44 protein-coding genes and 1 pseudogene (2 of these 45 only partly in view) are annotated in these 57,671 nt (G+C 64.0%); 26 read left to right on the top strand and 19 right to left on the bottom strand.

The window, feature by feature from the left end:
• Positions 1-195 carry the end of a 2-oxoacid:ferredoxin oxidoreductase subunit beta gene (locus QQL28_RS08860; RefSeq protein WP_284263766.1) on the top strand. Its footprint begins 861 nt before the window's first position, so the window shows 195 of its 1,056 coding nt (coding positions 862-1,056); its start codon lies off the left edge, out of view; the stop codon is at positions 193-195.
• A gap of 153 nt (positions 196-348) precedes the next feature.
• Here QQL28_RS08860 and QQL28_RS08865 read toward each other — a convergent pair whose 3' ends face one another.
• The 3 genes from QQL28_RS08865 to QQL28_RS08875 all read right to left on the bottom strand — a co-directional run bounded on the left by QQL28_RS08865 (position 349) and on the right by QQL28_RS08875 (position 3,615).
• Positions 349-774: a DUF4399 domain-containing protein gene (locus QQL28_RS08865; protein ID WP_284263769.1), complete on the bottom strand. Its 426-nt coding sequence runs from the start codon at positions 772-774 to the stop codon at positions 349-351.
• A gap of 17 nt (positions 775-791) precedes the next feature.
• Positions 792-2,339, bottom strand: coding sequence for an SUMF1/EgtB/PvdO family nonheme iron enzyme (locus QQL28_RS08870; RefSeq protein WP_284263771.1), 1,548 nt, complete (start codon positions 2,337-2,339; stop codon positions 792-794).
• Positions 2,340-2,580: 241 nt separating this feature from the next.
• Positions 2,581-3,615, bottom strand: a complete 1,035-nt coding sequence (locus tag QQL28_RS08875) for an ABC transporter substrate-binding protein (protein ID WP_284263773.1) — start codon at positions 3,613-3,615, stop codon at positions 2,581-2,583.
• A gap of 144 nt (positions 3,616-3,759) precedes the next feature.
• On the opposite strand from QQL28_RS08875, the gene QQL28_RS08880 reads away from it, so the two are divergent.
• On the top strand, positions 3,760-4,362 hold the full coding sequence (locus QQL28_RS08880) for a hypothetical protein (RefSeq protein WP_284263775.1): 603 nt from the start codon (positions 3,760-3,762) through the stop codon (positions 4,360-4,362).
• A gap of 130 nt (positions 4,363-4,492) precedes the next feature.
• The gene (locus QQL28_RS08885; RefSeq protein WP_284263777.1) at positions 4,493-4,942 is read left to right on the top strand and encodes a DsrE family protein; all 450 of its coding nucleotides are present in this window, start codon (positions 4,493-4,495) and stop codon (positions 4,940-4,942) included.
• A gap of 66 nt (positions 4,943-5,008) precedes the next feature.
• Here QQL28_RS08885 and QQL28_RS08890 read toward each other — a convergent pair whose 3' ends face one another.
• From QQL28_RS08890 to QQL28_RS08905, 4 genes are all read right to left on the bottom strand, one after another.
• Positions 5,009-6,553: a SpoVR family protein gene (locus QQL28_RS08890; RefSeq protein WP_284263779.1), complete on the bottom strand. Its 1,545-nt coding sequence runs from the start codon at positions 6,551-6,553 to the stop codon at positions 5,009-5,011.
• Entirely contained in the window at positions 6,550-7,827 is a 1,278-nt protein-coding gene (locus QQL28_RS08895; protein ID WP_284263781.1) for a YeaH/YhbH family protein, read from the bottom strand. The genes QQL28_RS08890 and QQL28_RS08895 overlap by 4 nt, the downstream gene beginning before the upstream one ends.
• Positions 7,828-7,840: 13 nt before the next feature.
• On the bottom strand, positions 7,841-9,784 hold the full coding sequence (locus QQL28_RS08900; protein ID WP_284263783.1) for a PrkA family serine protein kinase: 1,944 nt from the start codon (positions 9,782-9,784) through the stop codon (positions 7,841-7,843).
• 301 nt (positions 9,785-10,085) lie between these two features.
• Entirely contained in the window at positions 10,086-10,718 is a 633-nt protein-coding gene (locus QQL28_RS08905; protein ID WP_284263785.1) for an STM3941 family protein, read from the bottom strand.
• A gap of 340 nt (positions 10,719-11,058) precedes the next feature.
• Between QQL28_RS08905 and QQL28_RS08910 the strand changes: the two genes are divergently transcribed.
• The 6 genes from QQL28_RS08910 to QQL28_RS08935 are packed head-to-tail and all read left to right on the top strand — an operon-like array spanning position 11,059 to position 18,539.
• Entirely contained in the window at positions 11,059-13,908 is a 2,850-nt protein-coding gene (locus QQL28_RS08910; protein ID WP_284263787.1) for a bifunctional transaldolase/phosoglucose isomerase, read from the top strand.
• 14 nt (positions 13,909-13,922) lie between these two features.
• Positions 13,923-14,924: a phosphogluconate dehydrogenase (NAD(+)-dependent, decarboxylating) gene (gene gnd / locus QQL28_RS08915; RefSeq protein WP_284263789.1), complete on the top strand. Its 1,002-nt coding sequence runs from the start codon at positions 13,923-13,925 to the stop codon at positions 14,922-14,924.
• A gap of 13 nt (positions 14,925-14,937) precedes the next feature.
• Positions 14,938-16,452 (top strand): glucose-6-phosphate dehydrogenase, encoded by a 1,515-nt coding sequence (zwf, locus tag QQL28_RS08920; RefSeq protein WP_284263792.1) that lies wholly within the window; start codon positions 14,938-14,940, stop codon positions 16,450-16,452.
• Complete coding sequence (gene pgl / locus QQL28_RS08925; protein ID WP_284263794.1) at positions 16,452-17,201, top strand: 6-phosphogluconolactonase; 750 nt, start codon at positions 16,452-16,454, stop codon at positions 17,199-17,201. Before zwf ends, pgl begins: the two co-directional genes overlap by 1 nt.
• Positions 17,188-17,730, top strand: coding sequence for a gluconokinase (locus QQL28_RS08930; protein ID WP_284263795.1), 543 nt, complete (start codon positions 17,188-17,190; stop codon positions 17,728-17,730). Before pgl ends, QQL28_RS08930 begins: the two co-directional genes overlap by 14 nt.
• Positions 17,727-18,539, top strand: a complete 813-nt coding sequence (locus tag QQL28_RS08935) for an HAD family hydrolase (protein WP_284263797.1) — start codon at positions 17,727-17,729, stop codon at positions 18,537-18,539. Before QQL28_RS08930 ends, QQL28_RS08935 begins: the two co-directional genes overlap by 4 nt.
• A gap of 5 nt (positions 18,540-18,544) precedes the next feature.
• Here the strand turns inward: QQL28_RS08935 and QQL28_RS08940 are convergent.
• Together QQL28_RS08940 and malQ are read right to left on the bottom strand one after the other, a co-directional pair.
• Positions 18,545-20,368 (bottom strand): annotated as a pseudogene (locus QQL28_RS08940) (glycoside hydrolase family 15 protein); the annotation flags it as partial.
• 18 nt (positions 20,369-20,386) lie between these two features.
• On the bottom strand, positions 20,387-22,342 hold the full coding sequence (gene malQ / locus QQL28_RS08945) for a 4-alpha-glucanotransferase (protein WP_284263799.1): 1,956 nt from the start codon (positions 22,340-22,342) through the stop codon (positions 20,387-20,389).
• Between the two features lie 204 nt (positions 22,343-22,546).
• Between malQ and QQL28_RS08950 the strand changes: the two genes are divergently transcribed.
• Genes QQL28_RS08950 through treY form a run of 6 tightly spaced genes read left to right on the top strand, consistent with a single transcriptional unit; the run spans position 22,547 to position 36,548 of the window.
• Entirely contained in the window at positions 22,547-24,487 is a 1,941-nt protein-coding gene (locus QQL28_RS08950; RefSeq protein ID WP_284263801.1) for a maltotransferase domain-containing protein, read from the top strand.
• 11 nt (positions 24,488-24,498) lie between these two features.
• Positions 24,499-27,792 (top strand): maltose alpha-D-glucosyltransferase, encoded by a 3,294-nt coding sequence (gene treS, locus QQL28_RS08955; RefSeq protein WP_284263803.1) that lies wholly within the window; start codon positions 24,499-24,501, stop codon positions 27,790-27,792.
• Positions 27,785-29,932 (top strand): 1,4-alpha-glucan branching protein GlgB, encoded by a 2,148-nt coding sequence (gene glgB / locus QQL28_RS08960; RefSeq protein ID WP_284263805.1) that lies wholly within the window; start codon positions 27,785-27,787, stop codon positions 29,930-29,932. Before treS ends, glgB begins: the two co-directional genes overlap by 8 nt.
• 3 nt (positions 29,933-29,935) lie before the next feature.
• Positions 29,936-32,011 carry a glycogen debranching protein GlgX gene (gene glgX, locus QQL28_RS08965; protein WP_284263807.1) on the top strand — a complete coding sequence of 692 codons (2,076 nt, stop codon included), beginning with the start codon at positions 29,936-29,938 and terminating at the stop codon, positions 32,009-32,011.
• Positions 32,008-33,762 (top strand): malto-oligosyltrehalose trehalohydrolase, encoded by a 1,755-nt coding sequence (gene treZ, locus QQL28_RS08970; protein ID WP_284263809.1) that lies wholly within the window; start codon positions 32,008-32,010, stop codon positions 33,760-33,762. Before glgX ends, treZ begins: the two co-directional genes overlap by 4 nt.
• Positions 33,763-33,764: 2 nt before the next feature.
• Positions 33,765-36,548 (top strand): malto-oligosyltrehalose synthase, encoded by a 2,784-nt coding sequence (treY, locus tag QQL28_RS08975; protein ID WP_284263812.1) that lies wholly within the window; start codon positions 33,765-33,767, stop codon positions 36,546-36,548.
• Between the two features lie 9 nt (positions 36,549-36,557).
• Here treY and QQL28_RS08980 read toward each other — a convergent pair whose 3' ends face one another.
• Complete coding sequence (locus QQL28_RS08980; RefSeq protein ID WP_284263814.1) at positions 36,558-36,875, bottom strand: polyhydroxyalkanoic acid system family protein; 318 nt, start codon at positions 36,873-36,875, stop codon at positions 36,558-36,560.
• Between the two features lie 181 nt (positions 36,876-37,056).
• Here QQL28_RS08980 and QQL28_RS08985 point away from each other — a divergent pair, with 181 nt between their 5' ends.
• Entirely contained in the window at positions 37,057-37,221 is a 165-nt protein-coding gene (locus QQL28_RS08985) for a DUF3309 family protein (RefSeq protein WP_284263816.1), read from the top strand.
• Between the two features lie 127 nt (positions 37,222-37,348).
• On the opposite strand, the gene ligD is transcribed toward QQL28_RS08985, so the two are convergent.
• The 7 genes from ligD to QQL28_RS09020 all read right to left on the bottom strand — a co-directional run bounded on the left by ligD (position 37,349) and on the right by QQL28_RS09020 (position 48,366).
• Positions 37,349-40,000, bottom strand: coding sequence for a DNA ligase D (gene ligD, locus QQL28_RS08990; RefSeq protein WP_284263817.1), 2,652 nt, complete (start codon positions 39,998-40,000; stop codon positions 37,349-37,351).
• Between the two features lie 148 nt (positions 40,001-40,148).
• On the bottom strand, positions 40,149-40,838 hold the full coding sequence (locus QQL28_RS08995; protein ID WP_284263819.1) for a response regulator: 690 nt from the start codon (positions 40,836-40,838) through the stop codon (positions 40,149-40,151).
• Positions 40,835-43,558 carry a sensor histidine kinase gene (locus tag QQL28_RS09000; protein ID WP_284263821.1) on the bottom strand — a complete coding sequence of 908 codons (2,724 nt, stop codon included), beginning with the start codon at positions 43,556-43,558 and terminating at the stop codon, positions 40,835-40,837. The genes QQL28_RS08995 and QQL28_RS09000 overlap by 4 nt, the downstream gene beginning before the upstream one ends.
• Positions 43,559-43,598: 40 nt before the next feature.
• Entirely contained in the window at positions 43,599-44,201 is a 603-nt protein-coding gene (locus QQL28_RS09005) for a K(+)-transporting ATPase subunit C (protein ID WP_284263823.1), read from the bottom strand.
• A gap of 110 nt (positions 44,202-44,311) precedes the next feature.
• Positions 44,312-46,426, bottom strand: a complete 2,115-nt coding sequence (gene kdpB, locus QQL28_RS09010; protein ID WP_284263825.1) for a potassium-transporting ATPase subunit KdpB — start codon at positions 46,424-46,426, stop codon at positions 44,312-44,314.
• Positions 46,427-46,466: 40 nt separating this feature from the next.
• Positions 46,467-48,170 carry a potassium-transporting ATPase subunit KdpA gene (gene kdpA / locus QQL28_RS09015; RefSeq protein ID WP_284263827.1) on the bottom strand — a complete coding sequence of 568 codons (1,704 nt, stop codon included), beginning with the start codon at positions 48,168-48,170 and terminating at the stop codon, positions 46,467-46,469.
• A gap of 106 nt (positions 48,171-48,276) precedes the next feature.
• A complete protein-coding gene (locus tag QQL28_RS09020; protein ID WP_042340291.1) occupies positions 48,277-48,366 on the bottom strand; it encodes a K(+)-transporting ATPase subunit F in 90 nt (29 codons plus the stop codon).
• Between the two features lie 569 nt (positions 48,367-48,935).
• Between QQL28_RS09020 and QQL28_RS09025 the strand changes: the two genes are divergently transcribed.
• From QQL28_RS09025 to QQL28_RS09070, 10 genes are all read left to right on the top strand, one after another.
• The gene (locus QQL28_RS09025; RefSeq protein WP_284263838.1) at positions 48,936-49,403 is read left to right on the top strand and encodes a hypothetical protein; all 468 of its coding nucleotides are present in this window, start codon (positions 48,936-48,938) and stop codon (positions 49,401-49,403) included.
• Between the two features lie 43 nt (positions 49,404-49,446).
• Positions 49,447-49,713 (top strand): hypothetical protein, encoded by a 267-nt coding sequence (locus QQL28_RS09030; protein WP_284263839.1) that lies wholly within the window; start codon positions 49,447-49,449, stop codon positions 49,711-49,713.
• Positions 49,714-49,909: 196 nt separating this feature from the next.
• On the top strand, positions 49,910-50,164 hold the full coding sequence (locus QQL28_RS09035; RefSeq protein ID WP_284263842.1) for a hypothetical protein: 255 nt from the start codon (positions 49,910-49,912) through the stop codon (positions 50,162-50,164).
• Positions 50,165-50,188: 24 nt separating this feature from the next.
• The gene (locus QQL28_RS09040) at positions 50,189-50,635 is read left to right on the top strand and encodes a hypothetical protein (RefSeq protein ID WP_284263844.1); all 447 of its coding nucleotides are present in this window, start codon (positions 50,189-50,191) and stop codon (positions 50,633-50,635) included.
• Positions 50,636-50,645: 10 nt separating this feature from the next.
• A complete protein-coding gene (dapA, locus tag QQL28_RS09045; RefSeq protein ID WP_284263846.1) occupies positions 50,646-51,563 on the top strand; it encodes a 4-hydroxy-tetrahydrodipicolinate synthase in 918 nt (305 codons plus the stop codon).
• A 169-nt stretch (positions 51,564-51,732) separates the two neighbouring features.
• Positions 51,733-51,936, top strand: a complete 204-nt coding sequence (locus tag QQL28_RS09050; RefSeq protein ID WP_284263849.1) for a hypothetical protein — start codon at positions 51,733-51,735, stop codon at positions 51,934-51,936.
• 60 nt (positions 51,937-51,996) lie between these two features.
• Positions 51,997-52,458: a hypothetical protein gene (locus QQL28_RS09055; protein ID WP_284263851.1), complete on the top strand. Its 462-nt coding sequence runs from the start codon at positions 51,997-51,999 to the stop codon at positions 52,456-52,458.
• Between the two features lie 108 nt (positions 52,459-52,566).
• Complete coding sequence (locus QQL28_RS09060) at positions 52,567-52,695, top strand: hypothetical protein (RefSeq protein ID WP_284263853.1); 129 nt, start codon at positions 52,567-52,569, stop codon at positions 52,693-52,695.
• A gap of 126 nt (positions 52,696-52,821) precedes the next feature.
• A complete protein-coding gene (gene upp / locus QQL28_RS09065; protein ID WP_284263855.1) occupies positions 52,822-53,457 on the top strand; it encodes a uracil phosphoribosyltransferase in 636 nt (211 codons plus the stop codon).
• Positions 53,458-53,490: 33 nt separating this feature from the next.
• On the top strand, positions 53,491-55,062 hold the full coding sequence (locus tag QQL28_RS09070) for an AMP-binding protein (RefSeq protein ID WP_284263856.1): 1,572 nt from the start codon (positions 53,491-53,493) through the stop codon (positions 55,060-55,062).
• Between the two features lie 6 nt (positions 55,063-55,068).
• Here QQL28_RS09070 and QQL28_RS09075 read toward each other — a convergent pair whose 3' ends face one another.
• Positions 55,069-55,980, bottom strand: coding sequence for a flagellin (locus QQL28_RS09075; RefSeq protein ID WP_284263858.1), 912 nt, complete (start codon positions 55,978-55,980; stop codon positions 55,069-55,071).
• 15 nt (positions 55,981-55,995) lie between these two features.
• A protein-coding gene (gene flgK, locus QQL28_RS09080) for a flagellar hook-associated protein FlgK (RefSeq protein WP_284263860.1) crosses the window boundary here: on the bottom strand, positions 55,996-57,671 show its 3' portion. Its footprint extends 100 nt past the window's final position; only the last 1,676 of its 1,776 coding nucleotides appear in the window; its start codon lies beyond the right edge, outside the window; its stop codon occupies positions 55,996-55,998.

The following is a 57,671-nucleotide window of genomic DNA, read 5'->3' on the forward strand; positions in this document are numbered from 1 at the left end:
CTCGGCGCGATGACCTTCCTCCAGAAGCACGCCGCCAAGGGGCAGATCGTCACGGGGTTGCTCTATGTCGATCCGGACGCGGAGGATTTGCACGAGCATCTCGACACGGTCGAGACGCCGCTGAACAGGCTGGAGGCCGACGATCTCTGCCCGGGCTCGGCCGTACTGGACAAGATCAACGCCAGCCTGCGCTAGAGCACGATCCGGAAAAGTGTGCAGCGGTTTTCCGAAAAGATCGTGCTCAAACAAGGAGCTAAAGCGCGATGACGATTCAACCAAAATTCATCGCGCTTTAAGGACCATCCGGCAAAGTGTGCCGCGGTTTTAGCCGACAGATCGGACGAAATCCTATCTGATCCGAACGCTGACCTTGCTCGAGACAATGGGCGGATCGAACGGATAGTGCTTCGCATCGCCCAGCACCAGCTGAAGCGTGTGGGTGCCTGGTGGCAGCTCGAGAAAGGTCTCGGTCTGCCCCGCTCCAAAATGAAGATGCGACTTGTCCTGCGGAATCGGCTCCTTGGGGTCGATTGGGTCGTTGACGTCGATCAGCAGATGATGATGGCCGCTATTCTGATAGTCGTCGCCGGCATGCGTCACGCCCATGTTGCGCAAGCCGAACCGGACCCAGAATCCGCCCCTGATCTTTTGACCATCATGCGGCGTGATGAAATAAAGCCTTGCGTCCTTCGGTGCCGGCTTGCCTTGCGAATAGGCTGCGCTGGAGGACAATACAAGCAGCGCCGAAAGCGCGAGGCAGCAGACGATTTTCATCGCATCTCCTTCCGCGCTCACGGACCAAGCGCTATGCGCAAGCCGTGGGTCGGATAGCGAACATTGGTATCGTAGCTGTCGCGGTTCGCCGGTCGTACATATCGCGCGTCGTTCTTCCAGGACCCCGAGCGCAGAACATGCGATGTGCAGTCTGCGCCGATCCAGGCCGAGCCGTCGGCCGGGGCGCCCTGGTAGTTCTTGTGCCAGCAATCCGCGACCCACTGATCGACGCCGCCTCCCATGTCGTAGAGCCCAAAGGGATTGGGCTTGAAGCTACCGACCTTGACCGGCTGATCGGCCGAGACGTCTCCGCAATCCTTGCAAGCCGCCATGCCCGGTTGCAGCTTGTCGCCCCACCAGTATTTTGTCTGGGTCCCACCGCGGGCGGCATACTCCCATTCGGCTTCGCTCGGAAGCCGGTACGGCTTCTTTGTCGCCTGCGCGAGCCAGACCGCATATTGCTGCGCGTCCGTCCAGCTCACATTCGTGACGGGGGCGTCGTCCTTTCCGATCGCGGTAAATCCGCAAGCCTTCGCCGCCGCACATTCGTTCCACTCACGAACGGTCACGGGATATTTCCCGATTGCAAACGGTTTGATCGCCACCTGGTGAACCGGCCTTTCCGTCGGGTCATCGATGCTGCCCATCGCGAGACTGCCGGCGCGGATCGCGACCATTTCCGGCTCCCGGATCGACGCCGTGGACGGCAGCGGGACCAGTGAAGGCAAAGCCGCGGGCGACGGCACTGCTGTGGGCGACGGAGAGGCCGCAGGGGCGACCTGCGGCGCCGGCGCTGTCGAACCGGGTTCGGCCGGCGTCGGAGATGCCGTCGGCGCCACGGCCGGGGGAGCGGCGGCGTGTTGCCCCACCTGGCTGCCTGGCTGTGCAAGCATGTACCAAAGCACGTAGCCAGCGATCACCAACAAAGCGAGGCTCAGAAAAAATATCAGGATGTTCTCGCGCCGGCCTCTGGTCCTGCTGACGGCGTCAGCGTCCGGCAGTACGCGATAGACGCGCACGGGATCGGTGATGTTCTTGACCTTGCGGTCCCCGAGCGACTCGTAGCCGCACACCACCTTGTGCTTGATCTGCTCGTAGATCGCGCCTGAGATGAAGACCTGACCAGGCTCGGCAATCCCTTCGATGCGCGTCGCAATATTGACGCCGTCACCGTAGATGTCGTCCGACTCGACGATGACGTCGCCGAGATTGACGCCAATGCGGTATTCGATCCGCGAATCCTTCGGAAGGGAGGCGTTACGGCCGACGAGGTTCTGCTGGATGACGATGCTGCATCGAACGGCCTCAACGGGACTATCGAAAATGGCAATGAAGCCATCGCCCGTCGTCTTCACCAGACTTCCATGATGCTCGACGATGCTGGGCTGGATGAGATCGCGCTCGATCCGCTTGACGCGGACATGCGTGCCTTCCTCGTCGGCCTGCATCAAGCGGCTATAGGACGCGATGTCACCGACGATGATAGCGGCGAGGCGACGAGGCACCGCCCCATGCGGCGGCCGCTCACCCTGATTCCCCGATTTGAAGTTGCGAATTTCTCCCATTGCTGGGCTCCACAAACTTGCAAATGGTGGCTTGCACGTTCGACGCGAAAAAGCGCTGCGTGCATGTATAGGCTATCACATCGCGTGCGAGGGACAAGCAAAGCGCGACCGGGTCGGATCTTCTCGCGAAGTATCGGTGATCGGGTTCCAGCCGAAATGCCGCCAGGCATCTTGAACTTTCCCGGCGTCGCGAGCGACTAAAGCTCGCAACGGAACTGCGTCGCGCCAAGCGAGAGCTCGCCTACTCGATGGCCTCGTCGGCGCTCGCAAGCAGTGCCGGCGGCACCTCGATCCCCAACAGCTTCGCCGTCTTCAAATTGATGACAAGCTCGAATTTTGTCGGCGCCTGCACCGGAAGATCGGCCGGCTTCGTTCCGCGGAGAATCCTGTCCGCATAGGAAGCGACCTCGCGGAACAACTCCGGGAAATCCAGCCCGTACGACATCAGCGCGCCGCTTGTCGGAAAGCTGCGGAACGGATGGATGCTGGGAATGCGCAGCTCATTGGTCAAGCTGACGATCAGGTCCTGATGCAGGATCGGCAGGGAGTCGGGGAGCGTCATCAGCCCGGCCCTGGGCAAACCACCGGCGCCGCGAATGGCGCGCTCGATCTCGCCGGCATCGCCGACATAGATCGTCTGCACGTTAACGCCGGTTTCGCGTCCGTCGCTCTCGATCTGGCGCGCGAACGGCGCGCTGGTGTTGTTGTCAGGATTGGCAATCAGGACGATGCGCTCGATCGTCGTGTCGACGGCCTTCAACAGATCGACCCATTTTCCCCCGACCGCGAGTTCGAAATTCGTGAAGCCGGTGAGGCTTCCTCCGGGATGTGACAAGGATGCCACCACGCCGAGCTCGACAGGATCGGCCACCAACAGGAATACGACGGGTATGGCGCCCGAGTACTTGCGCATGGCCTCGAGCGTGGGACTTCCCTGTGCGATCAGCAGGTCCGGCTGCCGTTGCACCAACGAAGCCGAAGCCTCCGACAGGGAGGATGACATTGGTTTGGCCAGCCGCAGGTCGAACTCCAGATTGTCGCCCTCGCGCCAGCCGAGCTCGCGCAGCCGGTCCAGGAGCGCGGCGCGGAGCGGCAGCAATTGCTGCTCGCTAAACGAGGAGACCATGCCGACGAGCCTCCTGCGCGGCACCGGCTGGGCGTTCGCCGCAAGCCATGGCGCGGCCGCAAGGAGCGCGATTGCGCGGATGAAGGCACGCCGGATCATGCGCGGCCCGGATTGGCAAAAGCCGAATGCATCACGCGCGTGTACCAGCATTCTGCCATCCATGGGATAGGCAAATGCAGGCGGGCCAGCCCCGGGCAGGTGAACGCAGCCCGCCCGAGGTGCGACTAACCGCCAAATACCCCCTCCGGCCGCCCAGCCGGACACCTCATCGCTTCGAAGCGTTCGGGACCAGACATGAGACTTCCCCTCCTCGTCGCCCTCACCCTCGCCGCTCTCGGCGGCACCGGCCATGCCCAAGAGGCCACCAAGGCCCAGTCCGATGCTTTCGACGCGCGAATGTTTGCCGGCGCGCCTGGCCACAAGGCCTATGCCTGCTTCGTCCGCCGCTACGATGCCGACCATCTGGCTCGCCATCCGAAGCAGAAGGTTGCCTCCATGAAGTTGCTGGTCTCGGCCGAGTACGAGAAGGAGGACAAGGAGCTGCACTACGCCTTCCGCCTCGGCTTCCGATACCGGCACCGCTCGGGCGAATTCGACACCTCCGGCTCCTGCGGCCACGCGCTGTTTCAGGACAATGGCGACGAGGTCCGCTTCGGCTGCGGCGTCGATTGCGACGGCGGCGGCATCGGGATCGCGCTGTCCAAGGACGACAAATCGGCGATCGTCCGGCTCGAGCGCGTCAAGGTCTGGCAGAACAACAAGCTTGACGACGACGCCGAGGAATCGCTGGTCGCCGGCGCCGACGACAAGATTTTCCGACTCGATCGCGCCGACACGAGCGAGTGCGCCTCGCTCGTGACCGACCGCAAGGAACTCGCTGCGCTTCGCCACAAGTGATGGGTTCGGACGAACTAAAGCGCGATGAGATTGGGATGAATCGTCATTGCGCTTTAGATTGTTGTTTGAGCATGATCTTTGAGGAAAACCGCTTCGCACTTTTCCGGATCATGCTCTAGGGAGAGCCGTCATGAACCGACGTAATATTTTGTGGAGCGCAGCATCGGCTTTGGGCGCTGCCTTCGCCGCGGCGCGCGCCAAGGCCACGACCGAACCGACACCAGCGGACAGACTGAAGGTCGTCTACCATTTGAGCGATGCCGAGAAGGTCAATTTCGTGCTCGGCAACATCCAGAACCACATCGACGGCGTCGGTGGTCCCGAGCACGTGACGATCGCGCTCGTCATCCATGGGCCGGCGCTCAAGGCGTTTCACCGGACGCGGGCCAATCCCGACGTCAGCAAGCGCGTCGGCGATTTCTCCAAGGACGGCGTGGAGCTCGCCGCCTGCGGCAACACCATGAAGGCGCAGAACATCACGCTGAAGGATCTCTTGCCCGGCTTCGTCAGCGCAGAAAAAGGCGGCGTAGTCCGCCTCGCGGAGCTGCAATCGCAGGGATATCTGTATCTGAGGCCTTAAGGCCGATGCGGGCGGCCTCCCCTTCTCCCCTTGTGAGAGAAGGGTATGCGCATCCGCAAAAGTGGCTTAGGCCGCCGCGGGGATCGGCCGCGGGCTGACCACGTATTCCCGCAAGACCTTGTCGTTGGCATCGACCTCGATCAACGACACGTCGTAGGTCCAGAGATCGGCCAGATGCTGAAGCACGCGCTTGGCGTCGGTCTCGTTGAGCTGCGAGCCCTTGATGACGTGATGGTGCAGGATCAGCCGGCGGTCGCCGGCGAGGTCGACGTCGACCACTTCGATATTGGCATCGATGAAGCCGACATCGTGCTGCCGTGCGAGCTCGCGGCGGACGCGGCGAAAACCGCGCTCGTCGTGGATGGCGTCGACCCGGATGCCGGCGCGCTCCTCCGGATCGTCGTGGAGATGGAACATGCGCAGGTGCCGCATCAGCTTGGGGCTGAGGAACTGCCCGATGAAGCTCTCATCGCGGTAGTTCGCCCAGACATCGCGCAACACACCCATCGGATCGCCCTTGCCGGCGATGTCCGGGAACCACTCACGGTCCTCGGCCTCGGGATTCGTGGCGATCCGCTCGATATCCTGCATCATCGCAAAACCGAGCGCATAAGGATTGAAGCCGGAGAAGCGCGGATCGTCGAACTCGGGCTGGAACACCACGTTGGTGTGCGACTGGAGGAATTCGAGGAAGTTGCCGTCGGTAATGCGGCCCTGCTTATGCAGGGTCGACATGATGCGGTAGTGGACGTAGGTCGCCGTCCCCTCGTTCATCACCTTGGTCTGACTCTGCGGGTAGAAATACTGCGCGATGTGGCGGACGATGCGCAGCAATTCACGCTGCCAGGGAGCCAGCCGCGGCGCGCTCTTTTCCAGGAAGTAGAGCAGGTTTTCCTGCGGCAGGCCGAGCAGCTTGCGACGCCGCTCGATGCTCAGCACCGATCGGCTCTTGGTCGCACCCTTGGGCACAGTGCGCCAGAGATCGTTGAAGACTTCTTCCTCGTGCTGGCGGCGGCGCCCTGCCCGCTTCTCCTCGACGCGCAAATCGAGCTTCTTCTTGCCGGGATAGCGGTCAATGCCGTGCGACATCAGCGCATGCGCGGCATCCAGCGTGCGTTCTACCTCGACCCGGCCGTAGCGCTCCTCGCATTGCGAGACGTAGTTCTTGGCGAAATCGAGATAGTCCAGAATGCCGTCGGCGTCGGTCCACTGCTTGAACAAATAGTTGTTCTTGAAGAAGTGATTGTGGCCGAAGGCAGCATGCGCGATCACCAGCGTCTGCATCGTCGCCGTGTTCTCCTCCATCAAATAGGAGATGCAGGGCGAGGAGTTGATGACGATCTCGTAGGCGAGGCCCATCAGGCCTTTACGGTAGGAGGCCTCGTGGAAGGCGAAGTGCTTACCGAACGACCAGTGCTTGTAGAACAGCGGCATGCCGACGGAGGAATACGCGTCCAGCATCTGCTCGGCGGTGATTACCTCGATCTGGTTCGGATAGACGTCGAGGCCGAGCTCTTTCTTCGCGACACCCTCGCAGGCATCGTGGATACGCTGCAAGGTGTGGAAGTCCCAGTCCGCGCCTTCGAACAATCGCCCGGTCTTGTCCGTCATGGAGCGGCTTTCTCCTGTTTTTCGCGGCGCTGGAACAGGTCGTGGAACACCGGGAAGATTTCGCTGCGCTCGCTGACCTTGCGCATCGACAGCGGCGCGCCGCTGTTGCGCAGGCGATCATAAAGCGTCCACAGCGAGGAATCGGAGAGATCGAAGGCGCTGCCGCCGGACTCACCGACCTCGAGATAGGCGAAGAACTGGCAGACCGGCAGGATCTTCTCGGTCAGAAGCATGCCGGCGAGCTCGCCGTCGGAATAGGAGTTGTCGCCGTCGGAGGCTTGCGCCGCGTAGATGTTCCAGTCCGCCGGATTGAAGCGCTCGCGCACGATCTCGTGCATCGCCTGGAGCGCGCTCGACACCAGCGTGCCGCCGGAGGCCGGACTATAGAAGAAGGTCTGCTCGTCCACCTCCTCCGCGCGGTCGGTGTGGCGGATGAAGACGATCTCGACGTGCTTGTAGCGGCGCTTCAGGAAGACGTAGAGCAGCATGTAGAAGCGCTTGGCGAGGTCCTTCATGTGCTCGGACATCGAGCCGGAGACGTCCATCAGGCAGAACATCACGGCCTGCGCCACCGGCTTGGGCACCGTCTCGAAGCGGCGATAGCGAATGTCGATCGGATCGATGAAGGGAATGCGCTTGGATTTCGCCTTCAGCTTCTCGAGCTCGGCGACGAGCGCAGCGCGCTCGTCTTCGTCGGTGCATTCGGCGATCCTGGCTTCCAGCTCGTCCATCTCGTCCTTGCGCGGACGGCGCAGCGCGATGCGGCGGGCGAGCGCGAGCCTGACGGTTCGGCTGACGGAGATGTTCGCGGGCGAGCCGGACGTGGTGTAGCCGGCGCGCTGGATGCCCTCGCTCTCGGTCTGCGCGATCTTGCGCTTGGCGAGATCGGGAAGCTCGAGATCGTCGAGGAAGAGATCGACGAACTCGTCGCGGGAGAGGACAAAGCGGAAGGCGTCCTCGCTGTCGCCTTCGCCGGGACCGGAGTCCTTGGCGCTGCCCTGCCCCGAGCGCTGTAGATAGTCGCCCTCGATGAACTTCTTGTTCCCGGGCAACACCATGTCGCGCGTGCCGCCTTCGCGGCGGAAGCGCGGCTCGTGCATCCCGTCGAGGGGGATCGTAACCTCACCACCCTCCAGGACGTCCTTGATATCGCGTTCCTGCGAGGTCTTCTTGACGGCGCCCTGCACCAGGGATTTGGCCCGACGCAAGAACCGCTGGCGGTTCTCAAGACTCTTACCGCCCGGATTCAGGCGCCTGTCAACAATATGGGCCACTTTCTCATCCGCCTCAACCGGCCTGCTTCACGCGCATGTACCACTCGACAAGCCGGCGAACCTGACGCTCGGTGTAGCCGCGCTCCACCATGCGTGCGACAAACTCGCCGTGCTTCTTTTCGGTCTCGCCGTCCTTCTTCGACCCGAACGAGATTACCGGAAGCAGGTCCTCGACCTGAGAGAATATCCGCTTTTCGATCACGTCGCGAATCTTCTCGTAAGAGGTCCAGTTCGGATTCTTGCCACTGTTCTGAGCCCTGGCCCGTAACGAGAATTTGACCACCTCGTTCCGGAAGTCCTTCGGGTTGGCAATGCCGGCCGGCTTCTCGATCTTGGTCAGCTCCTGGTTCAACAACTCGCGATCAAGCAACTGGCCCGTATCCGGGTCCTTGAAGTCCTGATCCTCGATCCACGCATCTGCATAGTCTACGTAGCGATCGAAAAGGTTCTGGCCATAGTCCGTGTAGGATTCGAGATAAGCCTTCTGGATCTCGTTACCGATGAATTCGGCGTAGCGCGGGGCGAGTTCCGCCTTGATGAATTCGAGGTAGCGCTTCTCGGTTTCCTCGGGCAGCTGCTCGCGGCGGATCGACTGTTCCAGCGCGTACATCAGGTGCACGGCGTCGGCGGCGACTTCCTGCGGATCGTGGTTGAAGGTCGCAGCCAGGATCTTGAAGGCGAAGCGGGTGGAGACGCCATCCATGCCCTCGTCGACGCCGGCGGCATCGCGGTATTCCTGGACGCTGCGCGCCTTCGGATCGGACTCCTTCAGGCTCTCGCCGTCATACACCCGCATCTTGCCGAACAGGGTAGAGTTCTCGTGCCTGCGCAGGCGCGACATCACCGAGAAACGTGCCATCGTCTCCAGCGTCGACGGCGCGCACGGCGCAGATGCGAGCTCGGAGCCCTGGATCAGCTTCTCGTAGATCTTCTGCTCTTCTGTGACCCGCAGCACGTACGGCACCTTGATCACGCAGATGCGGTCGATGAAGGCTTCGTTGTTCTTGTTGGACTTGAAGCTCGCCCACTCGGCCTCGTTCGAGTGCGCGAGGATGATGCCGGTGAACGGGATCGCGCCGATATTCTCGGTGCCGATGTAGTTGCCCTCCTGCGTCGCGGTGAGCAGCGGGTGCAGCATCTTGATGGGCGCCTTGAACATCTCGACGAATTCGAGGATGCCCTGGTTGGCGCGGTTGAGACCACCGGAATAGCTGTACGCATCGGGGTCGTTCTGCGCGTAGGTCTCGAGCTTGCGGATGTCGACCTTGCCGACCAGCGAGGAGATGTCCTGGTTGTTCTCGTCACCGGGCTCGGTCTTGGCGATCGCGATCTGGCGCAGCCGCGAAGGCTGGATTTTCGCGACTCTGAACTGAGAAATGTCGCCGCCAAAGGCCTCGAGCCGCTTGTAGCACCACGGGCTCATCAGGCCGGTGAGACGCCGGCGCGGAATGCCGTACTTCTCTTCCAGCATCGGACCGAGCTGATCGGGATCGAACAGGCTGAGCGGGCTCTCGAACACGGGCGAGAGTTCGTCGCCGGCCTTGAGTACGTAGATCGGCTGCACCTCCATCAGCGACTTCAGCCGCTCGGCGAGCGAGGATTTGCCGCCACCGACCGGGCCGAGCAGATAAAGGATCTGCTTGCGTTCTTCGAGGCCTTGCGCGGCGTGACGGAAGAAACCAACGATGCGTTCGATCGTTTCCTCCATGCCGTAGAAGCCGGCGAAGGCTGGATAGGTGCGGATCGTACGGTTCAAAAAAATACGGCCAAGGCGTGGGTCCTTGGCCGTGTCAATCGTCTGGGGTTCACCGATCGCAGCTAGTAGTCGCTCGGCTGAATTCGCGTATTTCATGGGATCGCTTCGACACGATTCCAGATATTCCGCCATCGACATGTCGTGCTGGCTTCTCGCCTCGAACGACCGAGCGAAAGCGTTGAACAAAGAATCGTTGTACATGATCCCTCTCCGCGTGATTTCCGCTTACTCAAGCTGAAACGAAAGCAGTTACCGGACCGTTCCGTTGCGCCCGTTTCGAATCAGCATGAGCACATGACGATCATTGGACACCCGGGCGCCATCTCGGCGCAACGCACAACGTAGGCACCGGGTGAGTTACGAACAGGCACCTGCCTGTTATTTATGCGAATCTATACCCGTATTCGCTAATTTCCAGCAAATGTCGCCCTGCCGCAACATCCGGGCGTTACCGGGGATGAGTCCATCCGCAGCGCAGCATAGCGGCCCGCCGGCGGCGAACTTATGACGCTTTGACGGCGAAGCTTTGAGCGTCGTGATGGCTATTCTGTTGCAATGCGGTGCGCCGTTCGCTCGCATCGTGACAAGCCTGGCAGGCTTGCAGCAACGTCGCGAAGTCCGTCGCCAGCCCGGCCGGATCGATAACGATGACATCCGCATCACTCTGCGGCGAGACCGCGCGCCTGCTCCTGACGCAGCGAAGTTGCCGGCGCAGCGCCGGCGTCGGCGTCAGCACAACGGTTTTGCATCCACGGCTTTCGCGCACCGAAACATCTTCGATCGAGTCCCAGAGCAGGAATTCATTGCCGTTACGCAGATCACGGATGCCGTAGCGACTGACGATGACGACCGGTCCCCGCTCGGCCGGCAACATCCAGATCAACCGGCAGGTGACGAGCCCGAACAGCAGGACACCCGCGCAGCCCGCCGCCCGCTCGTAGGCGCCGAGTCCACCCCACAGCTCGAAGGCAAGCGCGGCGCTGAGAAGGGTCATGCCAAACCCCAGGGCAATCAGTCGTCCGAGGCGGGGAAAGCTATGGCCGATCTCGAGATCGTCGGACGCATCGAGGTCGGCAGGAAAGGCCGATCGACACGGCGTGACCGCAATCGCAAGGCCGTCAGAATCTGCGTGCATGCTTATCCCCCAGCATGGCAGTTCATGAATGAACTAACGCAACCCGCCGTACGGGCAAATGCTTGAGCCCGCGAGAGAACACTCCGTTCAGCGATGGCTGACGCTACGCCACAGACTCTGGCCGAGAAGCTTGCTCCGGCCGAGAAGCTTGCGGCGAACGACTTTCACGCAACGGGACAACCGATCGGCTGGATCGCTATGATCTCACCAGAGTTATGCCGGGAGTATGACGCACATACCCTTGATTGGTTCCCTCCCAAGGCCGTGTTAACACACCATAGCGCGTCAGGACCGGCGCTGGAACCCCTCGCCCGCCACCGGCTCGGAGAAAAGAGAGACCATGAATCCCGTCAAAGAACTGGAAAAGCACGGACAGGCCGTCTGGCTCGACTTCCTGGCCCGCGGCTTCATCGCTAAGGGCGACCTGAAGCAGCTGATCGAGACCGATGGCGTCAAGGGCGTCACCTCCAACCCGTCGATCTTCGAAAAGGCGATCGGCAGCTCGGACGAATATGACGCCCCGATCGGCAAGGCGCTGAAGCGCGGCGACCGTCCGGTCGCCGACCTCTTCGAGCAACTCGCGGTCGAAGACATCCAGAATGCCGCCGACGTGCTGCGTCCGGTCTATAACCGCCTGGAGGGCCAGGACGGCTTCGTCAGCCTGGAGGTGTCGCCCTATCTGGCGATGGATACCAAGGGGACGGTCGCGGAAGCCCGGCGGCTCTGGAAGGATGTCAATCGCAAAAACTTGATGGTCAAGGTGCCGGCAACGCCGGAGGGCCTGCCGGCCATCGAGCAGCTCATCGGCGACGGCATCAGCGTCAACATCACCCTGTTGTTCTCCAAGGAGGTCTATCTGGAGGTCGCCGAGGCCTATCTTGCGGGCCTTGAGAAATACGTGGCGGGCGGCGGCGATCCGTCGCATGTCGCAAGTGTCGCAAGCTTCTTCGTCAGCCGTATCGACACCGTGGTCGACAAGCAGCTCGACGACAAGATCGCCCGGGCCAACGACCCCAGCGAAAAGGAGCGCCTGGCGGCGCTCAAGGGCAAGGTCGCGATCGCGAATGCAAAGCTCGCCTACCAGGACTACAAGCGCCTGTTTTCCGGGCCACGCTGGGACAAGCTCGCCGCCAAGGGCGCCAAGCCGCAGCGGATGCTGTGGGCCTCCACCGGCACCAAGAACAAGGACTATCGCGACGTCCTCTATGTCGAGGAGTTGATCGGCCCGAACACCATCAACACCGTGCCGCCGGCGACGCTGGATGCGTTCCGCGACCATGGCAAGCTGCGCGACAGCCTGGAGGAAAATGTCGAGGAGGCCGCGCGCGTGCTGGAGGAGCTCGAGCGCTCCGGCATCTCCCTTGACGAGATCACAGCGGAGCTCGTCAAGGACGGCGTGAAGCTGTTTGCCGACGCCGCCGACAAGCTCTATGGCGCAGTCGCCTCCAAGCGCGCCACCGTGCTCGGGGCCGCGATCGACCGCCAGCAGCTTGCGCTCGGTGACGGGCTCGGCAAGGCCGTGACCAAGAGCACCGAAGAGTGGCGGGCCTCGGCAAAAATCCGCAGGCTCTGGCGGCACGACAAATCGGTCTGGACCGGTGCGGATGAGAACAAGTGGCTCGGCTGGCTCGACTGCGCGGCGAAGGCCGACATCGCCGACTATGCGGACTACGCAGGCCGCGTGAAGGGCCAAAAATTCTCCGACGCCGTCGTGCTCGGCATGGGCGGATCGAGCCTGGGACCTGAAGTGCTCGCCGAGACCTTCGCACGCAAGGCGGGCTTCCCGAAGCTGCACGTGCTCGACTCCACCGACCCAACGCAGGTGCGGGCGATGGAGGCCAAGATCGACATCGCCAATACCGTGTTCATCGTGTCCAGCAAGTCCGGCGGCACGACCGAACCGAACGCGATGAAGGATTATTTCTACGACCGTGTCGCGCAAGCGGTCGGCTCCTCCGTCAAGACCGGCCATCGCTTCATCGCGGTCACCGACCCCGGCTCGTCGCTGGAGAAGGCCGCCAAGACGCTGAACTATGCCCGCATCTTCCACGGCGAGCCCTCGATCGGCGGGCGCTATTCGGTCCTGTCCCCCTTTGGCCTCGTGCCGGCCGCGACCGCCGGCATCGATGTCGGAAGCTTCATCAAGCATACGCTCGCCATGGTGCGCTCCTGTGGGCCGGACGTGCCGCCGCATGAAAATCCCGGCGTGCAGCTCGGCCTTGCCATGGGGCTCGCCGGCCTCGAGGGTCGCGACAAGGTGACGATCTTCTCGTCGAAGAAGATCGCCGATTTCGGCGCCTGGGCCGAGCAGCTGATCGCGGAATCGACCGGCAAGGAGGGCAAGGGCCTGATCCCGATCGACGGCGAACCGCTCGGAGATCCCCACATTTACGGCAACGACCGCTTCTTCGTCGACATCCGCACCGAGAGCGAGCTCGACGCTGCTCACGAGGAAAAACTCGCCGCACTCGAGCGCGCGGGTCACCCCGTGGTGCGTATCGTCATGAAGTCGGTCGACCATCTCGGCCAGGAGTTCTTCCGCTTCGAGATGGCGACCGCGGTCGCGGGCTCCATCCTCGGCATCAACCCATTCGACCAGCCGGACGTGGAAGCAGCCAAGATCAAGACCCGCGAACTGACGGCCGCGTTCGAGAAGACCGGCGCACTGCCGCCAGAAGCGCCGGTCGTCAGCACCGCGGACGCCGACCTCTACACTGACGACGCCAACGCCGCGGCGCTCCGTGCCGCCGGCGCGAACGGCGACCTCACCTCGTGGCTAAGAGCGCATCTCGGCCGCTCCCGGCAAGGCGACTATGTCGCCCTGCTCGGCTACATCGCGCGCGACAAGACCACGATCGAGGCTTTGCAGGCGATGCGGACGGAGGTGCTCGAAAAGCGCCATGTCGCCACCGCAGCGGAATTCGGCCCGCGCTTCCTGCATTCGACCGGGCAGGCCTACAAGGGCGGGCCCGACTCCGGCGTGTTCCTGCAAATCACGACCGACGACGCCAAGGACCTTCCGGTGCCGGGCCAGAAGGCCAGCTTTGGCGTCATCAAGGCGGCGCAGGCGCGTGGCGACTTCGACGTGCTCACCGAGCGCGGACGACGCGCGCTCCGCGTGCATCTGAAAGGCGGGCTGAAGAAAGGCCTCGCCGCGCTGAACGCCGCGCTCTCGCAAGCGCTGAACTGAAAGAGGATACGTCAATGCAGCTCGGCATGATCGGCCTCGGCCGGATGGGCGGCAACATTGTCCGCCGGCTGGTGCGGAACGGCCATTCGGCCGTGGTCTACGACAAGGACGCCAAGGCCGTCGCCGGCCTCGCCGCCGACGGCGCGCAAGGCGCGAGTACGCTGGAGGAGTTCGTCGCAAAGCTCGACAAGCCGCGCGCCGCCTGGGTGATGCTGCCCGCCGGTCGCATCACCGAGACCACGATCGAGGCGCTTGCGAAGCTGATGGACGCCGGCGACGTCATCATCGACGGCGGCAACACGTTCTGGCAGGACGACGTCCGCCGCGGCAAGGCGCTGAAGGAGCGCGGCATCCACTATGTCGACGTCGGCACATCCGGCGGCGTCTGGGGGCTGGATCGCGGCTATTGCATGATGATCGGCGGCGACAAGGCCGTCGTCGACCGGCTCGATCCGATCTTCGGCACGCTTGCGCCCGGCGCAGGTGACATTCCGCGTACGCCGGGGCGTGAGGACCGCGATCCCCGCATCGAGCAGGGCTACATCCATGCCGGCCCGATCGGCGCGGGCCATTTCGTCAAGATGATCCACAACGGCATCGAGTACGGCCTGATGCAGGCTTATGCCGAGGGTTTTGACATCCTCAAGAACGCCAGCACCGAGGCGCTGCCGGCGGATCATCGTTTCGATTTCGATCTCGCCGACATTGCCGAGGTGTGGCGGCGCGGCAGCGTGATCCCGTCCTGGCTGCTCGACCTGACCTCGACCGCGCTCGCCGACAGCCCAGCGCTGTCGGAATATTCGGGGTTCGTGGAGGATTCCGGCGAAGGCCGATGGACCGTGAATGCGGCGATCGACGAGGCGGTGCCGGCCGAAGTGCTGACTGCGGCGCTGTTTGCCCGCTTCCGCTCGCGCAAGGAGCACACCTTCGCGGAGAAAATTCTCTCCGCCATGCGCGCCGGCTTCGGCGGGCACAAGGAGCCGAAGCAACCGGACGCGTCCAAGCCCAAAGCCTGAAGGCCAGTCATTCGTGACAAAAGATCCGCAGCCCCAACGCAAACCTGAGAATTGCGCCTTCGTCATCTTCGGCGTCACCGGCGATCTCACCCATCGCCTGGTGATCCCATCGCTCTACAATCTCGCCGCCGAGAACCTGTTGCCGGAGAAGTTCTGCGTCGTCGGCGTCGCCCGCAAGGGCATGTCGAATGACGATCTGCGCGATAGCCTATTGAAGGGGCTGCGAGAGCATGCCACCCGTCCAGTGGACGACGTCGTCGCCCAGCAGCTCCTGCAATGCGTGACCTTCGTCGAGGCCGACCCGAAGGATCCGCCGTCCTTCGACGCGCTGCACAAGCATCTCGACGCGCTCGAATGCTCGCGCGGCACCGGGGGCAACCGGCTGTTTTATCTCGCGACACCGCCGGCCGCGTTTGCGCCAACCGCGGGCGCGCTCGGCCGCACTGGGCTTTTGAAGGAAGACAACGGCGCCTGGCGGCGGCTTGTCGTGGAGAAGCCGTTCGGCACCGACCTCGCCTCGGCCAAGGCATTGAACGCGGAATTGTTGAAGATCGCCGAAGAACACCAGATCTACCGGATCGATCACTACCTCGGCAAGGAAACGGTGCAGAACATCTTGGTGCTGCGCTTTGCCAACGGTATGTTCGAGCCGATCTGGAATCGCAACCATATCGACCACATCCAGATCACCGTCGAGGAGCGCCTCGGTGTCGGTCATCGCGGCGGCTTCTACGATTCGACCGGCGCATTGCGCGACATGGTGCCGAACCATCTGTTCCAGCTCCTGTCGCTGGTCGCGATGGAGCCACCGACGCGTTTCGAGGCGCGCGCAGTGCGCAACGAGAAGGCCGAGGTGCTGGCAGCAATCCAACCGCAGAGCGAAGCCGACGCACTGAAGAACTCGGTCCGCGCGCAATATGTGGGAGGCCGCGTCGGCAGCGAGGAGCTTTCCGATTATCGCGGCACTGCGGAGGTCAATCCGGACAGCACCACCGAGACCTTTGTCGCGCTGAAGCTCGCCATCGACAATTGGCGCTGGGCCGGCGTCCCCTTCTATCTGCGCACTGGCAAGGCACTCGCCAGCAAGCGCACGGAAGTGGCGATCAAGTTCAAGCAGGCGCCGCTCGCGATGTTCAGCGGCACGCCGATCGACCGGCTGTCGCAGAATTTCCTGACCATCGGCATCGCCCCGACCGAAAGTATCGAGCTGCAGTTCAACGCCAAGATGCCTGGCCCCAGCGTCTCCATCGACGGTGTCGAGATGAAATTTCGCTACGGAGACTATTTCAAAGCGGAGCCCAGCACCGGCTATGAGACGCTGATCTACGACTGCATGATCGGCGACAACATCCTGTTTCAGCGCGCCGACGCCATCGAGGCGGGTTGGCAGGCGGTGCAGCCGCTCCTCGATGCCTGGAAGAAGGCGGGCAGCGGCGGCCTCGAGCTTTACCGCGCCGGAAGCGAAGGCCCACTCGGCGCCGACGAACTGCTCAGACGCGACGGGCGAAGCTGGCGGAAGTTCACCTGATGGCTGCGACCGACAAGCCCCGGCTGATCGTCGTCGCCGACGCCGCCGCGCTCGCGCGCACCGCTGCCGAGCGGGTCATGGCGCGAATCTCGACCAATCCCGGCCGCATCGCGATCTGCCTCACCGGCGGGTCGAGCCCGAAGCGGCTCTATCAGCTGCTCGGCACCGAGACTTACCGCAGCAAGATTCCCTGGCAGCGCGTGCACTGGTTCATCGGCGACGAGCGCTTCGTGCCGGAGGGTGATCCCCTCAACAACATGAACGTCGCCCGCGCGACCTTTCTCGACCGCGACGCACCGCCCACCAACATCCATCCGATTCCGACCACGGCCGGTGGGCCGGACGAGAGCGCGGCCGCTTATGCGCGGGAGCTGCAAACGTTCTATGGGGCCGACCGGCTTGACCCGTCAAAGCCGCTGTTCGACCTCGTGCTGATGGGCGCGGGTCCCGACGGCCACACCGCCTCGCTCTTTCCCGGCTACCCCGCGATCGAGGAGGCCGACCGCTGGGTGGTCGGCGTGCCCAAGGCCAATGTCGCGCCCTTCGTGCCGCGGGTGACCCTGACATTGCCGACGCTCGCCTCTTGCCGCGAAATGCTGTTTGAAATCGAGGGCGCCGGCAAGCGGCCGATCTTGACGCGCCTGCTCAATAGCGAGAATCTGCCCGCAACACGCGCGCGCTCGAACCGCGAGACCGTCTGGCTGGTCGACGAAGCCGCGCTTCCGGAGGGCTTTCGTGGCGGGCGCTGAACCACCCTGCGCATTGATCGTGATGGGCGTCTCGGGCTCGGGCAAGAGCACGGTCGCGGAGGCGCTCGGCAAGCGCCTCGGCTGGCGCTTCGAGGACGGCGACAGCTTTCATCCCGCGAGCAATGTCGCGAAAATGGCCGCCGGCCATCCGCTCACTGATGAGGACCGCTGGCCATGGCTCAATGCCATCGCCGACGAGGTCGAGCGGACCTGCAAGGCGGACGGTCACGTCATTATCGCCTGCTCGGCGCTGAAGCACGCCTATCGCGACGTGCTGCTGCGCGGCCGCGACGACGTTCGTTTCGTCTTCCTGAAAGGCACCCAGGAGCTGATCGCCGACCGGCTCGCCCATCGCAAGGGGCATTTCATGCCGCCGGAACTGCTCACAAGCCAGTTCAGGACGCTGGAGCCGCCCGACGCCGGCGAGCATGTCATCACCGTCTCGATCGATGAAACCATCGAGGCGATCGTGGATGGCGTCCTGCGACAGTTGAAATTCGGCGGCGAGAAGCACAAGGCCATGTCATGACGCCCATCTCACTCGTAGTTTCCGACGTCGATGGCACTTTGCTGACCAAGGACAAGACGCTGACCGACCGCGCCAAGGCCGCGGTGCAGCGACTGCACAAGGCTGGCATCGGCTTCACCATCACCTCGAGCCGCCCCGCCATCGGCATGCGCTTTCTGATCGAGCCGCTTTCGATCACACTGCCGGTCGGCCCGTTCAACGGCTCTTCGACGATCGATCCACAGATGAAGCCGGTCGAGCAGCACCTGATCCCACAGGCGGCGGCCGAGCGCTGCCTGCAGATCCTCCAGGAATTCGGCGCTGACATCTGGCTCTTTACCGCCGACAAATGGCTGATCGACAACCCCAAGGGCAGCTATGTCGCGCACGAGCAGCACACGATCCGCGCCGATCCGACGGTCGTGGCGGACTTCACGCCATATCTCGCGAGTGGTTGCAAGATCGTCGGCGCGAGCGCCGATGCGGCGGGGCTGGAGCGTTGCGAGAAGGCGATGCAGGAAGCCCTCGGCGGCGAGGCGACTGCGGTACGTTCGCAGACGTATTATCTCGACATCACGCCACCCGGCTTCAATAAGGGCACGTTCGTCCAGGACATGGCGCGGCGCCTCGGCATCTCGACGGACGCGATCGCCACGATCGGCGACATGCAGAACGACCTGGCAATGTTCCGCGTCAGCGGCCTCTCGTTCGCCATGGGCAATGCCTCCGACAGTGTCAAGCAGCAGGCGACCCATGTCACTGCGACCAATGAACAGGACGGCTTTGCCGAGGCGATGGAAATCATCCTGAAGCGGAACGGGATCGGTTGAACTCGCTACTGCGACCGTTGCACTGCCGGCTTCTCGCTTCGGGTCCTTGCGGCCGACAGATTGTGCGCGGTGTTGATCAGGGCGATGTGGGTCAGCGCCTGCGGGAAATTGCCGGTCTGGCGTTGCGCCACCGAGTCGTATTCCTCGGCCAGAAGCCCGACATCGTTGGCGATGCCGACCACGCGATCGAACAGCGCCTGCGCCTTGTCGAGGTCGCCGGCAAGCACATGAGCATCCGCAAGCCATAGGCTGCAGGCGAGGAACGCCCCCTCGATCGGCTGTGTCTCCTCGGACACTTCACGGGGGTCATGCCGCAGCACAAATCCGTCTCGCATCAGGTGCTGTTCGACCGCCGCGATGGTGCCGCGCACCCGCGCATCCTCTGCCGGAAGGAAGCCGACCGCCGGCAGCAGCAGCACGCTGGCGTCGAGAACCTTCGAGCCATAGGATTCGACGAAAGCGTTCGCCTCGGGATCGAAGCCTCGCCGACAGACGTCCCGGTGGATGGCGTCGCGCAAGGTGCGCCAGTGCAGCAGCGGCGCCTTGAAGCCGAAGGTCTCGGCGCTCTTGATGCCGCGGTCGAAGGCGACCCAGGTCATCACCTTCGAGAAGACATAGTGCCTGGCCTGGCCACGACGCTCCCAGATGCCATTGTCGGGATGATCCCAGACCTCGGCCAGGTGCTGGAGCACGGCGCATTCCAGCGCCCAGCTCTCGTCGTCGAGCTTCAGCTTCGCCATGCGCGACTGGTGGAACGCGTCGATCAGCTCGCCATAGACGTCGAGCTGCAATTGCGCGTGGGCGGCATTGCCGACGCGGACCGGCTTTGCCCCCTCATAGCCGTCGAGCCATTCGGCCTCCCATTCCAGCAGCCGCCGCTGGCCCCAGATGCCGTACATGATCTGCATGTTCGCCGGTGAACCGGCGGCCGCGCGCAACAGCCAATTGTGCCAGCTGGATGCCTCCTCGGTATAGCCGGAGTTCATCAGCGCCAGCAGCGTGAAGGTGGCATCGCGCAGCCAGCAGAAGCGGTAATCCCAGTTGCGCATCCCGCCGAGCTTTTCCGGCAGCGACGTGGTCGGTGCCGCGACGATGCCGCCGGTCGGGTCGAAGGTCAGTGCCTTCAGGGTGATCAGCGAGCGCATGATGAGATCGTGATACGCGCCGTCGCGTTTGGCGTGGCTGCACCAGTCCTTCCAGAAGGCTTCCGTCTCCGCGAATGCGCGCTCGGGGTCAATTGCCTCGGGCGGCGCGAGATGCGACGGGCCATAGGTGAGCACGAAGGGGATGGTCTCGCCCGCGGCGACCTCGAATTCCGCGATTGTGGTCAAGTCCTCGCCGCGAGTCTCGACGGGCGTGCGGAGCACCGTCATGTCCTGCCCGCAGATCGCGAGCACGGCGGAGCGATCCTCGCTCCGCCTGACCCAGGGGATATTGACGCCGAAGCCGAAGCGGATGATGAGCTCCATTTTCAGCTTGATGCAGCCTTTCAGGCCGCGCACCAGCCGCACGATGTCGGACGCCTTGCCGCGCGGCGGCATGAAGTCGATCACGGCGACACTGCCGCCTTCCGTCTCCAAGCGCGTCTCGAGGATCAGGGTGTCGTCGAGATAACGGCGGGAGCACGCCGTGAGGGCTTCGCTCGGCGCAATCTGCCAGCGCCCGTTCCTTCTGCTCCCGAGGATCGCGGCAAAGCAGGCGTCGGAATCGAAGGCCGGCCAGCACAGCCAGTCGATCGAGCCGTCGCGGCCGACGAGGGCCGCGGTCTCGCAATCGCCGATCAGCGCGTAGTCTTCGATCTTCTGTGACAATTCCGTGTGACCCACCTGAAATTGTCGTCGTGAACTCTAACGGTGCGACCGCTCCCGCGTTGCCGCCTTCAGCGCGCCGCGATCGATGCTCGACGCAATCTTGTCCAACGCGACCGGCAGCCGCTGGCGCCAGTTGGGGTGCTCGTCGATCGTGCCGGGAATATTGGGCTGGTCGACCACGCCCAGGAGATCCTCGAGCGAAACCGCGAGAAGGCGCGACGGCGTCCGGGACAGGAAGTCCAGCACCGAATAGAGATCGTTGGCCTGGATGGAGTTGAAGCGCAGGATCTCGTCGAGCATGCCGAGCGCGTGCCAGCGCGCCTCCTCGTTCTCGCCGGGATCGAGCCCGAGCGAGAGCTTCATCTTGAGATCGCTGAAGGAGCGCCAGCCAGCATAGGTACACAGATCATGCGTGTTCAACGTGACCAGCGCATTGGACCGGTAGTGATCGAGATTGCGGAAGCGCCCGGCGTCATCGCGCTCGAACATCATCACGAGATAGGACCAGATGCCCCAGTCCTGCATGGTCTCGCGAAAGCCTTCCGGCACGGTGCCGAGGTCCTCGCCGATCACGATGCACTTGTGAGCCGCGCTTTCGCGCGCGACCGCCGCCAGCAGTGCCTCGAACGGCATCTGCACATAGGCGCCGTTGTCCGGCTTGAACCCGCGCGGCACGAGGTAGAGCCGTTTCAGGCCCAGGACGTGATCGAGCCGGATCGCGCCGGCATGGCGCATCGAGGCAGCCAGCATGTCAGCGAACGGTACGAACGACTGCGCCTCCAGGCCGCCGGCATTGAAACCGGCGAGGCCCCAATCCTGGCCCACCGTGTTCAGCACATCGGGCGGCGCGCCGACCGCGAGATGGCGGGAGATCGCGCCCTGCTCGTTCCAGGCATCGAACCCGTCGGACTGCACGCCGACGGCGACGTCGAGATAGAGCCCGACCTTCATGCCGAGCCGGCCTGCGAGCTCCCGGGCCGCAGCCAACTGCCAATCGGCCGTCCATTGCACGAACTCGACGAACTCGACCTCGTCGTGATCGGGGCCAGCGCGCAGCTCCGCGCATTTCGTCTCGTCCGGCCGCTGCCACTCTGACGGCCATTCCCACCACGGTCGTCCAGTGAAACGATGGCGCAGCACCTCGAAACAGGCGAAGCGCGACAACAGCGACCCCCGTTCGAGACGGAAAGCATCGAATGCCTGTCGGCGCCCAAGGCCAGCCTTGGCCTTGAACGCATCGAATGCGGCGCGCAGGCCGCGCCATTTCAGCGGCCCCGCCTCGCGATATCGGACGCGATCGCCTTCGCGTAAGGATGCCGCGGTCGCGCGCGCATCCGGCAGCAGATCGGACGAAAATTCCGGAATCTTCTCGACGTCGATGTAGAGCGGATTGAGGAACAGCCGGCTGTTCGGCGAATAGGGGCTGCAGTCGGACGGGCGGTCGTCGAACAGCACGTGCAGCGGATTGAGGCCGACGCCATCGGCGCCGAGCTCTTGGGCAAGCGCAACGAGATCGGCGAGGTCCGTGAAATCCCCGATCCCCCAATTGCGCGCGGAGCGGACACTGTAGAGCTGGACCGCGAGCAGCCAACTGCGGTCGAAATCGCCGGTGAAGGCGCGCTCGGGCGCCACGATCAACGGCGCCTCTTCCGCTGCCCCGGACGCATCGACGAGCTTCAGCCGATGGTAGCCCGACGGCAGATTGTCGGGCCAAACGATGGCGCGCTCACGCGCCTCGCCCTGGGCGACCAGCACGGTGTCGTTGGTGACGGACCAACGCAGCGGGAGCTTGGCCGCCTCGGTGAGGTCGGTGTGCGGCTGCCGGCCGATACGGACCACGACAGCACCGCTGACGAAGCGGTAGGGGCGCTGCTCCGGCAGGGCATTGAGGATCGACGTCAGAGCATCGGGAGCTGTGACCCGCAGCTTGCCCAAGGCATCGACGAATTCGGACTGGACGCCCTTGGTTCTGGCTTTAGCTAAAAGATCCATTCGGCACGCAGTTTGCAGGCCGCCATCAGCCGGCGGCAACCATTTTCATGAGGCGGAGGAATAAGATAGTCAGGATTAACGCGCTGACTAAGGCGATCGTTCCTGGCTGGAACTAATGACACACAAGAGGCTTTCTATATAGGTACCAAGCGTCGGTTCCCGACAAGGGACACGAGACGCTGCTTTCTTGTCAATGGCATCACCGTGAACAAGACAATTCAAACTGTCGAGAGTGTCGCAGCCGGCGGCGCTTTCCTTATTGAAGACGTCTATCCGCTGGTCGATGGCGGCCGCTTTCCCGTCAAGCGCGTCGTGGGCGAGCGCGTCGATGTCTGGGCGGACATCTACCGGGGCGGCCATGACGCGGTCGGCGCCGCGCTGCTCTGGCGCCGCGAGCAGGATCGGGAATGGCAGCGCACGCCGATGCTCCATCATGGCAACGACCGCTGGGTCGGCGCGTTCACCCCGCCAGAACCGGGCCAATATGTCTACGCGATCGAGGCCTGGACCGACGAATTCACGACCTGGCGCCAAGGGCTCACGCTCAGGCAGCGATCCGGAGCCGATGTCACGCTCGATGCGATCGAGGGCGCGGCCCTCCTGACGAAGGCCCATGGTGCAGACGATGACGCCGCCGCGATCATCCTGCGGCAATGCGAGGACTTTCTGCAAACCGGCGCGGTCACCCCGCTGATGGCGGATGAGTTGAAGGATGCCATGGCCGACAGCCAGGCGCGGCCCGACCTCACCCGCTCGCCCCTCTTCCCCCTCGTCGCCGATCGCGAGGAGGCACGCTTCAGCACCTGGTACCAGATGATGCCGCGCAGCCAGGCCAAGGTTGCGGGCCAGCACGGCACACTCAGGGATTGCATCGCGCGTGTCGGCGATATCGCCGCGATGGGTTTCGACGTGCTCTACCTCACGCCGATCCATCCGATCGGCCGCACCCGCCGCAAGGGCCGCAACAATTCGCCGGTCGCCGCCACGGGCGATCCCGGCTGCCCCTATGCCATCGGCGCGTCCGAGGGCGGTCACGACGCATTGCATCCGGAGCTCGGCACCATCGAGGATTTCCGCGCGCTGGTTGCGACCTGCCTGGAATACGGCGTCGAGCTCGCGCTCGATTTCGCGGTTCAGTGCTCGCCGGATCATCCCTGGCTGACGCAGCATCCGGAATGGTTCAAATGGCGGCCGGACGGCTCGATACGGAAATCGGACTATCCTGACATCGTCGTTCCCGATTTCTCCTGCCTGACCAGAAACGAATTGTGGAATGCCTTCCGCGACGTCATGCTGTTCTGGATCGACCATGGTGTGACCATCTTCGCGATCGACAATCACGACACCGCGTCCCTCAGCTTCTGGGAGTGGTTGATCCGCGACATCCGCCGCCTGCACCCCGAGGTGATCCTGTTCTCCAAGACCTACACTCGCCCGAAGCTGATGAAGGGCCTCGCCAAGCTCGGCTTCGCCCAGTCCTTCAGCTATTTTCCGTGGCGAACGCAAAAATGGGGGTTGGAGCAGTATTTGGGTGAAATGACCGGCTATCCCGAACGCGACTTCTATCGCCCCAACCTGTTCGTCAACACGCCTGACCTCTTGCCGTATCATCTCCAGAGCGGCGAGCCCTGGATGTTCAAGTCGCGCGTCGCGCTGGCGGCGACGCTCTCGGGCAATTGCGGCATCTATAGCGGCTTCGAGCTGCTCGAGCACCAGGCCGTTCGCGGACGCGAGGAACATCTGGACTCCGAAAAATACGAGATCAGGGTTCGCGACTGGGACCGGCCCGGCAACATCAAGCCCTACATCACCGGACTCAATCGCGTCCGCCGGGACAACAAGGCGTTGCAACAGACGTCGAATTTGCGCTTTCTCGGCATCGACGATGGCGCCGTGATCGCCTTCGTCAAGGAGTCGATCGACCGGACCAACAGCGTCCTCGTCGCCATCGCACTGTCGCCCGACGTGCGGGAGGTCTGGCTCTCGCTTGGCGACGTCACGGTCGACGTGAAGGGGGAACGTCGTCACATCGCGCGCGTTGAGAACCTTCTCACCGGCGAGCAGTCCGCAATCGAATGGGGCGGAATCCGGCTGCGCATCGATCCCTGTCGCGATCCGGCGCTCTTGTTCCGTTGCCTGGCGTGAGGATCCACGGCATGAACGTTCTTTCCTCCGTTGACGAGAAGAAGGTCGAAGCTGCCGAGGCCGTGGACGAGCTCTGGTACAAGGACGCGATCGTCTACCAGCTCCACGTCAAGGCGTTCGCCGACAGCAATCATGACGGCATCGGCGACTTCGCCGGGCTGACCGAAAGACTGCCGTACCTGCAGGATCTCGGCGTCACCACGTTGTGGCTGTTGCCGTTCTATCCCTCGCCCGGCCGCGACGACGGCTACGACATCGCCGATTACGGCTCGGTCAATCCCGATTTCGGGACGATGAAGGATTTCAAGCGCTTCATCCAGGAAGCGCAACGGCGCGGCCTGCGGGTGATCACCGAGCTCGTCGTCAACCACACTTCCGACCAGCACAGATGGTTCAAGCGCGCGCGACGAAGCCCCGCGGGCTCGAGCGCCCGCAATTGGTACGTCTGGAGCGACACTGACCAGAAATATCAGGGTACGCGGATCATCTTCACCGATACCGAGAAATCCAACTGGACCTGGGATCCGGAGGCAGGCGCGTTCTACTGGCACCGCTTCTTCTCGCACCAGCCCGATCTCAATTTCGATAACCCACGCGTGGTCAGTGCCATCATCCAGGTGATGAAGCGCTGGCTGGACGCGGGCGTCGATGGATTCCGGCTGGATGCGATCCCTTATCTCTGCGAGCGCGAGGGCACCTCGAACGAGAACCTTCCCGAGACGCATGCCATCATCAAGCGGCTGCGCCAGGAGCTCGACGCCTACTCCAAGGGCAAGCTGCTGCTGGCCGAGGCCAATCAATGGCCGGAGGACGTGCAGGAATATTTTGGCCGCGGCGACGAATGCCATATGGCCTATCATTTCCCCCTGATGCCGCGCATCTACATGGCGATCGCGCAGGAGGACCGCTTTCCGATCACAGACATCCTGCGTCAGACGCCGGACATTCCGCAGAGCTGCCAATGGGCGCTGTTCCTGCGCAACCATGACGAACTGACGCTGGAGATGGTCACCGACGTCGAGCGCGACTATCTCTGGTCGACCTATGCCAACGATCCGCGGGCCCGCATCAATCTCGGAATTCGCCGGCGGCTTGCGCCGCTGATGGATAACGACCGGCGCAAGATCGAGCTGATGAACTCGCTCCTGCTGTCTTTCCCGGGCACGCCGATCATCTATTACGGCGACGAGATCGGCATGGGCGACAACATCTATCTCGGCGACCGCAACGGCGTGCGCACGCCGATGCAGTGGAGCCCCGACCGCAATGGCGGCTTCTCGCGCTGCGACCCGGCCCGCCTCTACGCGCCGCTGATCATGGACCCCGTCTATGGCTACGAGGCGGTCAACGTGGAGGCGCAGTCGCGCAGCCTATCCTCGCTGCTCAGCGCCACCAAGCGCCTGATCGCCGTGCGCAAGTCGACGCTCGCCTTCGGCCGCGGCACCATGACCTTCATCCGCCCGGCCAACCGTTCCGTGCTGGCCTATGTCCGGCAATATCGCGACGAGGTCATCCTTTGCATCGCCAATCTCTCGCGCGCAGCACAGGCGACCGAGCTCGATCTGTCGCCATGGAAGGACCGGATCCCGCAGGAGATGCTCGGGCGCACGCGCTTCCCCGCGATCGGCGAGCTGCCTTACATGATCACGCTGGGGCCCTATGGCTACTACTGGTTCCAGCTCCGCGAGCGCGACAAGTCCGAGCCCGTTACGCCGCGCGCGGTGCCCGAATTCGAGACGCTGGTGGTGCCGGTCAACTCGACCTGGGTCTCGCTTGCGCGCGAGCGCGGCGTCTTCGAGCACGACGTGCTGCCGGGATTTTTGTCGCGGACTCGCTGGTATCCGGAGCGCAGTCCCAAGCAGATCCGGCCAACCCTGACTTCGGCGGTCCCGTTCTGCGACATCGGCGACAACCGGCCCTGGCTGGCGTTCTTCGAGGCGACGCAGCGCGGCGTCACGTCGCGCTATGTGCTGCCGATGCAGATCGAATGGGTTCGCTTCGACCGCGAGCGCTTCAACCCGAGGGCGCTGGCCGCGGTGCGCCAGGGGGCGCGCGAGGGAACGCTGCTCGACGTCGCGACCGACCAGATATTCATCGGTCTGTTCCTGCGCAATCTCAGCCAGTCCCTGATCGTCGAGGAAAACAATCTGCGGCTGGACTTCAAGCCGACCAGCCGCTTCGACGCGTACACCGTCAAGCAGCCGGAGCAGATCCGCGCCGTCGAGCAGGCCAACAGCACCGCGCTGGTCGACAATCAGTTTGTCACGAAGATCTATCGCCGGCTCGAAGCCGGCACCAACCCCGAGATCGAGCTCGGCTACTACCTCACCGAGGTCGCCCAATTCGCCAACGCGCCCGCGCTGCTCGGCAGCGCCGAGCTGGTCGAGGGCAACAGGCGGAGCGCCGTCGGCGTCGTGCATGCCTATGTCGAGAATCAGGGCGACGGCTGGGCGGTGACATCGGGCTATCTCGACCGCTACATCGACGAGCAGCGCCTGCTCGCCGCGAGCGAAGCCCCGCGCGAGAACAAGGACCAGGTGCCCTATCTGCATTACCTCGCCCAGACGGGCCGACGCCTGGCTGAGCTGCATATCGCGCTCGCCAGGGCCGAGAGCGCCGATCTCGCGCCCGAGCCGGTCAGCTCCGTGCACGTCGCGCAGTGGACCACGGATCTCCTCGAGCGCGCCGAACGGACCTTTGAAACGCTAGCCCAAAGCCGCAACGGCCTGCGGGAGGCCGATCGCCCGCTGGTCGACGAACTCCTGGACCGGCGTCCAGCCCTTTCGGGCCTGCTCACAAGGCTATTGCCATCCGACATTGGCGGGTTGAACATCCGTCATCATGGCGACTTCCGCCTCGGGCAGATTCTGATCGTGAAGGACGACATCTTCATCATCGATTTCGATGGCAACTCTCATCTCCCGCTGGCCGAGCGGCGGCGCAAGGCACCCGCGGCGCGTGACGTCGCTGGCCTCGTCTGCTCGATCGACCTTGCCGTGACCGCGGCGGTCGACCGAGCGCTCAAGGGCGCGCGGGACGAACGGGGACGGCTCGCGACCGCGCTCGGCGAATGGCGCGAGCGCGCCACGGCGACGTTCCTCACCGCCTATCGGGAAGCCATGACCGACCGGCGCCTGCGGACAAATGATCCGCATTCGGCGGACGGCCTGTTAAGATTTTTCCTGCTTGATAAAGCGTTCGATGAGGTGGAGTACGAACTGTCCCACCGGCCGGAGGCGCTCAATGCGCCGCTGACCGGGCTGCTTCGCATTCTGTCCAATGCGGAGAGCGAAGCACATGCCTAAATTGTCTGCCGAGGCCTATGCGATCATCGAGGGCCGCCACTCCGATCCTTTCCATTATCTCGGGCTCCATCCCGAAGGCGGCAAAAGCGTGGTGCGCGCCTTCCTGCCCGAGGCCTCCAATGTCGAGGCGATCGGCGAGCATGGCGAGATCGCAAAACTCGACCGCATCCATGAATCCGGCCTGTTCGCAGGCGCGCTGCCCAATGGCGCCAAGCGCTACCAGTTGCGCGCGACATTCGGCGGCAATGTCGTCGAGCTCGAAGACCCCTATCGCTTTCCGCCGATCCTGACCGATTTCGATCTCTATCTGCTCGGCGAAGGCACGCACCAGCGGCTCTATGACAAGCTCGGCGCGCATCCCATGGCGCTCGACGGCGTCGACGGTGTCGGTTTCGTCGTGCTGGCGCCTAATGCGCGGCGGGTCAGCGTGGTCGGCGACTTCAATTTCTGGGACGCCCGGCGCCACCCGATGCGCGTGCGCGGCGTCGGCTATTGGGAGCTGTTCATTCCGCATGCAAAGGCGGGCGATCACTACAAGTTCGACATGGTCGGACCCCACGGCCACAATCTGCCGCTGAAATCCGATCCGCTGGCGTTTGCCGCCGAGCTGCGGCCGAAGACGGCGTCGATCGTGTTCGATGAAGCGCACCTGCCCCGCCCGCGGCCGGCGCCCGACGGCATCAACGCGCTTTCGGCGCCGATGTCGATCTACGAGGTGCATCTCGGCTCCTGGCGGCGCAAGGGCGACAACGAATGGCTGACCTATCGCGAGCTCGCCGAGCAGCTTCCGGCCTATGCGCGCGACATGGGCTTCACCCATCTCGAATTCCTGCCCGTCAGCGAGCATCCCTTTGACGGCTCCTGGGGCTACCAGCCGACCGGCCTCTATGCGCCGACCAGCCGGTTCGGCCCGCCGGAGGATTTCGCCGCGCTGGTCGATGCCTGCCATCGCGAAGGCATTGGCGTGCTGCTCGACTGGGTGCCCGGACATTTCCCCGACGATCCGCACGGACTCGGCCATTTCGACGGCACCGCGCTCTACGAGCACGCCAATCCGCTACAGGGCCGCCATCTCGACTGGGGTACGTTGATCTACAATTACGGCCGTACCGAAGTGACGAACCTCCTGGTGTCGAACGCGCTGTTCTGGCTGGAGCGCTACGCCATCGACGGCCTGCGCGTCGACGCGGTCGCGTCCATGCTCTATCTCGATTACAGCCGCCCTGCGGGCGCGTGGATTCCGAACCAGTATGGCGGGCGGGAGAACATCGAGGCGATCGCGTTCCTGCGGCGCTTCAATACGGAAGTGTACGCGCGCTTTCCGCAAGCCACGACCGCGGCGGAGGAATCCACCGCCTGGCCGCAGGTCTCCCGGCCCGTCGAATTTGGCGGCCTCGGCTTCGGCTACAAGTGGAACATGGGCTGGATGCACGATACGCTGAACTACGTCAGCAAGGATCCGATCTACCGCAAGCACCATCACGGCGAGATCCTGTTTGGCCTGCACTATGCCTTCTCGGAAAACTTCATCCTGCCGCTGTCACACGACGAGGTCGTGCACGGCAAGCGATCGATCCTCGGCCGCATGCCCGGCGACGAGTGGCAGCGCTTCGCGAACCTACGTGCCTATTACAGCTTCATGTTCGGCCATCCCGGCAAGAAGCTGTTGTTCATGGGCGGCGAGTTCGCGCAAGGAAAGGAATGGAATCACGACCAGTCGCTCGACTGGCATCTGCTCGAATACAAGAACCATGCCGGCATCCAGTCGCTGGTCCGCGATCTCAACCGGCTCTATCGCGCCGTGCCCGCGCTGCATCAGATGGATTGCGATCAGGCCGGCTTCGAATGGCTGATCACTGATGATGCCAACCGCAATGTATTCGCCTGGCTGCGCAAGGGATTCGACGCTCGCGCGCGCTGTCTCGTGATCGTGAATTTCTCGCCGAATGTCTATCGCAACTATCGCGTCCGGGTGCCGTTCGCCGGCAAGTGGCACGAGGTCTTCAATTCCGACTCCGCGCATTATGGCGGCAGCAATGTCGGGAACGTCGGAGAGGTGCGGGCGGTTGACGGTAAGACGCCGGAGCTGCGCCTGACCATTCCGCCGCTGGCTGCGATCTTCCTCGTTCCGGAAAGCTGACCCATGCGATTGACCGCCGGAACGCCCGCACGCCTCGGTGCAAGCTGGGACGGACGCGGCACCAACTTCGCGCTTTTCTCCGCCCACGCGCAGAAGGTCGAGCTGTGCCTGTTCGACAGCCAGGGACGGCGCGAGCTCGAGCGCATCGAATTGCCCGAGCGCACCGAGGATGTCTGGCACGGCTATCTCAACGACGTCTCGCCGGGCCAGCTCTACGGCTACCGCGTGCACGGCCCCTACGAGCCCGAGCGCGGCCATCGCTTCAACCCCAACAAGCTCCTGCTCGACCCCTACGCCAAGCGGCTTGCCGGGCGGCTGGTTTGGAGCGACGCGCACTTCGCCTATCGCACCGGCAGCCCCCGTGAGGATTTGTCCTTCGACCGGCGCGACAATGCGCGCGGCATGATCAAGGCCGTCGTCGTCGACGAGACCTTCAACTGGGGCCGGCGCGAAATCCGCCCGAACATCCCCTGGGATGAGACGATCATCTACGAGGCCCACGTCAAGGGGCTGACGCAGAAGCGCGATGATGTGCCGCCGAACCTGCGCGGCACGTTTGGCGGACTGTCCTCGCCCGCCATGATCGAGCATCTGAAGCGGTTGGGCGTGACCACCGTCGAGCTGCTGCCGATCCACGGCTTCATCGACGACCGCGTGCTGGTGGAGAAGAAGCTCGTCAACTACTGGGGCTACAACACCCTCGCTTTCTTCGCGCCGGAGCCGCGCTACGCCCAGGACAATCCGCTGGATTCCTTCCGAACCACCGTAGCGCGCCTGCATGACGCCGGCATCGAGGTGATGCTCGACGTCGTCTACAACCACACCGCCGAAGGCAACCATCTCGGCCCGACGCTGTCCTTCCGCGGCATCGACAACGCGTCCTATTACTGGCTGAACCGCGAGAACCCGCGCTACTACGACGACTTCACCGGCTGCGGCTCGTCGGTGAACCTCACCCATCCGCGCGTGCTCCAGATGGTCACGGATTCGCTGCGCTACTGGGTCGAGGTCTGCCATGTCGACGGCTTCCGTTTCGACCTCGCCACGACCCTGGCGCGCGGACCGAACGGATTTGACCGCGGCAGCTCATTCCTGACCGCGGTCCGCCAGGATCCCGTGCTCCAGGGCGTCAAACTCGTCGCCGAACCCTGGGACCTCGGCCTCGGCGGCTATCAGGTCGGCGCCTTTCCCTCGCAATGGTCGGAATGGAACGACCGCTACCGCAGCGCCATGCGCCGCTACTGGAGCGGCGAAGGCAGCCTGATCGGCGACATCTCCAGCCGCATGACGGCGTCATCCGACCTGTTTCACCATGACGGCCGCAAGCTGCGCGCCAGCATCAATCACATCACCGTGCATGACGGTTTTACGCTGGCCGATCTCTTCAGCTACAACCAGAAGCACAATGAGGCCAATGGCGAGGACAATCGCGACGGCTCCAACGACAACCACAGCAACAATTGCGGCGTCGAGGGCCCGACCGACGATCCGCAAGTCCTGTCGCTGCGACGACAGCTCCGCAAGAACGTGCTCGCCTGCCTCATGCTTGCCCAGGGCACGCCGCTGCTGCTCGCCGGCGACGAAGTCGGCAACACCCAGTCCGGCAACAACAATGCCTATTGCCAGGACAACGAGGTCGGCTGGGTGCTCTGGGACGATCTCGGCAAGGACGGCGAGGACATGGTCGATTTCGTCAGTGAGCTGGCCGAGATCCGCCGCCGCTTCTCGCAGCTCCGTAGCCAGAGCTGGCTCGACGGCCGCCGCGCCAACGGCTCCTACGGCGTCCTGTGGCTGACACCGGCGGCCGAGGAGATGACGGAGAGCGACTGGAATTTCCCGGAAGGGAGATTTCTCGCCTATGTGCTCGGTCCGCTGGAACCCGGCGTGCCCGCGATCTTTATTGTCCTGAACGCGGCACCGGAAGAGATCGGATTCAAATTGCCCAAAATGGCCGAATACAAGAGCTGGCAGCAGATCCTGAATACGACGAATGCCAAGCTGAACACGGTCGATTTCCTCCCCGGCACCGACAGCAAAGCGCCGCCGCGCTCGGTGCTCGCCTTCGCGGGCGCGCTATGAGGCCATCTTTCGGCGCCAAGCTGGGCAAGGACGGCGTCTCGTTCCGGCTCTGGGCGCCCGGCGCGAGGCGTGTCGACCTCGTGCTCGACAAGCGCCATGCGATGCAGCGCCGCGAGGACGGCTGGTACGTGGCTGATATTGCCGGGCTGACGGCGGGCGCCCGTTACAAGTTCAGGATCGACGACGAGCTCGACGTACCTGATCCGGCCTCGGCTTTCCAGCCCGAGGACGTGTTCGGGCCGAGCGAGGTGATCGATCACGACAGTTTCGAGTGGCGCGCCAAAGATTGGCGCGGTCGCCCGTGGCAGGAGACGGTGCTGCTGGAATCCCATGTCGGCACCTTCACGCAGCAAGGAAGCTATCGCACCATGATCGACAAGCTCGATCATCTCGTCGCGACCGGGATCACTGCGCTGGAATTGATGCCGCTGGCGGACTTCGCCGGCAAGCGCGGCTGGGGCTATGACGGCGTGCTGTGGTATGCGCCCGACAGCGCCTATGGCCGGCCCGAAGACTTGAAGACGCTGATCGACGAAGCGCACCTGCGCGGCCTCATGGTCTTTCTCGACGTCGTCTACAACCATTTCGGCCCCGAGGGAAACTACCTCGGCCGTTACGCGCCGAGCTTCTTCACCGATGCGCATACGCCGTGGGGCAGCGCGATCGATTATCGCGTGCCGCAGGTCCGCGCCTTCGCGGTCGAGAACGCACTTTGCTGGCTCAGCGACTACCGTTTCGACGGCCTGAGGCTGGATGCGGCCAACCACATCATTGCGTTCCCCGGCGAGCAGTCGGTGCTGCACGATCTCAGCGTCGCCGCGGGCCAACTCGCGCAGGCCACTGGGCGGCACATTCATCTCGTGCTGGAGAATGGCGACAATCGCGCGAGCCTGCTTGATCCCACCGAGGAGCCGCCGAACGGAAAATATCGGGGACAGTGGAACGACGACTATCATCACGTCTGGCACGTGATGCTGACTCGCGAGTCCTCCGGCTATTACGGCGACTACCAGCGCTCGCCGCGCGGCGATCTCGCCCGCGCGCTGGCGTCGGGCTTCGTGTATCAGGGCGAGGTCTCCGCGTTCTGGGGCAACAAGCCGCGGGGCGAGCCGAGCCGGCTGCTTCCGCCGGACACTTTCGTCAATTTCCTGCAAAACCACGATCAGATCGGAAACCGGCCATTTGGCGACCGGCTGGAGAGCATTGCGAGTCCCCGAGCGATCGAGGCGGCGCTCGCGGTGACCTTGCTCGCGCCGATGGTGCCGATGCTGTTCATGGGCGAGGAGTGGGGCTCGAAGAAGCCCTTCCCGTTCTTCTGCGATTTCCACGGTGATCTCGCCAATGCCGTCCGCAACGGACGGCGGCAGGAATATGCCTGGGCTTACGAGAAATACGGTGACGAGGTGCCCGACCCACTCGATCCGGCGACGCCACAATCCGCCGTGCTCGATTGGGAGTCTCGCACGCCGGAGGAACACGCACGGCTGTCGCTGGTGCGCGAGCTCCTGCGGATTCGTCGCGACGAAATCATGCCAAGGCTCGCCGGCGCCACCTTTGGCGAGGCCAAGGCCGAGGAGAGCGACCTCTTGACCGCGCATTGGCACATGGGTGACGGCGCGACACTACGCCTGGTCGCCAACCTTTCAGGTCGCGATATCGCATCACCTCAAATCACGGGCACGCCGATCTGGGGCGGCGAGCCCGGCGATCGACTTCCGCCCTGGTCGGTGGTCTGGCTCCTTGGGAGGTGAGCATGCCACCCGCCATCCCGCTCGCCACCTATCGCCTGCAATTCACAGCCGATTTCAACTTCGACGACGCCGCCAGGGTCATCCCCTATCTCAAGGCGCTCGGCATCACGCATGTCTACGCCTCGCCGCTGATGAAGGCCCGCAAGGGTTCGACCCATGGCTACGACATCGTCGACCACAGCCAGTTCAATCCCGAACTCGGCGGCGAATCCGGCTTTGTCCGCTTCAGCGACACGCTGAAGCGGCATGACCTCGGCCTCATCATCGACTTCGTCCCGAACCACGTCGGCGTCCACTTTGCCGACAATCCGTACTGGTTGGACGTGCTGGAATGGGGACAGGCCTCGCCGCACGCGACCTCCTTCGACATTGACTGGGACCAGTTGCCGTATCGCGCCCGCGGCGGCGTGCTGCTGCCGATCCTCGGCTCGGCCTATGGCGAAGCGCTGGAACGCGGCGAGATCGAGCTGCGCTTTGATGTAGGCGAAGGCATCCTTTCGGCCTGGTACTTCGAGCATCGCCTGCCGATCGCGCCGGAGCGCTATGGCGAAGTCCTGCGGATGATCGTGAAGGAAGCGGATGCCGCCGAGAGCGAGGCAGGAAAGCATCTCCTGGCGATCGCCGAGCGCTACAAGGGGCTGCGTCGTCCGAACCGCGCGGAAGCGCCGGCCTTCAAGGCCGAACTGAAGTCGATCGCCGGTGCTCCCGAAATCATGGAGCGAGGCCTTGCCGCCTATCGTTCGGCCAAGGATCGCCCGACGCAAACGCTTGCCCTGCATCACCTGCTTGAGCGCCAGCACTACAAGCTCGGCCATTGGCGGCTCGCCTCCAGCGACATCAACTATCGCCGCTTCTTCGACGTCAACGGTCTTGCCGGCCTGCGCGTCGAGGACGCGAGCACCTTCGCGGCTACGCACCGGCTGGTGAAGCAGTTGGTCGCAGACGGCAGGCTGCAGGGCATCCGGCTCGATCATATCGACGGCTTGCGCGATCCCGCGCAATATTGCCAGCGGCTGCGCCGGATCGTCCGCGACGCGCAAGGTTCTGCAAAGCCGTTCTACACCGTGATCGAAAAGATCCTTTGCGAGCACGAACGGCTGCCGCGTTTTGCCGGCGTTCACGGCACCACCGGCTATGAATGGATGAACGTCATCACTCAGGTGCTGGTCGATGCCAAGGGGCTCGACGCGCTCGACGAAACCTGGCGACAGCTCAGCAATCGCTCGCCGCGGCTTGCGCCCTATCTGATGGAAGCCAAACGGCGCGTGCTGGAGACACTGCTCACCAGCGAGTTCACCGTGCTGACGCGCCTGCTCGCCCGCATCGCCAATGGGCACTACTCGACCCGCGACTTTTCTGCCGACAGCCTGCGGCAGGCGCTCGAGCTCTACGTGCTGCATTTCCCGGTCTACCGCACCTACATCACGACGAGTGGGCCCACCGCGCACGACCGTAAGCTGATCGAAGAGACCATCGCGCGCGCCCGCGCGGAATGGTTCGCGGCCGACGATGGCATTTTCGACTTCCTGCGCGATGCCCTGACCATGGACCTGCTGAGGCCGGATCGGCCGCCGCACAGCACCCCGCGCGTGCGCCGCTTTGCACTGAAGGTGCAGCAGTTCACCGGGCCGATGATGGCGAAGTCACTGGAGGATACGACCTTCTATCGCTATCACCGCCTGCTCGCACTGAACGAAGTCGGCGGCGATCCCGCCGCAAAAGCTCTCGCGCTGCCGACGTTTCACGAGGTCATGAAGGCGCGCGCCAGGGAGTGGCCGCATGGCATGACGGCCACGGCCACGCATGACACCAAGCGCGGCGAGGACGCACGAACACGGCTCGCCGCGCTCAGCGAGATCCCGGGTGAATGGACCAGCGCGGTGGCACGCTGGAAGGTGCTGAACGTGCCGCACATCACGACGCATGGCGAGATGCGCGCGCCCTCGGCCACATTCGAATACATGCTCTACCAGACGCTGCTCGGCGCATCGATGTTCGCGCCGCCTGATGCGAGCTTCATCGACCGCATCCAGGCCTACGCGCTCAAAGCTGCCCGGGAGGGCAAAGAGGAGACGAGCTGGCTCAATCCGAACGAAGCCTACGAGCAGGGCTTGCGGAATTTCGTCGCGAAAGTCCTCGATCCCGCCGTCTCCGCCGAATTCCTGGACGCGCTCCAGACCCTCGCAAGGCGCGTCGCCCTGCTCGGCGCGCTCAATTCACTCAGCCAGCTCACGCTGAAGGCCACGCTGCCGGGCGTACCCGATTTCTATCAAGGCACCGAATTCTGGGATCTGTCGCTGGTCGATCCCGACAACCGCCGTCCGGTTGATTTTGCCGCGCGAGGTGACGCGTTGGCCTCGCTCGAACATCCGGATTGGGACAGCCTCGCCAGGCACTGGCATGATGGCCGGCTCAAGCTCGCCTGGACACAGCGGCTCATCGAATTGCGCACCGAGCTTCCCGATGTCTTCACCCGAGGCGACTACCAGCCGCTCGAGGTGAGCGGGCCGCACGGCGACCACGTCATCGCCTTTGCGCGGCGCCACGGCCGTGATGCTGCGGTCATCCTGGCCGGACGATTGTTTGCTCCGTTCACGCAGGGCGGCCGCGAATGGCCAACCGCCCAAGCTTTCGACGCGAGCGTCAACGTCAAGGGGTATGCGATCGCAGGGCAGGAAGGCGACGAACTGCGGCTCTCGCAGGCGTTTCGCGCGCTTCCCGCAGCGGTGCTCAAGGCGCGCGTTGCAAGCGCAGCAAGGCTTGCGCGCCCCCGCGTGCAAGCCTGACGACAAGACCTACTTCCCGTCGCCTCTGGTCAGCAGCAACTGCCCGCGCTTGCGAATGGTAGCCTGCGCCAGCTCAGCGAAGCGCTGCAACAGCCAGGGCAGCATCACCTCGACGCGCACCTGATCCTCGCCGACGTCGATCTGGCCGGCCGCGACCTGACCGAGCGCGCGGATGCGGAAATTCATGCGGTCGCCCTCCCAGCGCTCTTCCTCGACCTGCATCACGGGAATGCTGGCGGCTGCGCGGCCAAGCCCGGACTTCAGACGACGCGCGGCCTCCTCGCGACCGAGCCGGTGCGGGATCGAAACGACGAGCGGCGCTGACATGGCCCTACCCTCCTCCTTGCAGATCACTCACATAGTGAGGCGCACCGAAATGCAAAAGGTTCCTCTTCCTTGGCCTTCGTGTGGCGCTCCGATTCAGGAACTTTCACTTCTGCGGCCAGTTGCCCCGACGAAGGCAGACGAATGCGCAACGACCCTTTTGGAAGGGCCGGAGGAGATTTGCATGTCAATCGGTACAATCATTCTGATCATTTTGGTCATCGCGCTGCTCGGCGGCTTCAGCGGCATCGGCGGCGGTCCCTTCTACGGCACCGGCTATTATGGCGGCGGCGGATTGGGGCTGATCGTCGTCGTCCTACTGATCCTGCTGCTGCTGGGACGGATCTAGCCCGTGTAGGGTGGGCACAAAGGCGTACAGCACCGTGCCCACCTCTTCTGTCTCAATGTGCGGAAGGGCCGCGGGCACGCTTCGCTTTGCCCACCCTACAGCCCCGCATCTGCGGCAAACGCAGAGCCTACTTCACCTTCTCCGCCAGCTTCTTGATCGCCGCCTTGATCGAAGCGGCCGCGTCGTCGTAGCCATCCCACGCCTTCGATCGCGCCAGGAGTCCCGGCACGGTGCGAAGCGTATAACGCTTCGGATCGAGATCGCTCTTCAGCTGCGCCCAAGTCAACGGCATGGACACGGTGGCACCGTCGCGGGCGCGTGGTGACAACGCCGCCACCGCGGTCGACAGGCGGTCGTTGCGCAGATAATCGAGGAAGATCTTTCCGTCCCGCAACTTCTTCGACATGTTGAGCAGATATCGCTCGGGATGGTCCGCGGCCATCCACTGGCACACGCCGTGCGCAAAGGCCTTTGCTTCCTTCCAGCTCACCTTGTCACGCGCACCGTGGAGCAACGGGACCACGACATGCAGTCCCTTGCCGCCGGTCGTCTTGCAGAAGCTCTCCATCCCGACATCGGACAAGCGCTCACGCATCTGCTTGGCTGCCTCGATTACATCGGCGAAGGCAACGTCCGGCGCGGGATCAAGATCGAATACCAGCCGCCCCGGCGTGTCGTAGGCGTATGGCGCGCAATTCCAGGGATGCAGCTCAACGCCTCCGATCTGCGCCACGGCGGCAAGCCCCTCGACCCGATCGATCTGCAAATACGGCTTGCGGTCGCCGGAGATCTTTGCGAGCTCCAGCAGAGTGGACATGCCCTGCATGGCATGGCGCTGGAAGAATTTTTCGCCCTTGATACCGTCGGGGGCGCGAAGGATCGAGCATGGTCGCCCCTTCAGATGCACGATCATCCATTCGCCGACCGCCTCGAAATAGCGCGCCAGGTCGAGCTTGGTGACGGGCTCGCCATCCCCACCATCCGGCCACAGCTCCTTGTCCGGCTTGGAGATGACGACGCCCATCACTTCAGCGGTGCCAGCCTGCTTCGACCGCGTCGCGGCGTTCGCCCTGCCCTTCCGCGGCGACGGCTCGGCAAGCTCGGTCTTCACGGGCGTCTCGGCCTCAACCTCCTCGGCTGGCTTGTCCTGTCGCAGCCCCTTGAACGCCGCCTGGCGGATATTGCCGTCGGCGGTAAAGCCCGCGAACTCGATCTCGGCGACCAGCTCGGGTTTCAGCCAATGCACGTCGCGGGTCTTCTTCGGCGCGTTCTTGCCGCCGAACGGGCGCTCCCTGGCTTCCGCCGCCTTCAACAGCGGCATGATGCGCTTGACCTTGTCGGCACCAAAGCCGGTGCCGACAATGCCGACAAAGGCGAGATCATCGCCGCGGTGCACGCCCGCCATCAGCGAGCGGAATTTGCCATTCGTGGTTTTGTAGCCGCCGATCACGACCTCATGGCCGGCGCGGCATTTCGCCTTGGTCCAGCTTTCGGTGCGCCCCGAACGATACGGTGCGTCGAGCTTCTTCGAAACCACGCCTTCGAGCTCGAGCTTGCAGGCCGATTGCAGCACCGCATCGCCGCCGCTCTCGAAATGTTCGACATAGCGGATCTGGCTCGACCTCTTCTTGCGCGCGCCCAGCAGCTCATCGAGCTTCATCTTGCGCTCTCCGAGCGGCAGCCGACGCAGATCGAGACCTTCGGCCAACAAGAGATCGAAGGCGAAGAAGATGAGGTCATCGGTCTTGCCGTCCGACAGCGCAGCCTGGAGCGCGGAGAAGCTCGGTGCGCCGTTGCGGTCGAGCGCGACGATCTCGCCGTCGATCAGCACGTCCGGCAGCGCGCCGCCCTCCTTGGCGATCGATGCGAACTTTTCGGTCCAGTCGAGGCCCTTGCGGGTCTTAAGCGTTGCCTTGCCATCCTCGACCCGAAGCTGCACGCGGTAGCCGTCGAACTTGATCTCGTGGCACCAGCCCTCGCCCGGCGGCGGACGCTCCACCGGCGTGCAGAGCTGCGGCGCGACGAAATCCGGCATCTCCGAGACCTTCTTCGCGGTCGTCGCCACCGTCACCCTGCCCTTCTTCAAAGCCGTGCGCGGCGCAGGCTTGATGGTGCGCGTCTCCTTCTCGGCGCGATTGGACTGCCAGACCGCGTCGGCCTTGCCCTTGGTCCCCTTCGCCAGCATGAACGGCTTTGGCGCACGACCTTTGCCTTCGGCGATCTGCTCCATCGCCCGGCCGGAGGCGACCGATTTATCGTCCTCCAGGATGTTGTTATCCTCGCCCTCGCGGGCGTATTCGTCGCGATGCTTGATCAGCAGCCAGTTGGTGCGTTTTTCGCCGTCACGGTTGCGCATGCGCACGAGCACCCAGCTTCCATGCAGCTTGTCGCCGTGCAACGTGAACTTCAGGTCGCCCTTCTTGAAGCCGCGCTCCGGATCTTCCGACTCCCAGGTGCCGCGGTCCCACAGCATCACCGTGCCGCCACCATACTGGTCTTCCGGAATAGTGCCTTCGAAATCGCCGTAGTCGAGCGGATGGTCCTCGACCTCAACCGCGAGCCGTTTGTCATGCGGGTCGAGCGAAGGCCCCTTCGTCACCGCCCAGGACTTGAAGACGCCGTCAAATTCGAGACGAAAATCGTAATGCAACCGGGTCGCATCGTGCTTCTGGATCACGAAACGCCGCTGCTTCGACGGCGCCACAGCCGTCTCGCCGGATGGCTCCGGCGTCTTCTCGAAATCCCGTTTCTTCCGGTATGCGGAAAGGTTTCTCAGCACGGCCAATTCCAGAGCGCATGAAGGCTCACCAAGCCTAACACATGAGGCGGGTCAAAGTTGCCGTCATTCCAGGGCGCTGGCAGCGCGAACAACGAATTTCAAGATTCGGGTTTGGCCCCTCGGACCATCCCGGAACGACTGCCAGGGACTAGTCCCCCGCCTTCAACCGATACCCGATCCCGGTCTCGGTCAGCACATATTGCGGCCGCTCGGGATCGGCCTCGATCTTCTGGCGGAGCTGGCGCACATAGACACGCAGATATTGCGCGTCGGTCAGCTCGTCCCACAGTTCTTTCAGAAGAAACCGGTGCGTCAGCACCTTGCCGGCGTGCTGCACGAGCACGCGCAGGAGATCATATTCCTTCGGCGACAGCTTTATCTCGCGCTCGCCGACTTTGACGATGCGGCGAACGAGATCGACGGAGAGATCGCCGGTGCGGAACACCGGGCGCTCGCCCTTGACCTGGAGCTGGTGCCGCAGCGCGGCCCGCAGCCGCGCCAAAAGCTCGTCCATGCCGAACGGCTTTGTCAGATAATCGTCGGCGCCGAGATCGAGCGCCTGCACCTTGCCGGCCTCGTCGCCGCGGCTCGACAGCACCACGATGGGCACGCTCTCGTTGCGCGCACGGATGGTGCGGAGCAGCTCGTGGCCCTGGATATCGGGCAGGCCGAGATCGAGGATAATCAGCGCCGGCTCCTCGGTGAGCTTCTCCAGCGCGGTCTTGCCGTTCGGCGCTTCCAGGATGTCATAACCCTGCGTGGTGAGTCCCATCCGCAGCAATTTGCGGATCGGCGGCTCGTCGTCGATGACTAGAACCTTGATCGGGGGTGCGCTCATGCGGCGGTGTCCAATGCGTTGGTCTGCGCGGGGATCGGCAGGCGAATGGTGAGCACTGCGCCGCTGCGATCCCCGCGGTTCGCAGCCGTGATCGTGCCGCGCATCGCCTCGACGAAGCCGCGGGAGATCGCAAGACCGAGCCCTGTGCCGGGACGGACATGATCGCCCTTCTGCACGCGATAAAACTTGTCGAACACGCTCTCGAGCTCGCCCGGCGGGATGCCCTCGCCTTCATCAGCGACCTCGAGCACGACTCGGTCCCTATCGCGCTGGCTGCGGATTGCGATGGTGGTATCCGGCGGCGAGTACTTTGCCGCGTTGTCGAGCAGATTGAACAGCACCTGCTCGAACAGTACCGCGTCGAGCTCGAGCATCGGCAGGTCGGCGGCGAGTTGAAGCTCGACCTTGTGACGCGTCAGGATCTTGCTCGCCCGCCTCAGCGCGCTGCCGACGATCTCGCCGATGTCGTGCAGCGCCGTGTTCGGCACGATGGCGCCTGATTCCAGCTTGGTCATGTCGAGCAGATTGGCGATGAAGCGGTTGAGCCTTTCGGATTCGTCGATCACGGTCGCCAGCAGGTCACGCTTCTCGGTATCCGACAAGTCGCCGGCGAGATCACGGATGGTCGAGGCCGCGCCGAGCACGGAGGCCAGCGGCGTTTTCAGATCGTGCGAGATCGAGGTCAGCAGCGCCGAGCGCAGCCGCTCGGATTCGACCGTGCGCTTGACCCGGTCCATATCCTCGACCAGCAGCACGCGCTCGATCGCGAGCGCGCCCTGGTCGACCAGCGCATCGAGCAGGCGGCGCTGATCGGGCGTCAGCAGTGGACCGGTGCGATCGTTGTCGATGCCGATGACGCCGATCGGGCCGCGCCCGGTGCGCATCGGCAGGAACAGGCGCTTTGCGCCGGGCAGCGTGTCGGAGCCGCGGCCGGCAGAGCGGTCGTTGCTCCAGGCCCAGTTGGCGGCGGCAAGGTCGGCCTGGTCGAGCTCATCCTCCGGTGGATAGCCTGACTTCACCGTCAGCAGCCCATCTTCCGGCAGCAGCAGCACCACGCGAACCTTCAGCATCAGCGCGATCTGATAGGCGGTCGCCCACAAGACATCGTCGAGCGTAGCGGTGCCCGCCAGCTTGCGGCTGAAAGCATAGAGTTGCTCGGTCATCCTGATCCGGCCGATTGCCGTATCGGCCTGAGTGCGCACGCGAGCCGCGACATTGGACACCAGCATCGCAACCACCATGAACAGCACGAACGCCGCAACGTTGGTCGGATCGGTGATCGTGAAGGTATAGATCGGCGGCAGAAAGAAGAAATTGTAGGCAAGTGACGCCGCGACCGTGGCAAGCAGCGACGGCCAGAGGCCGTAGCGCACCGCGACCGCCACCACGGCCGTCAGCAGCACGAGATCGACGTTCTCGATGCCGAAGTAAGGCTGGATCAGCTCGGCGGCCCCGAGACCGACCAGAGTTATGCCGAGCGCCTTCAGGTAAGGCAGGGGATTGAACGGCTCCGAGCGTGCGGCCGTCTGTACCGCAGTCTCGGGGGCCGCCTCGCCCGGCAATTCGTCTCCGGAAATCACGTGCACGGTGATGTTCCCGGAGCGGCGCACGAGGTCGTGCACCACCGAGCCGCGCGCGATCTCGAACCAGCGCGAGCGCGACGACTTGCCGATCACGATCTGCGTGACGTTGTTGCCTTGCGCGAAGTTGATGACGTCGTCGGCGATGCGACGGCCGACGCCGGGGATGGTCAGCGCCTCGCCGCCGAGGGATTCGGCAAGCCGCAGCGTGTCGGCAAGCCGGTCGCGTTCCGCATCCGAGAGCTGGAGCGATCGCCGCGTCTCGATCGATATCGCCGTGAATGGCGCGTGCAGACGGTCGGCCAGCCGCTTGGTGTAGCGGACGAGGCCCGCCGCGCGCGGATCCTCGCTGACGCAGACCAGGATGCGCTCGCCCGCCGCCCACGGACCGGCGATGGCGTTGGCCTGCATATGGGTCAGTAGCTGCTCGTCGACGCGTTCGGCCGTGCGCCGCAGCGCCAGCTCGCGCAGCGCCGTGAGATTGCCCGGCGAGAAATAATGCTCCAGCGCCCGCTCGGCCTGCTTGGGTACATAGACCTTGCCCTCCTTCAGCCGCTGGATCAGGTCATCGGGCGTGAGGTCGATCAGCTCGATCGCATCGGCGCGGTCGAACACCGAATCCGGCACCGTCTCGCGTACCCGCACATGGGTGATCTGGGCGACAACGTCGTTCAGGCTTTCGATGTGCTGGATGTTGACGGCGGTATAGACGTCGATGCCGTTCGAGAGTAGCTCCTCGACGTCGAGATAGCGCTTGGGGTGACGGCTGCCGGGCGCGTTGGTGTGGGCGAGCTCGTCGACCAGCGCGATTTGCGGCCTGCGCGCGATCACCGCATCGAGGTCCATCTCTTCGAGGACCTGTCCGCGATAGTCGAGCTTCTTGCGCGGGATCACCTCGAGCCCGCGGAGCAGCGCTTCGGTCTCCGCGCGGCCATGCGTCTCGACGAAACCGACGACGACGTCGATGCCCGCCTTGCGCTTGGCGTGCGCGCTTTGCAGCATCTCGTAGGTCTTGCCGACGCCGGGGGCGGCGCCGACGAAGATCTTGAGCTTGCCGCTCGCGCTCTCCTCCCGGCGCGCCGCTTCCAGCAGCGCCTCGGGCGAAGGACGTTGTTCGGGATCGCGGCGCTCTCGGACCATCAGCGCATTATAATCATCCGGCCACAGGGAGCCTAGGCCGCTACTTGCCGGCGCGGTCTAGCGCCAGGTTCAGCGCCAGCACGTTGACCCGGGGCTCGCCGATCAGGCCGAGCAGGCGGCTCTCGGTGTTGGCGGCCACGATCTGCCTCAGCAAATCCTCCGGCATGTTGCGTGCTCTCGCCACGCGCGGCACCTGGAATTGGGCGGCTTCCGGCGAGATGTGCGGATCGAGACCGCTGCCGGACGTCGTGACTAGGTCGAGCGGCACGGGCTGGCCCGGGTTCTCGGCCTTCAGCTTGTCCACATCTTCTTTCAGCCGGTCGGCCAGCGCCTTGCTGGTCGGGCCGAGGTTCGAGCCGCCGGAATTGGCCGCGTTGTAAGGCGCTGGCACGGTCTTGCTCGAATCGTTCGGATCCGGTGCAACCGTCGCCGACAGGCGGCCGTGGAAATATCTGTCATCCTTGAACTCCTGCCCGATCAGGGCGGAGCCGATGACCTTGCCGTCCTTCTCGATCAGGCTGCCTTGCGCCTGGCTCGGGAAGAGCACGCCGGCAATGCGGGTCATCGCGAGCGGATAGACCAGTCCCGTGATGACGGTCAGCGCGACCAGCAGGACGATGGCGGGGCGGATTTCTCTGAGCATGATGTCTCTCCTAGTTCTCCGTCATTGCGAGGAGCGAAGCGACGAAACAATCCAGCCAGTCAGCTGCGGGGACATTTCTGGATTGCTTCGCTTCGCTCGCAATGACGATCTCAGGCCAAATGCAGGGCGGTGACCACGAGGTCGATCGCCTTGATACCGATGAAGGGAATGATGATGCCTCCCAAGCCGTAGATCATCAGGTTCCGGCGCAGAAGCGCACCGGCGCCGACGGCGCGGTAGGCGACGCCCTTCAGTGCCAGCGGAATCAGCGCGATGATGATCAGCGCGTTGAAGATGATCGCCGACAGGATGGCGCTCTGCGGGCTCGACAGGCTCATGATGTTGAGCACGTTGAGCTGCGGGTAGAACGCCAGAAACATCGCCGGGATGATCGCAAAGTATTTTGCGACGTCGTTGGCAATCGAGAACGTCGTCAGCGCCCCGCGCGTCATCAACAGCTGCTTGCCGATCTCGACCACCTCGATCAGCTTGGTCGGATTGGAGTCGAGGTCGACCATGTTGCCGGCTTCGCGCGCAGCCTGCGTGCCGGTGTTCATGGCGACGCCGACGTCGGCCTGCGCAAGCGCCGGCGCGTCATTGGTGCCGTCGCCGCACATGGCCACCAGCTTGCCCTTGGCCTGCTCGTCGCGGATCAGCTTGAGCTTGTCCTCAGGGGTTGCCTGCGCGAGGAAGTCGTCGACGCCAGCTTCCGCCGCGATCGCGGCCGCCGTCATCGGATTGTCGCCGGTGATCATGATGGTGCGGATGCCCATGCGGCGCAGCTCCGCAAAACGTTCGCGGATGCCGCCCTTGACGATGTCCTTGAGCTGGACGACGCCGAGAAGGCGCCCATCCTTGGCGACCGCCAGCGGCGTGCCGCCGGATTTCGAGACCTCATCGGCAATGGCCTGGATCTCGCGGCCGACGTCCGACAGCGCCCCGGGCTGCATGGCGCGCGCGGTGTTGCCGGAGGCAACGGCCAGCGGCGCACCACCGCCGACATAGTTGAGCATCGCGTCGATCGCGCCCTTGCGGACCGACGTGCCGCCTGCGTCGACACCGCTCATACGGGTCTGCGCGGTGAACGGGATGAAGGTGGCACCCAGTTCGGCCATGTCGCGGCTGCGGATGCCGTATTTCTCCTTCGCCAGCACGACGATCGAGCGGCCCTCCGGCGTCTCGTCGGCGAGCGAGGCAAGCTGGGCTGCGTCGGCGAGTTCCTTGTCGGTCACACCGCGCACGGGACGGAACGCGGTCGCCTGGCGGTTGCCGAGGGTGATGGTGCCGGTCTTGTCGAGCAAGAGCGTGTCGACGTCGCCGGCGGCCTCGACCGCGCGGCCGGACATCGCCAGCACGTTGAAGCGCACCAGGCGGTCCATGCCGGCGATGCCGATCGCCGACAACAGCGCACCGATCGTGGTCGGGATCAGCGTCACGAACAGCGCGACCAGCACGATCACCGAGATCGAGCCGCCGGCATAGGCGGCGTAGCTCGGAATGGTGACGGTGGCGAACACGAAAATGATCGTGAGGCCCGCGAGCAGGATGTTGAGCGCGATCTCATTCGGCGTCTTCTGCCGCTCGGCGCCCTCGACCAGCTTGATCATGCGATCGATGAAGGTCGAGCCCTGCGCCGCGGTGATGCGGACGCGGATCCAGTCGGATAGCACCTGCGTGCCGCCGGTCACCGCCGAGCGGTCGCCGCCGGACTCGCGGATCACGGGGGCGGACTCGCCGGTGATGGCGGCTTCGTTGACGGAGGCAACCCCCTCGATCACTTCACCGTCAGAGGGGATGGTATCACCCGCTTCGACCAGCACGATATCGCCGACCTTCAGGCTGGTGCCGGGCACGACCTTGAAGGTCCGGTCAGCGCCGGTCAGCAGCTTGGCCTGGCTCTCGGTGCGGGTCTTGCGCAGCGAGTCGGCCTGCGCCTTGCCGCGGCCTTCGGCCACAGCTTCGGCGAAGTTCGCGAACAGCACCGTGAACCAGAGCCAGAGGATGATCTGGAAGGTGAAGCCGAGACCGGCGCCGCCGGTGACGAGGTCGCGCGGGAAGATCACGGTGGTGAGCGCGGCCACGATCTCGACCACGAACATCACGGGGTTCTTGACCATCAGCCGCGGGTCGAGCTTGGTGAAGGACGCCTTGATCGCGGGCAGCACGATCCTGGGATCGAGCATCGCCGACATCGGCGCACGTTTTTGCAGTTTCATCGTATCCATGGAGGTCACTCCAAACAGTCAGAGTCAGAGGACTTGGCGATCAGAACACTTGGCCGGCGTTCATCGCGAGGTGCTCGACGATCGGTCCGAGCGCGAGCGCCGGGAAGAAGGTCAGGCCGCCGATGATCAGGATCACGCCCACGACCAGGCCGACGAACAGACCACCGGTGGTCGGGAAGGTGCCAGCTGACGGCGGATGCGTCTTCTTGCTTGCGAGCGAACCCGCGATCGCCATCGCCGGGACGATCATGAAGAAGCGGCCGACGAACATCGCGCTGGCAAGCGTGAGGTTGTAGAAAAACGTGTTGCCCGTCAGGCCGGCAAAGGCCGAACCGTTATTGCCGGTCGCCGAGGTATAGGCGTAGAGCACCTCGGTGAAGCCGTGCGGTCCGGCATTCGCCATCGACGCGACCGCCGGCGGGAACACCACGGCAACCGCGGTCCAACCGAGATACATCAGCGGCAGCACCAGGATCGCGAGCATCGCCATCTTGACTTCGCGCGCCTCGATCTTCTTGCCGACATATTCCGGCGTCCGGCCGACCATCAGGCCCGCGACGAAGATCGCGAGCACGACGAACAGCAGCATGCCATAGAGGCCAGCGCCGACGCCACCGACGATGATCTCGCCGAGTTGCATGTTGATCAACGGGATCATGCCGCCGAGCGCGGTAAAGCTGTCGTGCATGGCGTTGACGGCGCCGCAGGAGGCGGCCGTCGTGATCACCGCAAACAGCGAGGACGCCACGATGCCGAACCGTACTTCCTTGCCTTCCATGTTGCCGCCGGTGAGCCCGAGCGCCTGGAGGGTCGACGTGCCGTTGGCCTCAGCCCAGTAGGTGACGGCGACGCCGGCGAGAAACAGCACGCCCATCACGGCAAGGAGCGCCCAGCCCTGGCGCTGGTTGCCGACCATGCGGCCGAACACGTTGGTCAAGGCGGCACCAAGCGCGAAGATCGAGATCATCTGCACGAAGTTCGACAGCGCCGTCGGGTTCTCGAAGGGATGCGCCGCGTTGGCGTTGAAGAAGCCGCCACCATTGGTGCCGAGCATCTTGATCGCGACCTGCGAGGCGACCGGGCCGACCGCGATGGTCTGCTTGGCGCCTTCGAGCGTGGTCGCTTCGACATAGGCCCCAAGCGTCTGCGGCATGCCCTGCCATACCAGGAACAGCGTGTAGACGATGCAGATCGGCAACAGGACATAAAGCGTGCAGCGGGTGACGTCGACCCAGAAATTGCCGATCGTGCGCATCGAGGCGCGCGAGAAGCCGCGGATCAGGGCCACGGCGAGCGCAATGCCGGTCGCTGCCGACAGGAAGTTCTGGTGCGTCAGCCCCAGCATCTGCACGAGGTAGGAGATGGTGCTCTCGCCGCCGTAGTTCTGCCAGTTGGTGTTGGTGATGAAGGAGATCGCGGTGTTGAAGGAGAGATCTTCGGCCACCGCCGACTGGCCTGCCGGATTAAAGGGCAGCACGGCCTGGAGCCGCATCACGCCGTAGATGATCAGGAAGCCGCCGACATGGAACAGGAGCATGGCGACCGTATAGGTCAGCCAATGCTGCTCGCGCCTCTCGTCGACGCCCGAGATCCAGTAGAGCCCGGCCTCGACCGGGCGCAACACCGGCGACAGGAAGGTACGTTCGCCGTTGAAGACGCGCGTCATGTACCAGCCAAGTGGCTTGGTCAGGGCGACGATAATGGCGCAATACAGAATAATCTGGAGCCAACCGATGAGAGTCATGGCCTAGTCCTTAAGTCCTTGAGAACCGGTCTTCCGCGCAACAGCGGCAGGAGCGCCGCGAGCAAGAGCCCCACGAGCAGGGCGTCCGCGAGAAGCAGCAGCACGGTCAGAACCGCTCGGGCCGCAGCAACGCGTAAGTGAGGTAGATGAGGAGGCCGAGCGAGACGGCGCCGGCGAGCGAATAATCGAAGATCATGGCGCAGCTCCCGTCACAACCGTTCGCAGGCGTAGGTGTAGCCGATCGCAAGCGCGAAGAAGGCAAGGCCCAGCGCCAGCATGATGATGTCGAGCATGAGAATGTCCCTATGCATCCAAGGCGGTCCGGAAACGGATGCCGCGCTGTCAGGCCGACAGGTGCCACCCGGGGCATAGGTTTTCGAGATGAACGCTATGGTGACGATATAGGAATCTCATAAAGGCCGGGGAGCGGTGGGTAGCTCACAGGTGTCTGGCCGGCGGCACAAATCACGCCGTCGTCCCGGCGAAGGCCGGGACCCATACCGCGGAATCCATCAATTGCGGGTAGTCGCAGTACCGAACTCCGAATCTTCACCAAACTGCTCCATGTGGTGATGGGTCCCGGCCTTCGCCGGGACGACAACGGAATGTTTGGCGGGCAATTCCCTCCCCTTACGCACTCCGCTCCGATCTTTATGAAATCCCTATATCTTTCTCCCCGGCCCCATCTCGCTTTCAAATGCCCTTCCCGCGATCTTGATGGCGTCGGCTGCGGACCTGCGGCCGGCCGAGGATCGAGACGCCGTCATGTCTTCCGTTCTGCAAAACTTCGACCCGCTTGCGCTCGGCGAACAACTTCGTAGCGCGCATGCGGTCACGCGGCCCCTGATGCTCGATGTCATCGACAAGGCCTGCCGTCGCTTCCCTTCGCTCGGACAGAGCGAACGAACCGCACGGCTGACGCGCCTGATCGACGCCGAAGCTTGGGCCGATGCCGCACTCGCGCTGCTGGAGCTGGAGCTGCCGCTGTGGCAGGTCCGCCGCATCGCCTATGACGAAGGCGAATGGTATTGTGCGCTCTCGCGCGAGCGCGAGTTGCCGGATTGGCTGGAGAGCTCGGTCGAGGGACGGCATTCCGACCTCGCGCTCGCATTGCTCTCGGCCTTCGCCGAGGTGCAGGCTCTCACCGCAAAGGCGACCCGGCCCAGCGTGCCGTCCGTCCGCCAAACCGCGAGCCCGCTCTACGAGCCGGTCAATTGCGACCATTTCGGCTGACTTCTCGGTCAAGACGCCTAGAGCCTTGGCGCGATCGCCGGACATGCTACGCACACAGAGCACGACACAGGTCCTCGCACGCTTTGGCGTGCGCGTCGGCCTGCTCGGCTGCTTTGCCGCGTTCAGCAACGTCGGCTTCGTCCGAGGCCTTGCCGCCCTGTTCTGGATGGCGATCATCCTCTGCGCGCTCGTCGGCCTGATCAAGCGCGAGCCCCTGTTCCGCGCGAGGCTCAATCATTGGGACGAAGGTGTCGCATTCGGCGCATTGTTCGCCCTGGCGCACATCGTCAATCAGCTCAACGCAGCCTGAACACCGGCGGCCACCGGCTTTATGACGTTCCTATGAGATCGTCCCGCGACCGCGCTCGAAATCATATTCGCAAGCTAGGATATTATGCAGACAAGTTACGCAAAGCGTGCCCCGCAACGAATCCTCCATACATTCGTCGAGAGCGGACAGCCGGCATCAGCGGGCTCGGATTGCGTCGATCAGAAGGAATACGAAAGTGAAACTCGTCGAACCTCCGTCGTGCAGCTCGCCCTCGACCGTCGTCTTCATCGGCCAGAACCGCAGGGGACAGTGGGTCGCCCAGGAACAGAACGGCCTCTATGGCGGGCTGTTCGTCAGCCGCGCGCAGGCCATCAAATATGCGCTGTTCGAAAACGGCCATCATCTCGAGACCATCGTCGAGCTGCCGCGAGAGCTCGAGCTCGACATGAGCCGCCGGCCGCAAGCGCTTGCCGACCGGCGCGCCGCCTGAACGCATCTTTCCAGGGAGTATCCAATGCTCCAGCTCCATTCATTCACCTCCGGGCACGATCAGGTCGTCGAGACCATGATCACGCTCACGCACCTCTCCAACCTCAATCGCGCGATCGTCGCCGGCCAGGGCAGCACCAGCCTGTATCTTGCCCTGCGCCGGCGCGGCCTGGTCCGGATTGGCTTCCCCTCGACGTTTCGCCTCCGCAAGGCGACATGCGCCATCGGCCTCATCACCGTCCAGGAATCAATGGACGAATTTGAGATCGCCTTGGCGCAGGTCGCCCCTTCGCTCGGCATAGCGGCGAGCATTGCCGTACTCATCAAACCGAGCGAAAGCGGCTTCGCGATCAAGATCCGCAAGAAGCTCGAACAACTCGGCTTCCGGATCGAGGCTGGCGTGAGGTGCCATCAAGGCCTCGTTCTCTCTGCGCGGCGGCAAGGCCTTGCTCAGATGGAACGGGCGGCGTGAGGTTGCGATCATGCTCGTCCCTCCCTCCACCTGGCTCGCCGGTTATATCCCCGACCTGCCAACCCCGTTCAACGCGGCGGGACTCGTCGACCTAGAAGCCCTTGCTTCACTCTGCGAATGTCAGGTCGCGGCCGGCGTTCCCGCGCTCGTGGTCTGCGAGACGGCCGGCGAGGCTTCGACGCTCTCGGCGGCCGAGCAGGGGCTGATCATCCGCACCGCGGTCGATGTCGTCCGCGGCCGGTGTCGGATTATCGCCGGCGCAATCGCAAACGCCACAAGCCATGCCATCGAGCTTGCCCGGCGTGCCGAGGCCGCTGGCGCCGATGCCGTGCTTTCCGTGGTGCCCTACTACAACAAGCCTATGCAGGAAGGCATGCTCGCGCATTTCCGTGCGATCGCGGGCTCGACGGGCTTGCCGATCATCCTGCATGACATTCCGGCGCGCACACTCCGTCCGCTCGCCGACGACACGCTCGCGCGGCTCGCAGACAACAGGCAATTCGTCGGCCTGCGCGACGGCAGCGCAGACATCTCGCGCCCGATGCGCTTGAGCGGGCTGCTACCGTCGAGCTTTCGCCTGCTGTCCGGCGACGATGCCACTGCCTTTGGTTTCATAGCTGGCGGCGGCGACGGCGCGATCTCCCAGATTGCGAACGTCGCGCCGGATCTGTGCCGGACGATCCTTTCGAGCTGCCGGCAAGGCCGCATGCAGTCCGCGCGCTACTTGCAAAAGCGGCTCGTGCCGCTGGAGACCTGCCTGTCCCGTGAAAGTCCGGCTGCCCTCAAATATGCGCTGAGCCTGCTCGGCCTGATGCGGCCCGATACCCGCCTGCCGATCGTAGAGCTGAACGAGTCCGCAAAGGAGGAGATAGCACACGCCTTCGCTGCTATCACCGACGAGGAACTGATCGGTACGGCCGAAGGGTGACGTCGTCGCGGCAGTTTCGCCGCGCGCCCGGCCACCGGGCCTGCCTATGACTTTCCTATGCGATGCATCCGCGAACCCTCTCGTATCTATATTCACTGCAATACATCCTAAGTCGCGGAACGGAGCAGCAGGCCATCAGGACCACTGCTGCAAGACAAGGACCACCAACATGTCGATGCTGACGCATCGTTTCGAACACTTCCCGCACTCGCCGGCAGAGCGAAGCTCCCTTGCAACACGGCTGACGCCGGCGCATCGCAAGGCAATCCGGCGTATCGGACTGCGCGTGCTTGCAATCCTGTCGATGGGGAGCGTTCTGACCGCGCTGATCGCCTTGAAGACCGTGATCTTCATGTGGCGCTTTCACTTCTGATCGGCAGGCCGCGAGATCTCGCGACGGGAACCGCTCTTATGCCGTTCCTATGCGATGGCGATGCAGCCACTCTCGCATTCCTATGGCGTCACGGCGCATGATCCGCGCGAATTTCTCGAGGAGGCCGCCATGGCCGCAATCACCTTCAGCGATGCCGGCCCGTCCGGTCCACAGCGACGGATCTGGAGGCCAGATACGGCCATGGCCGCGCAACCGACGAATTTCCAGCCGCTCGATCCCGACATCGTCAGCGCCTCCATCCCGGCGTTCTTCATCGGGCGTAACAAGGCGGGCTTTTGGGTTGTGCGCGAGGCCAAAGGCCGCGCGGGCGGACTCTTCCTGTTCAAGAGCTCAGCGGTGCACTTCGCTCACGTGCAGAGCGCGCCCACACAATGCGCGCTGATCTTTCCATCCGGGAGCTTCGAGCTCGACGTCGAGAACCGCGGCAGTCCGCTGATCACCCGGCTCGGGCGCTGGCTCGATCTGGCCAGACGCCATTTCGGGCGGCTTGCGACAAAGTGATTTGCCGGAGTGCACGCACATGATCGAGTTCAAGATCATCGTCATGATCGCACTGATGGGGACGCTGCTCGTCGGCATGCGCCTCGGTGCGGTGCCGGGCAACTAGCAATGCCGCCCGCCAAGGCAAATCTCGAGCACGCGGTCACGGTCACCATCCTGACCATGACCCTGAGCCTGATCTGGGGCGCGATCCTGACGCTCGTAATCACGCTCATTGCGCGGGGATTGGGCGTCTAGCCCTTATCATTCCCTGGCTGCGGTACGAACACAGGTCGCGGTGCCTGCGGGCTAGGCAGCCGATGCGCAGGGAAAACGCTGCTGCCGATCTGGCGCAAGCTCAGGGAACCGTGTAGAGCGGTTACCATGGGTAGCAGCAACGTCCACGTCGTCGATCATCCCCTCGTCCAGCACAAGCTCTCGCTGATGCGGGAAAAGGACCGCTCGACCAAGAGCTTTCGCGAGATCCTGAACGAGATCGGGATGCTCTTGTGCTACGAGGTGACGCGCGACCTGCCGCTGGAGCTCGTGGAGATCGAGACGCCGATCTCGGCGATGCAGGCGCCGAAAATCGCCGGCAAGAAGCTCACGCTGGCGCCGATCCTGCGCGCCGGTGTCGGCTTCCTCGACGGCATGCTGGCGCTGATGCCGTCCGCACGCATCGCCCATATCGGGCTCTATCGGGACCCCGCGACCTTGCAGGCCGTGGAGTACTATTTCAAGGCGCCGCAGGACCTGTCCGACCGCACAGTGATCCTGATGGACCCGATGCTGGCAACCGGCAACTCGGCTTGCGCCGGTGCATCCCTGCTGAAAGCGCGCGGCGCCCGTGACATCCGCTTCGTCTGCCTGCTGGCCGCCCCGGAAGGCATCGCGCAGTTCCAGGCGGAGCATCCGGACGTGCCGATCTGGACCGCCTCGGTCGACGAGCGGCTCAACGACCACGGCTATATCGTTCCGGGCCTGGGCGATGCCGGCGACCGGATGTTCGGCACCAAGTAGACAGTTTTGCGCGATCGGGCTACTGCGGTAGCCATGCGCCCCAACGATCGCTCGCTGCAATCGCTGATCGGGATCGAGACCTTCTCCGATCCCGCGCTGGTGTTTGACGGCACGCCCGTCCCGCGCACCGAATTGTCCGTCAGAATTGACCAAGCCGCAGCGTGGCTCGCCGCCCAAGGCATCGACAAAGGCGACGTGGTCGCAGTGTGGCTGGTCAACCGCATCGAATGGGTTGCGCTGCTGTTCGCCGCCGCCCGGCTCGGCGCGATCGTCGCCGCGGTCAACACGCGCTACCGCAGCGCGGAAGTCGCCCATCTCCTCCGCCTCTCCGGTGCCAAGCTGCTGGTGATGGAAGCAGCGTTCCGCTCGATCGATTTTGCCGCCATCCTGGCGGATATCGCTGCTAGCGACGTGCCGGCGCTCGAAAAGCTCGCCGTTATCGGCGCGGATACGATGCCCGCACAATGGCCCTGCGTACGGTTCGACGCCTTCGAGAAAGCCTATCCTTCGGCGCCATCACGCGACGGCGTCGACCTGCCGGTGCTGCTCTACACGACCTCGGGCACGACCAGGGGGCCGAAGCTGGTGGCGCATTCACAGGCGACGCTGGCCACGCATGCGGCCGCGGTTGCCAAGGCGCTTGCGCTGTCGCCGCAACGCCATTCGCTGCTCGCCATGCTGCCGTTCTGCGGCACGTTCGGGATGACGGGCCTGCTCGCCTTTCTCGCGGCCGGCGTCACCATCCGCGTGCTCGACGCCTTCGAGGCCACGCCGGCGCTCGAAATCCTCGGCGAGCACAGGATCACGCATGCCTTCGGCTCGGACGAGATGTTTCGCCGCATCCTAGCGCTCACCGATGCGCCACGTCCGTTTCCGTACGCGGAAGTGTTTGGCTTCGCCGCGTTCCAGCCCGGTTGGCGCGAGTTTGCGGTGGAGGCCGAAGCACGCGGCTTGCCGCTGTTCGGCCTGTATGGCTCGAGCGAGGTGCAAGCCCTGTTCTCGATCGGCCGGCGCGATGCCGCCTTCGCCGACCGCATCGAAAGCGGCGGCTGGCCGATGTCGCCGGATGCTCGCATGCGCATACGCGATGCGGACAGCGGCGAGCCGGTCGAGCCTGGCGACTCCGGTGAGCTCGAGATCAGCGCGCCGTCGTGCTTCCTCGGTTATTTCAACAATCCGCAAGCGACGCGCGAGGCGACCACCGCCGACGGCTTCTTCCGCACCGGCGATATCGGCCGGCTGCGCGGCGACGGCTCCTTCGTCTACGAGACGCGTGCGGGCGATGCCATGCGGCTCGGCGGGTTCCTGGTCGCGCCCGGCGAGATCGAGGATGAGCTCAAGTCCTGCACCGGCGTTGCCGATGCGCAGGTCGTCGCCGTCGATCTGAAGGGACAGGCCCGCTGCGCAGCTTTCGTGATTCCCAAGGAAGAGCCGCCGCGAGAGGCAGCACTGATCGCGCATCTGCGCGAGCGGCTGGCCGGCTACAAGGTCCCGGCGCGCATCTACTTCGTCGACGCCTTCCCCGTCACCGACAGCGCCAATGGCGTCAAGATCCAACGCGCCAGGCTGCGTGCCATGGCCATGGAAAAGATCGCCGCGGAATAGCGCCGCCTATTTCAGGTAGCTCGCGAGATTCATGCTCAGGATTTTCGCAAGCGCCGAATAGGACGCGGTGAGCTGGGATTGATAAGTCGATAGTTGCGCCGTGATCGCTGCGACGTCGACGCCGGTGAGATCGCTACCGAGCGTCTCGGCATAGCTCTTGTAATCGCTCTGGCGCGCGCTCGCCGTCTCGATCTGCGAGGCCGAGCTCGACAGCTTCGCCTGCACGGCAGCGGTGTCGTCCAGCGCCGTGCTTGCCAGATCCAGCGCGCTGGTGATGTCGGATGACGACAGCGAGGAGCTGTTGGCAACGAATTTGAGGACGCGCATCACCTCTTCGAAGGCCGAATTGTCCGCGGTCACGCCGTAGGACACGCTCTGGTCGGTCGCAACGCGAACCGAGGCGATCTCGCTGTCGCCGACATAATAGCTGCTGTCCACCGTCGTCGTGGATCCCGTGCCGGTAGCAAAGCTCGTGAGGTCGACCGGCGCGGTCTCCGTCTTGCCCCCCGCAAACGCGTACTGGCCGTCATATTGCGTGTTGAGCAGCGACCCCATCTCCGCCAGCATCTGCTGTGCCGAAGAGATCACCGAGTTCGTCTCCGTCGAGCTGCCGGTCGAGGCGGCGCTGAGCTGGGAACGGAGCTGGGTGATGATGTCGGTCATCGAGCCGACCGCCGAATACATCACCTGCACCTTGCTGTCGGCGAGCGTCGCCGCGTCGATATAGGATTGCGCCCGCGTCACCGAGACCTGAAGGTTGACCACGTGCTGCGCGGTCGAGCCATAGCCGCCGAAATCGGTCGAGATGACGCCCGACGATTCCTGGATCTGCTCGTTGGCCATGACGGCCTGCACGCGCAGCGCGTCCGCGACCATCGTGTTCGACTGCGCAAAAGTGGCCACCCGCATCGCGACCATGGGCCCGCTCCCGCTTTAGGACGACTGCACGGCGCTCAGTAGCGCCGAGTACATCGTGTTGATGGCCTGGATGAGCGCGGAGGCGGCCGTGTATTTGTTTTGCAGCGTGCTCAGCCGCGCCGATTCCTCGTCGAGATTGACGCCCGATTGCGACGATAGCGAGCTCGCATAGGTCGACTGCGCGGTCTCCTTGGCGGTGTAGTTGGTGGAAGCCTGTGAGGACTTGCTCGCGACGTCGGAGACGATGGCGGCGGCGTAGTCGGCGAACGAGCCGGTGGTCGCGGCAAGGCCGCCCGCCGAGGCGAATGTCCGCGAGTCCGTCAGCGCATCGTAGAAGTCGTTGACCACCGTCGCCGAGCCCGACGACAGCACCTGGCTGCCGACGGTGAGGCTGGATGAGGAATCCAGCACCGCGAGTTGCAATTCGTCGGTGCCGGATAGAATACTGCTGTTGACCGCGATATCGGACGCGCTCGTGCCCGTCACCAGATCGTTGAGGCCGAAATACTCCGAAAATCCCTCACTGGCACTTCCCACCGAGCTCGTCATCTCGTTGATCGCGACGCCGTCGCTGGAATCGGTCGACGTGATGGTCAGGTGGCCGTTCGAATCGATCGAAGCCGAAAGCCCGGAGATACCGTTGATGGCGGAGACGAGGTCGCCCACCGTGGAATAGGACGAGAGGTCGAGATCGCTGTAGGAGACGAGGTTGCCGCTCTGGTCCGTGACGGCAAGGCGCACCGTGCCTGTCGCGGACAGCGCCGTCGCGCTCGTCACGCTGGTTGTGCCGGTGAGGCTGGTCGGCGACGGCACCGAAGAGGCGCTGTTGGAGACACCGTTCATTGCCGAGGCGAGCTGCTGGGCAAGCTGGTCGAGCTGGGACTGCGCCGCCGGCAGGGTCTTGTCGCGGAGCGTGATGAGGGCGCCGATGTCGCCGCCGGTGATCTGCGAGGTGATGTCGACCCCGTTCACCGTGATGGCGCTGAAGCCGCTGGACGAGGAGCCTGCGCTGTACACGGTCGACGAGGAGACGTTGGCCGCCGTCGAATAGCTGATCGTATGCGCCTGGCTGTCGACCAGCGCCTGGCCGGACGTGGTATAGATCTGGAGATCGCCGTTCGAGGCCGTATAGTAACTGACATTCATCTTGGAGGCGACGTCCTGCAGCGCGGTATTGCGCTGGTCCTCCAGATCCGCCGTCGACTGGCCGGCCGCCGCCGTCTGCTTGATCTCGGCGTTGAGCTCGGCGATTTGCTCGAGGTCGGTGTTGACGTCGTCAATCGACGAGGAGATGTCCTGGTCGGCGTTGGAACGCAGCTTCTGGATGCCGCTCGAGGTCTCCCGCAACTGGCTCGCGACGTTGTCGAGCGCGCTGATGACGTTGGATTGCAACGAGGCGCTGTTCGGCGTGCTGGCAAGCGAGGATAGCGCGGATTCCAGCGACGCGATCGAATTGGCAAGCGACGTTCCGGTCGACGAGCTGTCCGAGCTGCTGGTCGAGCCGTACAGCTTCTCGAGCGAGGTCAGGTACGTGTTGGTCGTGTCGGCCGAGCCGAGGTCGGAGGTCGCGGAGATCAACGACTTCAACAACAGCTTGTCGACGTTCGAAGAGATGCCCGTCACCGTGACGCCGGTGCCGACGCCGTTGGTGACGCTGCTTGCCTGGCTTGCGGTCTTCTCGGTATAGCCCG

Origin of the sequence: Bradyrhizobium iriomotense (genome assembly GCF_030160715.1) — a bacterium.
GTDB classification, from domain to species: Bacteria; Pseudomonadota; Alphaproteobacteria; order Rhizobiales; family Xanthobacteraceae; genus Bradyrhizobium; species Bradyrhizobium iriomotense.

Bases quoted from the DNA above. Each gene is read 5' to 3' on its own strand.
- QQL28_RS08865 (WP_284263769.1), bottom strand. From the start codon at position 774: ATGAAAATCGTCTGCTGCCTCGCGCTTTCGGCGCTGCTTGTATTGTCC.
- QQL28_RS08870 (WP_284263771.1), bottom strand. From the start codon at position 2,339: ATGGGAGAAATTCGCAACTTCAAATCGGGGAATCAGGGTGAGCGGCCG.
- QQL28_RS08875 (WP_284263773.1), bottom strand. From the start codon at position 3,615: ATGCTGGTACACGCGCGTGATGCATTCGGCTTTTGCCAATCCGGGCCG.
- QQL28_RS08880 (WP_284263775.1), top strand. From the start codon at position 3,760: ATGAGACTTCCCCTCCTCGTCGCCCTCACCCTCGCCGCTCTCGGCGGC.
- QQL28_RS08885 (WP_284263777.1), top strand. From the start codon at position 4,493: ATGAACCGACGTAATATTTTGTGGAGCGCAGCATCGGCTTTGGGCGCT.
- QQL28_RS08890 (WP_284263779.1), bottom strand. From the start codon at position 6,553: ATGACGGACAAGACCGGGCGATTGTTCGAAGGCGCGGACTGGGACTTC.
- QQL28_RS08900 (WP_284263783.1), bottom strand. From the start codon at position 9,784: ATGTACAACGATTCTTTGTTCAACGCTTTCGCTCGGTCGTTCGAGGCG.
- QQL28_RS08905 (WP_284263785.1), bottom strand. From the start codon at position 10,718: ATGCACGCAGATTCTGACGGCCTTGCGATTGCGGTCACGCCGTGTCGA.
- QQL28_RS08910 (WP_284263787.1), top strand. From the start codon at position 11,059: ATGAATCCCGTCAAAGAACTGGAAAAGCACGGACAGGCCGTCTGGCTC.
- gnd (WP_284263789.1), top strand. From the start codon at position 13,923: ATGCAGCTCGGCATGATCGGCCTCGGCCGGATGGGCGGCAACATTGTC.
- pgl (WP_284263794.1), top strand. From the start codon at position 16,452: ATGGCTGCGACCGACAAGCCCCGGCTGATCGTCGTCGCCGACGCCGCC.
- QQL28_RS08935 (WP_284263797.1), top strand. From the start codon at position 17,727: ATGACGCCCATCTCACTCGTAGTTTCCGACGTCGATGGCACTTTGCTG.
- malQ (WP_284263799.1), bottom strand. From the start codon at position 22,342: ATGGATCTTTTAGCTAAAGCCAGAACCAAGGGCGTCCAGTCCGAATTC.
- treS (WP_284263803.1), top strand. From the start codon at position 24,499: ATGAACGTTCTTTCCTCCGTTGACGAGAAGAAGGTCGAAGCTGCCGAG.
- glgB (WP_284263805.1), top strand. From the start codon at position 27,785: ATGCCTAAATTGTCTGCCGAGGCCTATGCGATCATCGAGGGCCGCCAC.
- glgX (WP_284263807.1), top strand. From the start codon at position 29,936: ATGCGATTGACCGCCGGAACGCCCGCACGCCTCGGTGCAAGCTGGGAC.
- treZ (WP_284263809.1), top strand. From the start codon at position 32,008: ATGAGGCCATCTTTCGGCGCCAAGCTGGGCAAGGACGGCGTCTCGTTC.
- treY (WP_284263812.1), top strand. From the start codon at position 33,765: ATGCCACCCGCCATCCCGCTCGCCACCTATCGCCTGCAATTCACAGCC.
- QQL28_RS08980 (WP_284263814.1), bottom strand. From the start codon at position 36,875: ATGTCAGCGCCGCTCGTCGTTTCGATCCCGCACCGGCTCGGTCGCGAG.
- QQL28_RS08985 (WP_284263816.1), top strand. From the start codon at position 37,057: ATGTCAATCGGTACAATCATTCTGATCATTTTGGTCATCGCGCTGCTC.
- QQL28_RS08995 (WP_284263819.1), bottom strand. From the start codon at position 40,838: ATGAGCGCACCCCCGATCAAGGTTCTAGTCATCGACGACGAGCCGCCG.
- QQL28_RS09000 (WP_284263821.1), bottom strand. From the start codon at position 43,558: ATGGTCCGAGAGCGCCGCGATCCCGAACAACGTCCTTCGCCCGAGGCG.
- QQL28_RS09005 (WP_284263823.1), bottom strand. From the start codon at position 44,201: ATGCTCAGAGAAATCCGCCCCGCCATCGTCCTGCTGGTCGCGCTGACC.
- kdpB (WP_284263825.1), bottom strand. From the start codon at position 46,426: ATGGATACGATGAAACTGCAAAAACGTGCGCCGATGTCGGCGATGCTC.
- kdpA (WP_284263827.1), bottom strand. From the start codon at position 48,170: ATGACTCTCATCGGTTGGCTCCAGATTATTCTGTATTGCGCCATTATC.
- QQL28_RS09020 (WP_042340291.1), bottom strand. From the start codon at position 48,366: ATGATCTTCGATTATTCGCTCGCCGGCGCCGTCTCGCTCGGCCTCCTC.
- QQL28_RS09025 (WP_284263838.1), top strand. From the start codon at position 48,936: ATGTCTTCCGTTCTGCAAAACTTCGACCCGCTTGCGCTCGGCGAACAA.
- QQL28_RS09030 (WP_284263839.1), top strand. From the start codon at position 49,447: ATGCTACGCACACAGAGCACGACACAGGTCCTCGCACGCTTTGGCGTG.
- QQL28_RS09040 (WP_284263844.1), top strand. From the start codon at position 50,189: ATGCTCCAGCTCCATTCATTCACCTCCGGGCACGATCAGGTCGTCGAG.
- dapA (WP_284263846.1), top strand. From the start codon at position 50,646: ATGCTCGTCCCTCCCTCCACCTGGCTCGCCGGTTATATCCCCGACCTG.
- QQL28_RS09050 (WP_284263849.1), top strand. From the start codon at position 51,733: ATGTCGATGCTGACGCATCGTTTCGAACACTTCCCGCACTCGCCGGCA.
- QQL28_RS09055 (WP_284263851.1), top strand. From the start codon at position 51,997: ATGCAGCCACTCTCGCATTCCTATGGCGTCACGGCGCATGATCCGCGC.
- QQL28_RS09060 (WP_284263853.1), top strand. From the start codon at position 52,567: ATGCCGCCCGCCAAGGCAAATCTCGAGCACGCGGTCACGGTCACCATC.
- upp (WP_284263855.1), top strand. From the start codon at position 52,822: ATGGGTAGCAGCAACGTCCACGTCGTCGATCATCCCCTCGTCCAGCAC.
- QQL28_RS09070 (WP_284263856.1), top strand. From the start codon at position 53,491: ATGCGCCCCAACGATCGCTCGCTGCAATCGCTGATCGGGATCGAGACC.
- QQL28_RS09075 (WP_284263858.1), bottom strand. From the start codon at position 55,980: ATGGTCGCGATGCGGGTGGCCACTTTTGCGCAGTCGAACACGATGGTC.